The 56,710-nt window shown below is 69.2% G+C and carries 55 protein-coding genes and 1 tRNA gene (1 of these 56 only partly in view); 39 read left to right on the forward strand and 17 right to left on the reverse strand.

What is annotated here, in order from left to right:
* Positions 1-4: 4 nt before the first annotated feature.
* Positions 5-925 (forward strand): SDR family NAD(P)-dependent oxidoreductase, encoded by a 921-nt coding sequence (locus AB0O76_RS08795; RefSeq protein WP_365486860.1) that lies wholly within the window; start codon positions 5-7, stop codon positions 923-925.
* A gap of 11 nt (positions 926-936) precedes the next feature.
* On the opposite strand, the gene AB0O76_RS08800 is transcribed toward AB0O76_RS08795, so the two are convergent.
* Together AB0O76_RS08800 and AB0O76_RS08805 are read right to left on the reverse strand one after the other, a co-directional pair.
* Positions 937-1,656, reverse strand: a complete 720-nt coding sequence (locus tag AB0O76_RS08800; protein WP_365486862.1) for a 4'-phosphopantetheinyl transferase superfamily protein — start codon at positions 1,654-1,656, stop codon at positions 937-939.
* 14 nt (positions 1,657-1,670) lie between these two features.
* Positions 1,671-1,973 carry a helix-turn-helix transcriptional regulator gene (locus AB0O76_RS08805; protein ID WP_365486864.1) on the reverse strand — a complete coding sequence of 101 codons (303 nt, stop codon included), beginning with the start codon at positions 1,971-1,973 and terminating at the stop codon, positions 1,671-1,673.
* Positions 1,974-2,243: 270 nt separating this feature from the next.
* Between AB0O76_RS08805 and AB0O76_RS08810 the strand changes: the two genes are divergently transcribed.
* The 3 genes from AB0O76_RS08810 to aceA all read left to right on the forward strand — a co-directional run bounded on the left by AB0O76_RS08810 (position 2,244) and on the right by aceA (position 8,226).
* The gene (locus AB0O76_RS08810; RefSeq protein ID WP_365486866.1) at positions 2,244-3,218 is read left to right on the forward strand and encodes a beta-ketoacyl-ACP synthase 3; all 975 of its coding nucleotides are present in this window, start codon (positions 2,244-2,246) and stop codon (positions 3,216-3,218) included.
* A gap of 158 nt (positions 3,219-3,376) precedes the next feature.
* Complete coding sequence (locus tag AB0O76_RS08815; protein WP_365486868.1) at positions 3,377-6,904, forward strand: alpha/beta fold hydrolase; 3,528 nt, start codon at positions 3,377-3,379, stop codon at positions 6,902-6,904.
* 41 nt (positions 6,905-6,945) lie between these two features.
* Positions 6,946-8,226 (forward strand): isocitrate lyase, encoded by a 1,281-nt coding sequence (aceA, locus tag AB0O76_RS08820; protein ID WP_365486870.1) that lies wholly within the window; start codon positions 6,946-6,948, stop codon positions 8,224-8,226.
* Here aceA and AB0O76_RS08825 read toward each other — a convergent pair.
* Complete coding sequence (locus AB0O76_RS08825; protein ID WP_360767244.1) at positions 8,223-8,699, reverse strand: DUF2867 domain-containing protein; 477 nt, start codon at positions 8,697-8,699, stop codon at positions 8,223-8,225. The two genes, aceA and AB0O76_RS08825, sit on opposite strands and share 4 nt — an antisense overlap.
* 121 nt (positions 8,700-8,820) lie before the next feature.
* Here AB0O76_RS08825 and AB0O76_RS08830 point away from each other — a divergent pair, with 121 nt between their 5' ends.
* From AB0O76_RS08830 to AB0O76_RS08840, 3 genes are all read left to right on the forward strand, one after another.
* Positions 8,821-9,702: an SAM-dependent methyltransferase gene (locus AB0O76_RS08830; RefSeq protein WP_365486872.1), complete on the forward strand. Its 882-nt coding sequence runs from the start codon at positions 8,821-8,823 to the stop codon at positions 9,700-9,702.
* 125 nt (positions 9,703-9,827) lie between these two features.
* Positions 9,828-12,257 (forward strand): hypothetical protein, encoded by a 2,430-nt coding sequence (locus AB0O76_RS08835; RefSeq protein WP_365486874.1) that lies wholly within the window; start codon positions 9,828-9,830, stop codon positions 12,255-12,257.
* A gap of 31 nt (positions 12,258-12,288) precedes the next feature.
* Positions 12,289-12,594 carry an acyl carrier protein gene (locus AB0O76_RS08840; protein WP_365486875.1) on the forward strand — a complete coding sequence of 102 codons (306 nt, stop codon included), beginning with the start codon at positions 12,289-12,291 and terminating at the stop codon, positions 12,592-12,594.
* A 73-nt stretch (positions 12,595-12,667) separates the two neighbouring features.
* Here the strand turns inward: AB0O76_RS08840 and AB0O76_RS08845 are convergent, their stop codons facing one another.
* The 4 genes from AB0O76_RS08845 to AB0O76_RS08860 all read right to left on the reverse strand — a co-directional run bounded on the left by AB0O76_RS08845 (position 12,668) and on the right by AB0O76_RS08860 (position 14,392).
* A complete protein-coding gene (locus AB0O76_RS08845) occupies positions 12,668-13,075 on the reverse strand; it encodes a hypothetical protein (protein WP_365486877.1) in 408 nt (135 codons plus the stop codon).
* 325 nt (positions 13,076-13,400) lie between these two features.
* Positions 13,401-13,814 carry a PIN domain-containing protein gene (locus AB0O76_RS08850; protein ID WP_365486879.1) on the reverse strand — a complete coding sequence of 138 codons (414 nt, stop codon included), beginning with the start codon at positions 13,812-13,814 and terminating at the stop codon, positions 13,401-13,403.
* Positions 13,811-14,044, reverse strand: a complete 234-nt coding sequence (locus AB0O76_RS08855; RefSeq protein ID WP_365486880.1) for a CopG family transcriptional regulator — start codon at positions 14,042-14,044, stop codon at positions 13,811-13,813. Before AB0O76_RS08855 ends, AB0O76_RS08850 begins: the two co-directional genes overlap by 4 nt.
* A 276-nt stretch (positions 14,045-14,320) precedes the next feature.
* Positions 14,321-14,392, reverse strand: a tRNA-Arg gene (locus tag AB0O76_RS08860).
* Positions 14,393-14,601: 209 nt separating this feature from the next.
* Between AB0O76_RS08860 and AB0O76_RS08865 the strand changes: the two genes are divergently transcribed.
* The 25 genes from AB0O76_RS08865 (at position 14,602) to AB0O76_RS08985 (ending at position 40,480) form a co-directional block, all read left to right on the forward strand.
* Positions 14,602-15,102, forward strand: a complete 501-nt coding sequence (locus AB0O76_RS08865; protein WP_365486882.1) for a response regulator — start codon at positions 14,602-14,604, stop codon at positions 15,100-15,102.
* A gap of 139 nt (positions 15,103-15,241) precedes the next feature.
* Positions 15,242-16,327 (forward strand): ArgS-related anticodon-binding protein NrtL, encoded by a 1,086-nt coding sequence (gene nrtL, locus AB0O76_RS08870; RefSeq protein WP_365486883.1) that lies wholly within the window; start codon positions 15,242-15,244, stop codon positions 16,325-16,327.
* Positions 16,328-16,366: 39 nt separating this feature from the next.
* Entirely contained in the window at positions 16,367-17,758 is a 1,392-nt protein-coding gene (lysA, locus tag AB0O76_RS08875; protein ID WP_365486885.1) for a diaminopimelate decarboxylase, read from the forward strand.
* 98 nt (positions 17,759-17,856) lie between these two features.
* Positions 17,857-19,146 (forward strand): homoserine dehydrogenase, encoded by a 1,290-nt coding sequence (locus AB0O76_RS08880; RefSeq protein ID WP_365487105.1) that lies wholly within the window; start codon positions 17,857-17,859, stop codon positions 19,144-19,146.
* A gap of 6 nt (positions 19,147-19,152) precedes the next feature.
* Positions 19,153-20,211, forward strand: coding sequence for a threonine synthase (gene thrC, locus AB0O76_RS08885; protein ID WP_360767161.1), 1,059 nt, complete (start codon positions 19,153-19,155; stop codon positions 20,209-20,211).
* Between the two features lie 235 nt (positions 20,212-20,446).
* A complete protein-coding gene (gene thrB, locus AB0O76_RS08890) occupies positions 20,447-21,364 on the forward strand; it encodes a homoserine kinase (RefSeq protein WP_365486887.1) in 918 nt (305 codons plus the stop codon).
* 382 nt (positions 21,365-21,746) lie between these two features.
* A complete protein-coding gene (gene rho / locus AB0O76_RS08895) occupies positions 21,747-23,756 on the forward strand; it encodes a transcription termination factor Rho (RefSeq protein WP_365486889.1) in 2,010 nt (669 codons plus the stop codon).
* Between the two features lie 327 nt (positions 23,757-24,083).
* Positions 24,084-25,205, forward strand: coding sequence for an LCP family protein (locus tag AB0O76_RS08900; RefSeq protein ID WP_365486891.1), 1,122 nt, complete (start codon positions 24,084-24,086; stop codon positions 25,203-25,205).
* Positions 25,206-25,353: 148 nt separating this feature from the next.
* Entirely contained in the window at positions 25,354-25,575 is a 222-nt protein-coding gene (gene rpmE / locus AB0O76_RS08905; protein ID WP_365486893.1) for a 50S ribosomal protein L31, read from the forward strand.
* Between the two features lie 119 nt (positions 25,576-25,694).
* Positions 25,695-26,771: a peptide chain release factor 1 gene (gene prfA, locus AB0O76_RS08910; protein WP_365486895.1), complete on the forward strand. Its 1,077-nt coding sequence runs from the start codon at positions 25,695-25,697 to the stop codon at positions 26,769-26,771.
* Between the two features lie 35 nt (positions 26,772-26,806).
* On the forward strand, positions 26,807-27,652 hold the full coding sequence (gene prmC / locus AB0O76_RS08915) for a peptide chain release factor N(5)-glutamine methyltransferase (protein WP_365486897.1): 846 nt from the start codon (positions 26,807-26,809) through the stop codon (positions 27,650-27,652).
* Between the two features lie 47 nt (positions 27,653-27,699).
* Complete coding sequence (locus tag AB0O76_RS08920) at positions 27,700-28,347, forward strand: L-threonylcarbamoyladenylate synthase (RefSeq protein WP_365486899.1); 648 nt, start codon at positions 27,700-27,702, stop codon at positions 28,345-28,347.
* Positions 28,344-28,988, forward strand: a complete 645-nt coding sequence (locus AB0O76_RS08925) for a protein-tyrosine-phosphatase (RefSeq protein ID WP_365486901.1) — start codon at positions 28,344-28,346, stop codon at positions 28,986-28,988. Before AB0O76_RS08920 ends, AB0O76_RS08925 begins: the two co-directional genes overlap by 4 nt.
* Positions 28,989-29,103: 115 nt before the next feature.
* Positions 29,104-30,345: a serine hydroxymethyltransferase gene (gene glyA, locus AB0O76_RS08930; protein ID WP_365486903.1), complete on the forward strand. Its 1,242-nt coding sequence runs from the start codon at positions 29,104-29,106 to the stop codon at positions 30,343-30,345.
* Between the two features lie 130 nt (positions 30,346-30,475).
* Positions 30,476-31,831 carry an MraY family glycosyltransferase gene (locus AB0O76_RS08935; RefSeq protein ID WP_365486905.1) on the forward strand — a complete coding sequence of 452 codons (1,356 nt, stop codon included), beginning with the start codon at positions 30,476-30,478 and terminating at the stop codon, positions 31,829-31,831.
* A gap of 262 nt (positions 31,832-32,093) precedes the next feature.
* Positions 32,094-32,531 (forward strand): hypothetical protein, encoded by a 438-nt coding sequence (locus AB0O76_RS08940; protein WP_365486907.1) that lies wholly within the window; start codon positions 32,094-32,096, stop codon positions 32,529-32,531.
* Positions 32,532-32,807: 276 nt separating this feature from the next.
* The gene (gene atpB / locus AB0O76_RS08945) at positions 32,808-33,578 is read left to right on the forward strand and encodes a F0F1 ATP synthase subunit A (protein WP_365487107.1); all 771 of its coding nucleotides are present in this window, start codon (positions 32,808-32,810) and stop codon (positions 33,576-33,578) included.
* A gap of 79 nt (positions 33,579-33,657) precedes the next feature.
* Positions 33,658-33,897 (forward strand): ATP synthase F0 subunit C, encoded by a 240-nt coding sequence (gene atpE / locus AB0O76_RS08950; protein ID WP_365486909.1) that lies wholly within the window; start codon positions 33,658-33,660, stop codon positions 33,895-33,897.
* Between the two features lie 38 nt (positions 33,898-33,935).
* On the forward strand, positions 33,936-34,484 hold the full coding sequence (locus tag AB0O76_RS08955; RefSeq protein ID WP_365486911.1) for a F0F1 ATP synthase subunit B: 549 nt from the start codon (positions 33,936-33,938) through the stop codon (positions 34,482-34,484).
* The gene (locus AB0O76_RS08960) at positions 34,481-35,302 is read left to right on the forward strand and encodes a F0F1 ATP synthase subunit delta (protein ID WP_365486913.1); all 822 of its coding nucleotides are present in this window, start codon (positions 34,481-34,483) and stop codon (positions 35,300-35,302) included. Before AB0O76_RS08955 ends, AB0O76_RS08960 begins: the two co-directional genes overlap by 4 nt.
* 127 nt (positions 35,303-35,429) lie before the next feature.
* The gene (atpA, locus tag AB0O76_RS08965; protein ID WP_365486915.1) at positions 35,430-37,037 is read left to right on the forward strand and encodes a F0F1 ATP synthase subunit alpha; all 1,608 of its coding nucleotides are present in this window, start codon (positions 35,430-35,432) and stop codon (positions 37,035-37,037) included.
* A gap of 20 nt (positions 37,038-37,057) precedes the next feature.
* On the forward strand, positions 37,058-37,975 hold the full coding sequence (locus AB0O76_RS08970) for a F0F1 ATP synthase subunit gamma (RefSeq protein WP_365486917.1): 918 nt from the start codon (positions 37,058-37,060) through the stop codon (positions 37,973-37,975).
* Positions 37,975-39,417, forward strand: coding sequence for a F0F1 ATP synthase subunit beta (gene atpD / locus AB0O76_RS08975; protein ID WP_365486919.1), 1,443 nt, complete (start codon positions 37,975-37,977; stop codon positions 39,415-39,417). Before AB0O76_RS08970 ends, atpD begins: the two co-directional genes overlap by 1 nt.
* A gap of 109 nt (positions 39,418-39,526) precedes the next feature.
* A complete protein-coding gene (locus tag AB0O76_RS08980; protein ID WP_365486920.1) occupies positions 39,527-39,901 on the forward strand; it encodes a F0F1 ATP synthase subunit epsilon in 375 nt (124 codons plus the stop codon).
* A gap of 129 nt (positions 39,902-40,030) precedes the next feature.
* On the forward strand, positions 40,031-40,480 hold the full coding sequence (locus tag AB0O76_RS08985; RefSeq protein ID WP_135331165.1) for a DUF2550 domain-containing protein: 450 nt from the start codon (positions 40,031-40,033) through the stop codon (positions 40,478-40,480).
* A gap of 124 nt (positions 40,481-40,604) precedes the next feature.
* Here the strand turns inward: AB0O76_RS08985 and AB0O76_RS08990 are convergent, their stop codons facing one another.
* The 3 genes from AB0O76_RS08990 to AB0O76_RS09000 form a co-directional block, all read right to left on the reverse strand.
* The gene (locus AB0O76_RS08990) at positions 40,605-42,434 is read right to left on the reverse strand and encodes a glycoside hydrolase family 18 chitinase (protein ID WP_365486922.1); all 1,830 of its coding nucleotides are present in this window, start codon (positions 42,432-42,434) and stop codon (positions 40,605-40,607) included.
* Positions 42,435-42,613: 179 nt separating this feature from the next.
* On the reverse strand, positions 42,614-43,270 hold the full coding sequence (locus AB0O76_RS08995; RefSeq protein ID WP_365486924.1) for a response regulator transcription factor: 657 nt from the start codon (positions 43,268-43,270) through the stop codon (positions 42,614-42,616).
* Positions 43,267-44,457, reverse strand: a complete 1,191-nt coding sequence (locus AB0O76_RS09000; protein ID WP_365486926.1) for a histidine kinase — start codon at positions 44,455-44,457, stop codon at positions 43,267-43,269. The genes AB0O76_RS08995 and AB0O76_RS09000 overlap by 4 nt, the downstream gene beginning before the upstream one ends.
* Positions 44,458-44,610: 153 nt before the next feature.
* On the opposite strand from AB0O76_RS09000, the gene AB0O76_RS09005 reads away from it, so the two are divergent.
* Positions 44,611-45,222, forward strand: coding sequence for a hypothetical protein (locus tag AB0O76_RS09005; protein ID WP_365486928.1), 612 nt, complete (start codon positions 44,611-44,613; stop codon positions 45,220-45,222).
* Here AB0O76_RS09005 and AB0O76_RS09010 read toward each other — a convergent pair.
* The 3 genes from AB0O76_RS09010 to AB0O76_RS09020 are packed head-to-tail and all read right to left on the reverse strand — an operon-like array spanning position 45,219 to position 47,358.
* Positions 45,219-45,791, reverse strand: a complete 573-nt coding sequence (locus AB0O76_RS09010; protein ID WP_365486930.1) for a cob(I)yrinic acid a,c-diamide adenosyltransferase — start codon at positions 45,789-45,791, stop codon at positions 45,219-45,221. The genes AB0O76_RS09005 and AB0O76_RS09010 overlap by 4 nt on opposite strands.
* A 13-nt stretch (positions 45,792-45,804) precedes the next feature.
* Positions 45,805-46,560: an ABC transporter permease gene (locus tag AB0O76_RS09015; RefSeq protein WP_365486931.1), complete on the reverse strand. Its 756-nt coding sequence runs from the start codon at positions 46,558-46,560 to the stop codon at positions 45,805-45,807.
* A gap of 15 nt (positions 46,561-46,575) precedes the next feature.
* Complete coding sequence (locus tag AB0O76_RS09020) at positions 46,576-47,358, reverse strand: ATP-binding cassette domain-containing protein (protein WP_365486933.1); 783 nt, start codon at positions 47,356-47,358, stop codon at positions 46,576-46,578.
* Between the two features lie 84 nt (positions 47,359-47,442).
* Between AB0O76_RS09020 and AB0O76_RS09025 the strand changes: the two genes are divergently transcribed.
* From AB0O76_RS09025 to AB0O76_RS09040, 4 genes are all read left to right on the forward strand, one after another.
* Positions 47,443-48,084, forward strand: coding sequence for a TetR/AcrR family transcriptional regulator (locus AB0O76_RS09025; RefSeq protein WP_365486935.1), 642 nt, complete (start codon positions 47,443-47,445; stop codon positions 48,082-48,084).
* A gap of 147 nt (positions 48,085-48,231) precedes the next feature.
* Positions 48,232-49,080 carry a 3-hydroxyacyl-CoA dehydrogenase family protein gene (locus AB0O76_RS09030; protein WP_365486937.1) on the forward strand — a complete coding sequence of 283 codons (849 nt, stop codon included), beginning with the start codon at positions 48,232-48,234 and terminating at the stop codon, positions 49,078-49,080.
* A 162-nt stretch (positions 49,081-49,242) separates the two neighbouring features.
* The gene (locus tag AB0O76_RS09035; protein WP_016643271.1) at positions 49,243-49,566 is read left to right on the forward strand and encodes an STAS domain-containing protein; all 324 of its coding nucleotides are present in this window, start codon (positions 49,243-49,245) and stop codon (positions 49,564-49,566) included.
* 235 nt (positions 49,567-49,801) lie between these two features.
* Positions 49,802-52,333, forward strand: a complete 2,532-nt coding sequence (locus AB0O76_RS09040) for an ATP-binding protein (protein WP_365486939.1) — start codon at positions 49,802-49,804, stop codon at positions 52,331-52,333.
* Positions 52,334-52,415: 82 nt separating this feature from the next.
* On the opposite strand, the gene nucS is transcribed toward AB0O76_RS09040, so the two are convergent.
* The gene (gene nucS / locus AB0O76_RS09045) at positions 52,416-53,087 is read right to left on the reverse strand and encodes an endonuclease NucS (RefSeq protein WP_266870826.1); all 672 of its coding nucleotides are present in this window, start codon (positions 53,085-53,087) and stop codon (positions 52,416-52,418) included.
* A gap of 212 nt (positions 53,088-53,299) precedes the next feature.
* On the opposite strand from nucS, the gene AB0O76_RS09050 reads away from it, so the two are divergent.
* Complete coding sequence (locus AB0O76_RS09050) at positions 53,300-53,692, forward strand: SCO5389 family protein (RefSeq protein WP_365486941.1); 393 nt, start codon at positions 53,300-53,302, stop codon at positions 53,690-53,692.
* Between the two features lie 70 nt (positions 53,693-53,762).
* Here the strand turns inward: AB0O76_RS09050 and AB0O76_RS09055 are convergent, their stop codons facing one another.
* Positions 53,763-54,824, reverse strand: coding sequence for an LLM class flavin-dependent oxidoreductase (locus AB0O76_RS09055; RefSeq protein ID WP_365486943.1), 1,062 nt, complete (start codon positions 54,822-54,824; stop codon positions 53,763-53,765).
* 211 nt (positions 54,825-55,035) lie between these two features.
* On the opposite strand from AB0O76_RS09055, the gene AB0O76_RS09060 reads away from it, so the two are divergent.
* A complete protein-coding gene (locus AB0O76_RS09060) occupies positions 55,036-55,374 on the forward strand; it encodes an ATP/GTP-binding protein (RefSeq protein ID WP_360767083.1) in 339 nt (112 codons plus the stop codon).
* Positions 55,375-55,377: 3 nt separating this feature from the next.
* Here AB0O76_RS09060 and AB0O76_RS09065 read toward each other — a convergent pair whose 3' ends face one another.
* Entirely contained in the window at positions 55,378-56,169 is a 792-nt protein-coding gene (locus tag AB0O76_RS09065; RefSeq protein WP_365487109.1) for an ABC transporter permease, read from the reverse strand.
* 158 nt (positions 56,170-56,327) lie between these two features.
* Positions 56,328-56,710 carry the 3' portion of an ABC transporter ATP-binding protein gene (locus tag AB0O76_RS09070; RefSeq protein ID WP_365486945.1) on the reverse strand. 826 nt of this gene lie beyond the right edge of the window, so the window shows 383 of its 1,209 coding nt (coding positions 827-1,209); its start codon lies off the right edge, out of view; the stop codon is at positions 56,328-56,330.

A 56,710-nucleotide genomic window follows, 5' to 3' on the forward strand; every position in this document is an offset into this window, starting at 1 on the left:
TGCTGTGAACGAGGGCTGGAACCCACCGGATCTGGGCGGCAAGGTGGCCGTGGTCACCGGGGCCAGCCGTGGCGTGGGCCGTGGCATCGCGCTCGCGCTCGGTGCGGCGGGCGCGACCGTATACGTCACGGGCCGCAGCACACGCGACGGGGAGCGCACCGAAGGCCTGCCCGGCACGGTGGACGACACCGCCGACGAGGTCACCCGGCGCGGCGGCAAGGGCATCGCCCTGCGCTGCGACCACGGCGTGGAGGCGGACAACGAGGCGCTCGCCGAGCGGGTGCGCGACGACCAGGGCCGCCTCGACCTGCTGGTCAACAACGCCTGGGGCGGCTACGAACGCTCATCCGAGGTCCGCTTCGACGCGGCCTTCTGGGAGCAGCCCATGTGGCGCTACGACCTCTTCGAGCGGTCGCTGCGCGCGCAGTACGACGTGACGCGCAGGCTGGCCCCGCTGATGATCCCGCAGCAGAGCGGCCTGGTCGTCGGCATCAGCTTCTCCGACGGCGACATCTACCTCGGCCAGGTCGGCTACGACGTCTTCAAGTCGGCATCCGACCGCATGTGCCGGGGTTTCGCGTCCGATCTGCGCAAGCGCGGCGTCGCGGCGCTCTCCCTGCACCCGGGCTTCGTCCGCACCGAGCGGGTGGAGGCGGCGTGGGAGGCGATGGGCAGCGGCCCCGCTTCGGTGGTGCACTCGCCGGAGTACGTGGGGCGGGCGATCTGCCTGCTGCTCGCCGACCCGGACGTCATGGAGCGGTCGGGGAAGGTGCTCAGCACCGGCGATCTCGCGGCCGAGTACGGCTTCGACGACGTGGACGGGCGGCGGCCCCCGGCGTTCCGTCTTGAGGGCCGGATGAGTCTGGCCACCCGGATGCACCGGCTCAACAAGGTGGTCGGCGCCACCGGACAGTCGCAGCAGTGATGCGACGGCCGTCATTCCAGGCGCAGTTCGGCGGCACGGAGGCGCGGGGCGTCCCCGTCCGGCGCTCCGTCCTGCCTGCGTACGGCGATGGCGGCCCGGTATCCGTCGGGCGCGGGCACATCGACGACGGACCAGCCCGCGGGCACGGGCGGCGCGTCGCGCGGGGCGAACTCCGCGGGCAGTCCCACGTGTCGGCGGCCGACTCCGCCCGGCAGCCCCGTCCCGATTCCCTTCAGATAGGCCTCCTTCCGCACCCAGCAGCCGAGCAGCGCCGCCTCGCGCAGTTCGACGGAGAGCGCGGCCACGGCCTGCTGTTCGGCCGGATGCAGACGGCGCAGCATCCGCGCGAACCCGTCGCGTGCCAGCTCGGCCGACTCGATGTCCGCCCCGACCGGCGATTCCGCAAGTGCGTACAGCGCGAAGTCCCCTGCATGCGAGAGGGAGAACCGCACATCGGGTCTGCCCGCGACGGCGGGCCTGCCGTGCGGCAGTTCGCAGTCGGGCATCCCGCAGGGCTCTCGGACGAACTCCACGCTCTGGGGGGCTACTTCGAGCCGCGCGCCGAGCAGGACGCGCAGTCCCACATGCGCGGTGACATAGCGCTCGCGCGCCGCGGAGTCCTGGAACTCCGCGGCGCGCGAGGCCTCGTCGGCGTCGAGGACCTCCGCGCGCGCGGCGGCCGCCGCGGCGTGATCGGGAATGCGGAGGGTCCGGACGGCGACGTCGTTCACGATGTGGCCTGCCGCTACGGTTTGTCGGTGCTCGGTCCGCGCTGGCGGAGGTCGTCTGCCCATTGCAGCGACACGAGCACGGCCTCTGTCCTGGAACGCAGCCCTAACTTCCGGGTGATGCTGGTCAGATGTGCCTTCACGGTCCGCTCGGCTATGCCGAGCCGGCTGGCAAGCGCCCGGTTCCCCTCACCGGCCGGCAGGACGCTGAGCACTTCGCGCTCCCGGGGGGGGGGGGGCAGACCCTGGAGTGCTGAACGCTCGATGGTTGTTCGGCTGCGTTCGATGAAATTGGTGTCCGAAACGTGCTCCCCGTTCATACGCTCTCCCACTCCTAGGAAGTCTGCACTGCAGGAGGAGTCATATCGATAAAACGCGCACATGATCAACAATTCCCCCTGTAGTCAAACCCTAAAGAAGATCTAGCCCGAATCCACCGGCCCTCGATGTGACTTGCGCCACACTGTAGCCAGGTTGACCGTTCGGGTAACTGGCGTGATAAAGGGCGCGAATTGCACATCACCTTCCAGGGTCGCATCGCCGACGTCCATCGCGCAATTGCTGTTGAATACTTGACGGGGTGACCTGTGTTGTCTCATTCATCTGCTCCGGCCGTTCCTGAAACGGTAACCGGTTCCAGGATCGCGGCCGTCGCGGGCATTCGCCCGGAGCGGGTCGTCGGCAATGAGGAGTTGGGCGCACCGCTCGGCGTGACGGCCGAGTGGATCGAGCGGCGCGTGGGCGTTCGCGAACGCAGATTCGCAGGTGTGGATGATTCGGTCACGGCGATGGCCGCGACCGCCGGCGCCAAGGCGCTGTCGGCCGCCGGGCTCGCCCCGTCCGACATCGACCTCCTCGTGCTCGCCACCTGCTCCATGCCGTCGCCCATGCCCAGTGGCGCCGCGACCGTCGCCGCGCTGCTCGGCGTCCCGCACACCGCGGCCTTCGACGTGAACGCCGCGTGCGCCGGGTTCTGCTACGGACTCGGGGTCGCAGATGGCCTGATCCGTTCCCGCACCAGTCGCTGCGCCCTGGTCGTCGGATCGGAGCGGATGACCGACTGGGTGGACCCGGCGGACGTGGACACCGCCACCGTCTTCGCCGACGGGGCCGGCGCCGCGGTCGTCGTACCCGCCGAACGGACGGGCATCCACCCGGTGGTGTGGGGCGGCGACGGCGACCAGGCCACCCTGGTCGCCATCCCCGACCGGCACGGCCGCGTCACCATGCGCGGCCAGGCCGTCTACCGCTGGGTCACCACCGAACTGGCCGCGGTCGCGGAGGAGGCCTGCGCGCGCGCCGGGATCGCCCCCGGTGACCTCAAGGGCTTCGTCACCCACCAGGCCAACCTGCGCATGATCGAACGCCTCGCCGCGAGCCTCGGCGTCACCGACGCCGCCGTCGCCCGCGACATCGTGGAGACCGGCAACACCTCGGCGGCCTCCGTCCCGCTCGCGCTGTCCCGCCTCATCGACCTGGGCCAGGTCCGGTCCGGCGACCCGATCCTGCTCCTCGGCTTCGGCGCGGGGCTCAGCTACGCGGCACAGGTGGTGTCGTGCCCGTGACTGATGGATACGTGACTGGTGGATAGCTTATGTAAATGGTCGAGGTTTGCGACTCCGCGAGATTCTCGCTGCCCGTGCAGCACGTCGAATATTCGCCGCGGTCCGGCCTTCTTTGAGGTAGGTTCCGGAAGCGGTACGCGCTTGAATGGGGGAAGTACATGGGCAGTGCAGGAATAGGCGACAATGACCGCCTGCGCACGGTGCTGGATGTTGTCCTCAAGGAAACCGCGGATTTACTCGGTCAGTCCCCGGATGTCATCGATCCTCAGCGCGCATACCTCGACTACGGCTACAACTCACTGGCCGCACTTGAACTGACCAGTCAATTAGGCAGGGCCTTCGGCCTTGAACTGCCAATGACCATGCTGTTCGACCATCCCAATCCCGACGCGGTCGCCCGATATCTGGTGTCCCGTATCGAGGCGCCTGCCGATACGACCGCGGCCGATGAGACTGCGGCGGACTCGGCCCCCGCCGATGACGACCCCATCGTGATCGTCGGCGTGGCCTGTCGGTATCCCGGCGGTGTCGACTCGCCCGCCGCACTGTGGCGCCTCGTCGAGGAACGCCGCGACGCCATCTCGGAGTTCCCGACGGACCGCGGCTGGCCGCTGGCCGAGCTGTACCACCCCGACCCGGACCACCCCGGCACGACGTACTCCAAGTCGGGCGGCTTCATCACCGGCGCCACGGACTTCGACGCCGACTTCTTCGGGATCAGCCCCCGCGAGGCCCTGGCGATGGACCCGCAGCAGCGGCTGCTCCTGGAGGGCGCTTGGGAGGTCTTCGAGGACGCGGGCATCGACCCCGCCGCACTGCGCTCCACTCCGACCGGCGTCTTCGCCGGCGTGTCCGGCGTCGACTACAGCTACGTCGCCCGAGCGGGCGGCACCGGCCTCCAGGGCTACTGGGGGATCGGCACGCTCCCGGCGGTCGCTTCGGGCCGCGTGGCTTACACGTTCGGGTTCGAGGGCCCTGCGCTGACGGTGGACACGGCGTGCTCGTCATCCCTGGTCGCCACACATCTGGCGATGCAGTCCCTGCGCCGCGGCGAGTCCTCGCTGGCCGTGGCCGCCGGGGTGACCGTCCTGGCCACGCCCGAGGTCTTCGTGGAGTTCTCCCGCCAGCGTGCGCTCTCCCCGGGCGGCCGCTGCCGCTCCTTCGCATCGGCGGCGGACGGCACCGGCTGGGCGGAGGGCATGGGCGTACTCCTCCTTGAGCGGTTGTCGGATGCGCGGCGCAATGGTCGTCGGGTGTATGGGGTGTTGCGCGGTTCGGCGGTGAACCAGGACGGTGCGAGCAATGGCATGACGGCGCCGAACGGGCCGTCCCAGGAGCGGGTGATCCGGGCGGCGTTGGCGGATGCGGGCCTGTCGTCGGCGGATGTGGACGCGGTGGAGGGTCATGGCACGGCGACCGTGCTTGGCGACCCGATCGAGGCGCAGGCGTTGCTTGCGACGTACGGGCAGGACCGGGTGGCGGGGCGGCCGTTGTGGCTCGGCTCGCTGAAGTCGAACATCGGGCACACCCAGGCGGCGGCGGGTGTGGGCGGTGTGATCAAGATGGTCATGGCGATGGGTGCTCAGTCGCTGCCCGCGACGCTGCATGTGGATGAGCCGACGTCGAAGGTGGACTGGTCTTCGGGTGCGGTGGAGCTGTTGCGGGAGGCGCGGGAGTGGCCTCGGGATGGTTCGCGGCCGCGTCGTGCTGGGGTGTCGAGCTTCGGAGCCAGTGGCACGAACGCGCATGTGATCGTGGAGGAGCCGCCCCTGGAGTCTCCGGTGGAGGCTGCGGCGTCTGAGGACGGGCCGGGCGGTCCGGCGGTGTGGGTCCTGTCCGGCAAGATGCCCTCGGGCCTGAGTGCCCAAGCCCGTCGCTTGCGTGAATGGCTTGGCGCACGGCCGGAGTTGGACCCCCTGGACATCGGCTACTCACTCGCGACCGGTCGTGCCCAGCTCTCCCACCGCGCGGTGATCGTCGGCAACGACCGCACCGAACTCCTCGCCGGACTCGACCAGATCGCCGAAGGTGACCCCGGCCCCCGTGTCCGGCTCAGCTCCAGGGCGCGGACGGGAAGTATCGCCTTCGTGGTCCCGGCCCCCGACCGTCAGTCGATGCACCTCGCCCATGAACTCCTTGCCGGCGCCCCGGTGTTCGCCGCCCGGATGGGGGAGTGCGCCGATGCCCTCGCCCCGCACGTCGAGTGGAACCTCCTCGACGTCCTGAACGGCGCACCCGGCGCCCCCGCGGTCTTCGACGAGGGCGTGTTCGGTCCCGCCTTCTTCGCCGTCCAGGTGTCGCTCGCGGCGCTCTGGGACTCGTACGGCGTCAAGGCCGATGGAGTGGTCGCCCAGCCCGGCGGCGAACTCGCCGCCTCGGTGATCACCGGGCACCGGACGCTGGAGGAGGCCGCACGCATCGTGGCCGGGGCGTCCACGGCCGACACGAGTGCGGCGCCTGCGCGGCAGGACGGCGCCCCGGAGACCGGCACCCTGCGGGACGGCATCCGCGAGAAGGCCGAGCACGACTTCCGCGCGTTCATCGAGATCAGCCCGCAGCCCACCCTCGCCGACGAGGTGGCCACGGCCATCGGCGCCGCGGGCGGCGACCCCGCCGAGTTCCTGATCACGCGGCCGGTGGACGACGAGACCGACGGTCTCGCCGCCTTCCTGCTCATGCTCGCGCAGGCCCACGTCGGCGGCGTACGCGTGGACTGGGCACCGGCGTTCGCCGACCGCGCCGCACGCACGGTGGAACTGCCGACGTACCCCTTCCAGCGCCAGCGGTACTGGCTGGGGGAGAAGCCGGAAAAGCAGGCGGCGGCGGCAGCACCGGCCCAACCGGCGGCCGGAGAAGAGCGCCGCAGCGGCACCTTCACCGTGATGCTGCGCCGCGCACACGTCGAGAACGCCATCGGGGAAGCGGTCCCGGTCCTCGCGGCCGCCTCACGCTTCCGCCCGTCCTTCTCGTCGACGGCGGAGCTGAGCGGATCGCCCAGGTCGGTGCTTGCCGCCGACGGCAGCGCATCGCCCGCGGTGATCTGCGTGCCCTCGTTCCTCGCGGGTTCAGGACCCCACCAATTCGCCCGTCTTGCGGTTGAGTTCAGCCCCAGGATGCGGACCTCGGCGCTCGTACTTCCTGGCTTCGGGAAGTCCTCGCCGCTGCCGGTGTCGTGGGACTTGGTGGTCGAGGCGATGGCCGAGGCCACGCTCGAAGCCGCGGCGGGCGAACGCTTCTTCCTCGTCGGCCACTCCGTGGGCGGACTGATGGCACAGGCCATCGCGGAGCGGCTGCAGAGGACGGGGCGCGAGGCCGAGGGCGTCGTGATGATCGATACGTACGACATCGACGACAGAGGCGAGCGGGAGGCCCTGTTCGACTGGGCGATGAACGAGATCCTCGACCGGGACCCGACCGGAATCGTCGTCAACGACGACAACCTCCTGGCGATGGGCGCCTATCTGCGGCTCTACGACCAGTGGTCGCCGATCAGCATCAAGGCCCCCACCCTCGCGGTGCGGGCGGCGGGGGCGGGCGCGACGCTGAACGCCCCCATCGATCCCACCTGGAAAGCGGCGGACTTCGGCGAATCGGTCCTCGCCGACCACTTCTCGATTCTCGAGGACAAGGCCGCGACCACGGCACGAGTGCTCGGCGAATGGTTCGCCCGCACCTCGCACAGCTGACAGCAACGATGCGTTACCACGCGATTCGGGGAGAGACAGGCATGGCACAGACAGAAACGACCACAGCCGAGGAGCTGGCGCAGCGGTGGGCGACCGAGGCCCGCTGGAAGGGGATCGAGCGCACCTATACCGCCGAGGACGTGGTCAAGCTTTCCGGCAGTGTCCGTGAGGAGCACACGCTGGCCCGGCGGGGGGCCGAGCGGCTGTGGCGCCAGCTGCACGACCGGGACTACGTGCACGCGCTGGGCGCGCTGACCGGCGGCCAGGCGGTCCAGCAGGTGAAGGCCGGACTCCAGGCCATCTACCTGTCGGGCTGGCAGGTGGCGGCCGATGCCAACCAGGCCGGGCACACCTACCCCGACCAGTCGCTCTACCCGGCCAACTCCGTTCCCCAGGTGGTGCGTCGGATCAACAACGCGCTGCTGCGCGCCGACCAGATCGCCACCTCCGAGGGCGACTCCTCGGTGGACTGGCTGGCCCCGATCGTGGCCGACGCGGAGGCCGGCTTCGGCGGCCCGCTGAACGCCTTCGAGCTGACCAAGGCGATGATCGAGGCGGGCGCGGCGGGGATTCATTACGAGGACCAGCTGGCCTCGGAGAAGAAGTGCGGCCACCTGGGCGGCAAGGTCCTGGTGCCGACCGCCCAGCACGTGCGCACCCTCAACGCGGCCCGCCTGGCCGCGGACATCGCCGATGTCCCCACACTGATCGTGGCCCGCACGGACGCGCTCGCCGCGAACCTGCTGACCAGCGACGTCGACGAGCGCGACGCCCGGTTCGTGACCGGCGAACGCACCGCCGAGGGCTTCTACCGCGTACAGAACGGCATGGGATCAGCGATCGCCCGCGGCCTGGCCTACGCCCCCTACGCCGACCTGCTGTGGATGGAGACCGGCACCCCCGACCTGGGCCAGGCACGGGAGTTCGCCGAGGCGATCCACGCCGAGCACCCCGACCAGATGCTGGCCTACAACTGCTCGCCGTCCTTCAACTGGAAGGCGGCCCTGGACGACGACCAGATCGCCAAGTTCCAGCGGGAGCTGGGCGCGATGGGCTACCGCTTCCAGTTCATCACGCTGGCCGGTTTCCACTCCCTCAACCACGGCATGTTCGACCTGGCCCGCGGCTACGCCGAGTCGGGCATGACCGCCTATGTCGACCTCCAGGAGCGGGAGTTCGCCTCCCAGGAGCACGGGTTCACGGCGGTCAAGCACCAACGCGAGGTCGGCACCGGCTACTTCGACCTGGTCTCCACCGCCGTGAACCCCGCCTCGTCCACCACCGCGCTGAGCGGCTCGACCGAGGAGGAACAGTTCCACTAACGGGCAGCGGACCGGCTCGCCCGCTTCAGGAGGTACGGAACCGCCAGGTGATGGACCGGAGCGGCCATACCCCAAATCACGCGGGAGAAGCGCCGGTTGAACCGCACGGAGGTCGCCCACACCACGCTCGCGTCCGTCACCTCGACGACGTTGTACGTGGCGACGAGCCCCGAGTGCGATTCGAGCGTCATCGACTCGGAACCGGAGTCCGAGATGAGCCAGCCGAGCACGTGGCCCGGCTCGGACCGTCCGCCCATCCGGAGGCCGAGGACGAGCGTCCAGCCCAACCGCAGGACCCGCTGCAGGAGAGCCGGAGCACCCTCGAACGTGGTCCGGCCCCACTGCTCGGGCGTACGGGACCGAGCGTCCGGAGTCGCTAATTCGAACGCGGACGCGTAGTTGGAATCCTTGAAAATTTCACTGGATCGAAGCGATTGCGGTACTTCGACGCGACGCGCACGCGGAGTGGACACGGAAGAGGTCTCCTTCGGCAGCTGAATCGGGCGTACGACACAAAGCAAAATACGGTCTCGGAGTCTACCCACAGGTGGCGGTGACCGAAAGGACCAACTCTGCACAGGGGAAGGGGAATCCATGGTGAAATCGGTGATTGCGAATGTCTCCGATATGGCGCGCTGGGTCGCGGAGTATCGGGCCCGTGAATCCGCACGGCCGGACGCGTTGTTCAGCGATCCGCTGGCGGCGGGCCTCGCCGGCGAACGCGGCAGGATCATCGCCGAGGAGGCCAAGCGGTCTTTCGGCAACGGCTGGTTCTTCATCGCGCGGACCAAGCTCATAGACGACCTCATCGCGCAGTGCGTCGCGGACGGCTGCGACCGCGTCATCAACCTCGCCGCGGGCCTCGACACCAGGCCCTATCGCCTCGATCTGCCCGCGGAACTGGAGTGGATCGAGGTCGATCTGGCCGGGATCGTCGAGGAGAAGAACCGCGTCCTCGCCCACGAGGAGCCGCGCTGCAAGCTCACCCGCGTACCCGTCGACCTCACGGACACGGAGGCCCGCCGCGCCTTCCTCAAGGAGGCGACACAAGGTGCGGCGCAAGGTGCGGCACAAGGTGCGACACAGGGGCAGCCGGGCAGAACGCTCGTCATCACAGAGGGGCTTCTCCTCTACCTGTCCGAATCCGAGGTCCGTGGCGTGGTTGCGGACCTGAAGTCGTCCGAAATCACCTGGTGGATCGCGGACATCATCAGCCCGGCCGTCGTCAAACTCTCCGACCGGGCCAGTAAAAAGAACAATGCGCCGGTCGTCTTCGGCCCGGCCAACGGAATCGGATTCTTCGAAGAGGCGGGCTGGACCGTCGAACGTTTTGCCTCGCAGCTGGCGGCGGCGGCGAAATGGAAGCGCCTTTCCCCCTTCATGCGCCTTCTTTCCCTGTTCCCGCAGCCGGATCCGCGGCAACCGCGCCGGGCTCCTTGGTCGGCGGTGGTCAGACTCCGCAACAGGGACGCCTGACGCTACGGATCCATCCCCTGCCTGATTCACCCCCTGACCGATTCACCGCCCCTGGCTGAACACAACTACTGTTGGGACGTACAGAAATGCCCGAGATGCCGCAAGCAACTCCCTTCCGCCGACTGGTGGTTGTCGTATCCGACGGCGAAACAGTGGGCCCCGCGGCGGGCCGCGCGCTGACGGACCTGGCCGGCGCGCGTGGCGCCGACGTGCCGGTGACGCCGGCCGCCGACCCGGCGAACGACGACTACCGCGAGGTCGTCACGCGCGGTCTGCGTTTCCTCGATCTGGTGGCCCCCGAGGACCAGTTCACGCTGCTGACGGTCGATTCGCTGGCGGCGGTGGAGAAGGCGGTGATCGCCGCGACGCAGGGCCAGACAGGCCAGACAGGACAGACGCAGAACCAGAAATCGGTCCTCAGTCTGCTCCTGCTCGAACACCACGACTACCGCTACCGCATGACGTCACCCGATGAACTGAACGAGCAGTTGGCCCAACTCTCCCTGGCCATCGGCGAGTCGGCGGAGTTCGAGCCGAGCCCTTACTCGGTGCATGTCTACACCGACCAGGACGTGGAGAGCTTCTACTCCGTCGAACTCTTCACGCCGCGCTGGATGCCGGAAGAGTCCTGGGTGGTGGCGGCCGATGTCGCCTGCGCATTCGTCGACTCGGTCCAGCTGCACAGCAACAGCCGCCTGCGCCCGGCGATGAAGCCGAGCAGCATCGCGGATTCGATCGCCGACTTCCTTACGGAGCAGGCAGGTTCGGCCTGGGGCCTGCACTACTACACCGGCTCCGGCGTGGCGACATTCATCGACGACATCGAGCAGCGTGCCGTGAGCAACGGCAACCCGATCGTGCGCGGCCCGAGCGAGCACAGCCTGGCGTGCTCCGCCCTCGCCCGCTACACGCTGGACGCCGCACCGTTCGCGATCGTCGCGACCAGCGGCATGCACGAGGAGTTCCGCGGAACGCTCGCCAACCACGTGGCGGTCGGCACGAAGGGCTTCATCGTCTGCTGCGACTCGCGGACCGACCAGTGGCACCCCTTCCAGGGCACCATCCACCGCACGGAGGACAGCCGCCCGTCGCTGCTGGCCCGCGGCTTCCCGGTGGTGCACATCGCGAGGTCGGCCGACATCGCGAAGGGCCTGGCCGACGCATTCGAGGCGTACTCGGCGGGCCGCGGCCCGGTGATGGTGATCGCCCCCCGAGACGTACTCCAGACGACCCTCGCGCCCGAAGAGCTCCCGAAGGTCCCGGAGTTGACCCCCCGCAGGGTCGAGTCGGTCCGTAGCTCCGAAGTCGAAGAACTGTCGACTCTCCTCAACACCGCACCCCGAAGGCTCCTGAGCCAGGTGGGACCGCTCAACGCCACGGCGACGGACCTGATGTACGAGCTGGCGAAGAAGGCGGGCATAGGCCTGGCCGACTCGGTGGCACAGCCCGGCACGGTGAACAGGTACCGCGACGGCAAGACCATCGACGAGTACATCGGAACGCTGAGCATGTACGGCTACTCGCCGCGCGTCTACGAGTACTTGTACAAGGAGGGCGCACTGCGCCCGTCGGCCGAGCAGTCGGTCATGTTCGTAGGCACACAGATCCCCCAGATCGACACACCGTTCTCCGAGTCGTCACTGCGCCAGCTCGCCCCGATCCAGATAACGGAGCGGGAGATCGACAAGGCCCCCTTCACGGGCCTGGGCATCGTCGACGACATCGAGGGAGTCCTGCGCGCCCTGCACGAGCGCCTCGACGTAGCCCCCGAGGTCCTTGAGCTCCGCCGCAAGGCAATCGCCTCGACAACGGACTCGGACGGAGACGTAATCGGCCTCCTCCCGGTCCTCCCGATGACAACGAACTACTTCTTCCGCCGCCTGCGAGGGGTCCTGGAGGGCCTCATCGAGGAAGAGGACTACCGCTACGTGGGCGTGTACGACATCGGCCGAGCCGGCCTCTCGGCGGTGAACACCCTGCCCCGTACCAGCCAGGGCTTCTCGGGCTGGTACGGCCGGGGCCTGATGGGCGACGGCCTGATGGCCCTGCCCGGGATAGCCACCCGCCGCGACGAGAATGTCATCTCCTTCACGGGAGACGGCACGGCGGCAATGGTCCCTGACATCCTCCCCAACCTGGTCCAGCAGATAGCGGTCGACCACTCGGCGTTCCGCCGCAACCTCACGGTCTTCCGCTTCGTGAACGGCAGCCACTCGGTGATCCGCACGTACCGCGAAAGCGTCAAGCCGTCAGCGGTGAGCGGCCAGACGGGCGTCCTGACGTTCACCCCCGAGGACTACGACCGCGAGTACGGCCCCCTGAAGGTCCGCCACCGCCGGATCGCAACCTTCGACGACGCACCTTTCGCGACCCAGCTCCAGGAGCCGGGAACCATCAACCTCTACTCGGTGATGGTGGGCCACAACAACGAGGGCGACGGCCTGAGCAGGTTCTCGTCCCTGGGCTGGCAACGAGACGAACTGTCGCCGAAGGCAATGGCGATGGCGGGCGTCCAGGTGGCACCGCAGACGCATCCGGCGAAGCCGAAGGCCTGACGACGAAGCAGCGGGAAGAAGGGAGAACCCCATGGACCAAACCGGTACAGGCACGACGGGCACGACGGGCACGACCGAGGAGCTGGAGTCCCGAGTGATCACCCTCCTGGCAGAGGCGGTGGTGATGCCAAGAGAGGACGTCGAGGACCCCCACACCAACCTCCGCGAGGACCTGGGCCTGGACTCGATGGACTACGTGGACCTGATCACGGTCCTGGAACGCGAGCTGGGCCAGCGGGTGGAGCGCGAGCAGTTGGCGTACGTCAGGACGGTGGGCGACGTGATCGACCTGGTCCGAACACTGGCATCGAAGCGGGACGAGGCGGAGGCGAGCTAGCCACTGTCACCGAGGGGCCGGACTCTGCACATCGGGGTCCGGCCCCTCGCTGTCTCGATCGGGTGGGCCCCCGTCACGCGGCGTCGATGGCTGCGGTGATCTTGTGGCTCATGTCGGTCATGGTGGGGCTGGGGCCGCCCTTGCGGGCCTGGGCTGCGGTTTCGAGGGCGAGGGTGATGATGCCGCGGAAGTTGTCGGCCTGCACCGGGTCCTGCTTCTTGAGGAAGTTCGCGGCGGCCGTCAGGGCGGGCAGGACGGTGTCGGCGAGTTCGGCGACCGACTTGCCGCCGAGGTCGCCGATCTTGGAGTTCTCGGCGAGGACGTAGCCGACGGGGCCCGTCGCGGAGGCCAGGGCGATGGAGCCCTGGGTGGCGATCTTGTGGGGTGAGCCGGCGGCGTCGGCGGCGGCCAGCAGGGAGATGGCGCCGTAGGCGGCGGTGCGGAGGGTGAGCTTGTCCTGGTCGGTGAAGGTGACGGACATGGTGTGTGTACTCCTTGATGTGAGCGGCCCCTGCCGGGCTTTCCCGGCGGGTACTTGCCGTTCGTCGATGAGCAAGACTCTGCCGGGCGGTCCTGACACCACACCCACAGCGCACTGACAGCGCCTGACAGCGGAACCCGACCCCTGTCAGCAGCGGAGTCCGCAGAACACGTCTGTAGATACGCGAAGACCCCGGCCTCAGCGTTTCCGCTGGTGACGGGGTCTTTGGGCACCTCATAAAGGGTGCCCCCGGCGGGGTCGAGCCCTGGGTGGGAGCCACAGAACGGAGCCGGCGACCTGGCGGACGGCTGCCGCGCTGTGCGCCTCAGATCTTGATGACGGTGACACGGCCGCCGCACAGGGCGGTGAGGTCTTCCGGAGCGGAGGTGAGGGCGGTCACCGGCCCAGGCGCGGCCAGCGCCGTGGCGCAGAGCATGGCGTCGATGGCGTACTTGTGGCCATGCAGTCCGGCGTCGGCGAGGAGGGCAGCCGCGTGTCGGGCAACGGGCTCGCTGACCGGCTCGACCACGATGCGGGACAGCGTCCACTCGAAGGCAGGGCGCTTGATACGGGGGTGTACGACTTCGACGAGGGTGGCCGCACTGGTGATCACACGCATGTCGTCGGCCCGCGCCAGGGCGAGCCAGCCCGCCACCTCGCGGTCCCGCAGCACCGCCTTGGCAAGGCCTTCGCTGTCGAGGATCAGTGTGCCGCCCGGGACGGCGGGTGGGCGGCTCACGCGGCGTCCGCCCCGTCGCTGCGGCGCTGCTCCTGGCGGGCGCGCTGCAGTTGGTCTCGCTTGGCCTGGATCTCTTCCTCGCTGATGGGGCCGTGGTCGGCTTCGGCGACAGTGATGAGCTCCTTGAGGTTGTCCCGTTCGATCTGTCGGGCGACGGCCGCTGCGACGTACGCCGACAGGCCGGAAGGACCGCTCCGGGCGCGTGCCGCTTCGGCGATGTCGCGGGGCATCGTGATGGAGACGGTTCATCTCGGGACTTCACGCATATACCTGAGGTCATCCACCGACGGTACGAGGGCTGCATCGACGGCCATGAAGAGGTGAACAACCAGAAGATCGAGAAGGCGATGGGGTGGAGGGTGGAAGGGGCCTGATTTCTCACTCGCCACTCACTCGCGATCAGTGATTGAGAACGACAAAGAGCCGGACCCAGTGAGACTGGGTCCGGCTCTTTGTACGTGACACTTTGGCTGGTCAGCGACTTGATCGCGCTGTTCCGGCTTCTGTGCCCCCGGCAGGATTCGAACCTGCGCACACGGCTCCGGAGGCCGTTGCTCTATCCCCTGAGCTACGGGGGCGTGTCAGCGCGGTTTGTGCGGCGACGGGTAGAACCCTACCAGCTCCCAAGGGGTCTCCATGAACAGGTATTTCCCCATCTCCGGGGCCGCCGGAGCGGGCACATCCGTACCCCGCCTCCAAGTGGTCACCCTGGACTCGCCCGCGCAGGCGGAAGCAGTGCGGAAGCAGTGCGGAGGCAGGCCCCCGGGGTCCCCCGCACGGGGCGGAAGTGGGGAAAACCCGGACGCGGCGGTGTCGGCAGACCTACTCTCGAGTTGTGTCAGGCGTGCCCGGCCGCGTGCTTGTTGTGGACGACAACAAGGTCATCCGGCAACTGATCAGGGTCAACCTCGAGCTGGAGGGCTTCGAGGTCGTGACCGCGGCTGACGGTGCCGAGTGCCTGGACGTGGTTCAAGAGGTCAGGCCCGATGCCGTCACCCTTGATGTCGTGATGCCCCGCCTCGACGGGCTGCGGACCGCCGCGCGGCTGCGTTCCGATCCGCGGACCCGGAATCTGCCCATCGTGATCGTCAGTGCCTGTACTCAGTACGAGGTGGAGAGCGGGCTCGAAGTAGGCGTGGACGCCTTCCTCGCCAAGCCCTTTGAGCCGAGTGAACTGGTCGGGATCGTACGGCAGTTGCTGGAGCGCGGCCGTGGCGGCGAGGCACTCGGCGGCGACTGTGCAGCAGGGACCGGAGAGGCCGAGCGCGCCGGCCGCACCGGCGGCTGAGCCGACCGCCCCGCGGGCCCTGTCGCAGAAGCCCGGGAAGCCCGGCCACCCCAGAGACCCCCCCCACCCCCGTCCACATCCCGGACCATCCGCTAAACCAGGTCGCGTCCCTACCCCCCTCCTCCCATACGCTTGTCCCGTGACCCCCGTCGAGCTCTCCCGTTCCGTGCTGCGCGCCATGCGCCGTGCCGTTGATGACGGTGAGCTCCATGACGTGGGCATGTCCGAGCGGGTGATCGTCGAGCGGCCGCGGCCCGGTGGCTGTGGGGACTACGCCACCAACGTCGCCCTGCAGGTCGCCCGCGCCGCCGGGCGGCCGCCGCTACAGGTCGCCGAGATTCTGGCCCCGCGGCTCACCGCAGAGCCCGGCATCGCCTCCATCGACATCACCGGGCCCGGTTTCCTCAACATCACCCTCGCCGAAGGCGGAGGTAACGGGGGAGGTGAAGGGGGAGACAGCAGGGGAGCAGCCCTCGTACGTGACGTACGCGAGCGCGGTGCCTGTTACGGGCACGTCCACCCCGACACCGGCGCCCGCCACCAGCTCCACTTCCCCCGCGAAGTCCGCGCCGCCGTCCTCGCCGACACCCTCCGTCGCATCCTCCGTTCGCAGGGTGCCCTCGTCCGGGTCACCTGTGACGAGGCGCTCGATCCCGCCTTGACGACCGGTCTCGGGGTGCGCGTCGACGCCCACGGGAAGCCTCCCGTCCCGCTGAAGACCCTCCGCCCCGTCCCCGCCCCGCAGGACCCCACCCCCCTCGGCCGCGACGCCGCCCGCTGGGCCCTGCTCTATCCGGCCGGGCACGACCGCCCCCGGATCGACGAGGACGAGCACCTCGTCCGGCGCGAGAGCAACCCCCTCTTCCGGGTGCGGTACGCGTACTCCCGTAGCCGTGCCCTCAGCCGGAACGCCGAGGCCCTCGGGTTCGACGCCGCCCCCGGCGACGTACAAGACGTACAAGAAGCGCAAGACCTCCTCGACGCCATCGGTGACCACCCCCGCGTCCTCGCATCCGCCGCCCGGCGCCACGCGCCCGACCGCCTGGCCCGGCACCTCGTCGACACCGCCGACGCCTTCCTCGCCTTTCAGCCGTCCGTCCTGCCGCGCGGTGACGAGAAACCCCTGGCCGCCCACCGCGCCCGGCTCGCGCTCGCCGAAGCCGCCGGGACGGTGCTCGCCGGCGGCCTGTCCCTGCTCGGTATCAGCGCACCCGAACATCTGTGACACCGTCACCAGTGACATCGTGAGAGAGACGACCGCGACATGAGCCGTTCCGCACACCCCGCCGGGCCCCGCCACGCCGACGTACTGCCCGAGGGGCACTACACCGCGCCGCCCGCCGATCTGAACTCCCTCGACCCGAAGGTCTGGGCGCAGACCGTCACCCGCAACGCGGACGGTGTCGCCACCGTCGGCGGCATCGAAGTGACCCGGCTCGCCGAGGAGTTCGGCACCCCCGCCTACTTCCTCGACGAGGCCGACTTCCGCGCCCGCTGCCACGCCTGGCGCGGCGCCTTCGGGACCGACGCCGACGTCTTCTACGCGGGGAAGGCCTTCCTCTCGCGTGCCGTCGTTCGCTGGCTGCATGAAGAAGGGCTCAACCTCGACGTCTGCTCCGGTGGCGAGCTCACCACCGCCCTCGACGCCGGGATGCCCGCCGACCGCATCGCCTTCCACGGCAACAACAAGACCGTGGACGAGATCGAGCGGGCCATCGAAGCCGGCGTGGGTCGCATCGTGCTCGACTCCTTCCAGGAGATCGTGCGGGTCGCGCACATCGCCGAGCGGCTCGGCAGGCGGCAGCCCGTGCAGATTCGCGTCACCGTCGGCGTCGAGGCGCACACCCACGAGTTCATCGCCACCGCCCACGAGGACCAGAAGTTCGGCATCGCCCTCGCCGGGGGGCAGGCCGCCGAGGCCGTGCGCCGCGCCCTCCAGCTCGACGGGCTCGAGCTCATCGGCGTACACAGCCACATCGGGTCGCAGATCTTTGACATGGCGGGGTTCGAGGTCAGCGCTCGCCGCGTCGTGCAGCTGCTTGCCGAGATCCGGGACGAGCACGGCGTCGAGCTTCCCGAGATCGACCTCGGCGGCGGGCTCGGCATCGCGTACACCTCCGACGACGACCCGCGTGAGCCGCACGAGATCGCCAAGGCGCTGAGTGAGATCGTCACGAGGGAGTGCGAGGCCGCCGATCTGCGGACTCCTCGTATCTCCGTCGAGCCGGGGCGTGCCATCGTCGGGCCCACCGCCTTCACCCTCTACGAGGTCGGCACCGTCAAGCCGCTCGAGGGTCTGCGTACGTACGTCTCCGTCGACGGCGGCATGTCCGACAACATCCGCACCGCGCTCTACGACGCCGAGTACAGCGTCGCGCTGGTGTCGCGCGAGTCCGACGCCGAGCCCATGCTCGTACGCGTCGTCGGCAAGCACTGCGAGAGCGGGGACATTGTCGTGAAGGACGCGTTTCTGCCCGCCGACCTCGCTCCCGGTGATCTGATCGCCGTGCCCGCGACCGGCGCGTACTGCCGCTCCATGGCGAGCAACTACAACCACGCCCTCCGTCCGCCGGTCGTCGCCGTGCGGGACGGAGCGGCGCGAGTGATCGTCCGGCGCGAGACAGAGGAAGATCTCCTGCGTCTCGATGTCGGGTAATGAAATAGATGTCTCATGATTCGGACAGGGGATAGAAACTCCGGTCCGGTGGGTGAGACTGGTCCCACCGTTTGATGTATGAGAAGTGAGGTCGGATGATGCGTACGCGTCCGCTGAAGGTGGCGCTGCTGGGCTGTGGGGTTGTCGGCTCAGAGGTGGCGCGCATCATGACGACGCACGCCGACGACCTCACAGCCAGGATCGGCGCCCCGGTGGAGCTCGCCGGGGTCGCCGTCCGCCGCCCGTCGAGGGTGCGGGACGGAATCGATCCTTCGCTGGTCACCACGGACGCGACCGCGCTCGTCAAACGCGGCGACATTGATGTCGTGGTGGAGGTCATCGGGGGGATCGAGCCCGCTCGGACCCTCATCACCACCGCTTTCGAGCACGGGGCTTCCGTCGTCTCCGCCAACAAGGCGCTCATCGCCCAGGACGGTGCCGCGCTGCACGCCGCCGCCGAGCAGCACGGCCGGGACCTCTATTACGAGGCCGCCGTCGCCGGCGCGATTCCGCTGATCCGGCCGCTGCGCGAGTCCCTCGTCGGCGACAAGGTCAACCGGGTGCTCGGGATCGTCAACGGGACGACCAACTTCATCCTCGATGCCATGGACACCACCGGTGCCGGGTACCAGGAAGCCCTCGACGAGGCCACCGCTCTCGGGTACGCCGAGGCTGACCCGACCGCCGACGTCGAGGGCTTCGACGCCGCCGCCAAGGCCGCGATCCTCGCCGGAATCGCCTTCCACACGCGCGTGCGTCTCGACGACGTCTACCGCGAGGGCATGACCGAGGTGACCGCCGCCGACTTCGCGTCCGCGAAGCGCATGGGCTGCACCATCAAGCTGCTCGCCATCTGCGAGCGGGCCGCCCACGGCGAGTCCGTCACCGCACGCGTGCACCCCGCGATGATTCCGCTGAGCCATCCGCTGGCGTCCGTACGCGAGGCGTACAACGCCGTCTTCGTCGAGGCGGAGGCCGCGGGACAGCTGATGTTCTACGGACCTGGCGCCGGTGGCTCGCCCACCGCGTCCGCCGTCCTCGGCGACCTCGTCGCCGTCTGCCGGAACAAGCTCGGCGAAGCCACCGGGCCCGGCGAATCCGCGTACACCCAGCTGCCCGTGGGCGCCATGGGCGAGGTCGTCACGCGGTACCACATCAGCCTCGACGTGGCCGACAAGCCGGGTGTCCTCGCCCAGGTCGCGACGGTCTTCGCCGAGCACGGCGTATCGATCGATACGGTCCGTCAGACGGGCAAGGACGGCGAGGCATCCCTCGTCGTCGTCACCCACCGGGCACCCGACGCCGCGCTCAGCGGCACCGTCGAGGCGCTGCGGAATCTCGACACCGTGCGTGGTGTCGCGAGCATCATGCGGGTTGAAGGAGAGTAACCAGCAATGACCCACCAGTGGCGCGGAATCATCGAGGAGTACCGGGACCGTCTCCCCGTCTCCGACACGACGCCGGTCGTGACGCTCCGCGAGGGCGGCACGCCGCTCGTGCCCGCGCAGGTGCTCTCCGAGCGCACGGGCTGCGAGGTCCATCTCAAGGTCGAGGGCGCCAACCCGACCGGGTCCTTCAAGGACCGCGGCATGACGATGGCGATCACGAAGGCGAAGGAGGAGGGCGCGAAGGCCGTCATCTGCGCCTCCACCGGCAATACGTCGGCCTCCGCGGCCGCCTATGCCGTACGCGCGGGAATGGTCTGCGCGGTCCTGGTGCCGCAGGGCAAGATCGCGCTCGGCAAGATGGGCCAGGCGCTCGTCTACGGCTCGAAGATCCTTCAGGTCGACGGCAACTTCGACGACTGCCTGAACCTGGCGCGCGGCCTCTCTGAGAACTACCCGGTGGCGCTCGTCAATTCGGTGAACCCGTTCCGCATCGAGGGCCAGAAGACCGCCTCGTTCGAGATCGTGGACGCGCTGGGCGACGCCCCCGACATTCACGTCCTTCCCGTCGGCAACGCCGGCAACATCACGGCCTACTGGAAGGGCTACAAGGAGTACGCCGCCGACTCGGTGTCGACGCACACTCCCCGGATGTGGGGCTTCCAGGCCTCAGGATCCGCGCCCATCGTGCGCGGCGAGGTCGTCAAGGACCCCTCGACGATCGCCACCGCGATTCGCATCGGCAACCCCGCGTCGTGGGACTTCGCGCTCGCAGCGCGCGACGAGTCGGGCGGCTTCATCGACGAGGTGACGGACCGTGAGATCCTGCGCGCCTACAAGCTGTTGGCGTCCCAGGAGGGTGTCTTCGTCGAGCCCGCGTCGGCCGCTTCGGTCGCCGGTCTCCTGAAGGCCGCCGAGCAGGGCAAGGTCGACAAGGGCCAGAAGATCGTCTGCACGGTGACCGGAAACGGCCTCAAGGACCCCGACTGGGCCGTCGCCGGCGCCCCGCAGCCGGTCACCGTGCCGGTCGACGCGGCCACCGCCGCCGAGCGCCTGGGCCTCGCGTAACCGCTGTAACCACGGGGAAAACCCGCAACTCCCCACAGGGGGTGCACAGGGGGCTTACGACACGCATCGTGCGCCTCCTGTGCGCCCTATGTCGCCACAGAACCTTCCTTCGATAGGCTGTACCCAACCCGCCCCACCGCATATGCCGCGGTGCCGCCGTGTATCGGCCTCCGGGTACTGCCTCACATGTGGCAAGTCCTCCAAAAGATCGCAGCTCAAGGAGAGTCATCGAGCGATGGCCGGTCCCGCGTTCCGCGCCGCCGCCGTCCGGGTGCGCGTCCCCGCCACCAGCGCCAACCTCGGGCCGGGCTTCGACGCCCTCGGCCTGTCGCTGGGGCTGTACGACGACGTCGTCGTCCGGGTGGCCGACTCCGGACTGAACATCGACATCGCAGGTGAGGGCAGCGAGACGCTCCCGCGCGACGAGTCGCATCTGCTTGTACGTTCCCTGCGTACGGCCTTCGATCTGCTCGGCGGACAGCCGCGCGGGCTCGAAATCGTCTGCGCCAACCGCATTCCGCACGGCCGGGGCCTCGGTTCGTCTTCCGCTGCCATCTGCGCCGGAATCGTCGCCGCGCGCGCCGTGACGATAGGCGGCGACGCCAGGCTCGACGACAACGCCCTCCTGGAGCTCGCCACCGAGATCGAGGGCCACCCCGACAACGTCGCCGCCTGTCTGCTCGGCGGCTTCACGCTCTCCTGGATGGACGGGGGAGCGGCGCGGGCGATCAGGATGGACCCCGCCGATTCCATCGTTCCGGTGGTTTTCGTACCGGGAAAGCCGGTCCTCACCGAAACCGCGCGCGGACTGCTCCCGCGCACCGTCCCGCACGTGGACGCGGCCGCCAACGCGGGCCGGGCCGCACTGCTCGTCGAGGCGCTGACCAGGCGCCCCGAGCTGCTGCTCCCCGCCACCGAGGACCGCCTCCACCAGGAGTACCGCGCACCCGCGATGCCGGAGAGCGCCGCCCTGGTGGACCGACTGCGGGCGGACGGCGTCCCCGCGATGATCTCCGGCGCGGGACCCACGGTCCTCGCGCTGGCCGATGAGAGTACGGCCGACAAGGTCGCACGCCTCGCGGGAGAGGGCTGGGCGGCCAATCGTCTGGCGCTCGACGCGAGCGGGGCGAGCGTGCTGCCGCTCGCGCCTTGACGCAGTGACCTCCGGGTAACCGGATTTGGAGAGGGGGAATATTTGTTGGATCCGGTAGTGTTAACCTCAAGTCTGCACCCGACCCCACCATGGCGAGGTGCTTTGTGTCCCCGTCCGGGACAAACATCCTTCCGGGAGCCTCCCAAACTGCTCTGTGCCCCGCATTGAGCAGTGCCGAGCACGCTCCGGAACCGGCGTGACCGAGCCGAGTGACACCGCACATCAGTGGCACCTCACCGGGACTCGCCATCACCAGTGAATTCTTCCGCCGCGCATTGGCGGACCACCGCCCCGGCCAGGTCCACACACCAAAGGACCGCCGGACAGCACAACCGGTCGCCGAGCCAGACAGGCCGACGTCCGCTCCAGGGAAGGACCCTTCGTGAGCGACACCACCGATCTGATGGGCGTGACTGCCGACACGCCCGCCACGGACGCCTCTGCGGCGCCTGCCACCGGTGCTTCGGCCGGGTCCCGGCGGCGCCGCGGCACCGGCCTCGAGGGCATGGTGCTGGCGGAACTGCAGCAGGTCGCATCCGGCCTCGGTATCAAGGGCACCGCGCGGATGCGCAAGAGCCAGCTGATCGAGGTCATCAAGGAGGCGCAGGCAGGGGGGGGTGCCCCCGCGAAGAGTGCCGCGCCGTCCGCCTCGGCCGAGGCGGAGACCAAGCCGAAGCGCCGCGCGACCTCCAAGGCCCGTACGGGCGAGGACACGGCGGCCGGCAGCAAGTCGAAGGCCGATAAGGCCGAGAAGACGGAGCAGGCTTCGGGCGGCAAGGCCGAAGAGGCCGTCGCCCAGCAGCAGATCGACATCCCGGGCCAGCCCGCGGGTGCCGACAAGGGCGAGCGCCGGCGTCGCCGCGCCACCGCCGACGCGGGCAGCCCCGAGACGGTCACCGCCGAGGCGAAGGCCGAGCCGAAGCAGGACGCGCAGTCCGAGTCCCGCGGCGACGGCTCCGGTGAGGGCGCCGAAGGCCGTCGTGACCGCCAGGGCCGTGACCGTCAGGGCCGTGGCCGCGACCGTGACCGCCGTGGTGGCAACAAGGGCGACGACCAGCAGGGCGGTGGCCGTCAGGACCGCCAGCAGGGCGGCGGCCGTCAGGACCGCAAGGAGCGGGACAGCGGCCCGCAGGACGACTTCGACGACGAGGCGGGCGGCCGTCGCGGGCGTCGCGGCCGGTACCGCGACCGCCGTGGCCGCCGCGGCCGCGACGAGTTCGGCGCCAACGAGCCGCAGGTCTCCGAGGACGACGTACTGATCCCCGTCGCGGGCATCCTGGACATCCTCGACAACTACGCGTTCATTCGTACGTCGGGCTACCTGCCCGGACCGAACGACGTGTACGTGTCGCTCGCCCAGGTCCGCAAGAACGGTCTGCGCAAGGGTGACCACGTCACCGGCGCGGTCCGTCAGCCCAAGGACGGCGAGCGCCGCGAGAAGTTCAACGCGCTCGTCCGCCTCGACTCCGTCAACGGCATGGCGCCCGAATCCGGGCGTGGGCGACCGGAGTTCAACAAGCTGACGCCCCTTTACCCGCAGGACCGGCTCCGTCTGGAGACCGACCCGGGCATCCTGACCACCCGCATCATCGACCTCGTGTCGCCGATCGGTAAGGGTCAGCGAGGGCTGATCGTGGCCCCGCCGAAGACCGGCAAGACCATGATCATGCAGGCGGTCGCCAACGCGATCACCACCAACAGCCCCGAGTGCCACCTGATGGTCGTCCTGGTCGACGAGCGTCCGGAAGAGGTCACCGACATGCAGCGGTCGGTGAAGGGCGAGGTCATCTCCTCGACCTTCGACCGTCCCGCCGAGGACCACACCACCGTCGCCGAGCTGGCCATCGAGCGCGCCAAGCGTCTCGTCGAGCTGGGTCACGACGTGGTCGTCCTGCTCGACTCCATCACCCGCCTCGGCCGTGCGTACAACCTCGCGGCCCCGGCGTCCGGGCGCATCCTGTCCGGTGGTGTCGACTCGACCGCGCTCTACCCGCCGAAGCGCTTCTTCGGTGCGGCGCGCAACATCGAGGACGGCGGCTCGCTGACCATCCTGGCCACCGCGCTCGTCGACACCGGATCGCGCATGGACGAGGTGATCTTCGAGGAGTTCAAGGGCACCGGCAACATGGAGCTCAAGCTCGACCGGAAGCTCTCGGACAAGCGCATCTTCCCGGCGGTGGACGTCGACGCGTCCTCCACCCGTAAGGAAGAGATCCTGCTCAACAGCGAAGAGCTGGCGATCGTCTGGAAGCTGCGCCGGGTGCTGCACGCGCTCGACTCGCAGCAGGCCATCGAGCTGCTTCTCGACAAGATGAAGCAGACGAAGTCGAACGCCGAGTTCCTGATGCAGATCGCGAAGACGACGCCGACGCCGGGCAACGGCAACGACTAGTCGCAGCGAACAGCGCCACGCAAAGGGCCGCCCCCGTCATCGACGGGGGCGGCCCTTTGCGTCGAGCGGGGCGGCGCTGAATGACCTTGGCCACACACGTAAGAGATTCTTACGGTCACGGGCAGTAGCCCCGGTGCGGACGAAATCGCAGGTGGGAAGCTGGAAGGGCGGGGTCGAAGTGCACGGTGGGTCACCGGTGCGCGCCCGGGGCGCACACAAGACGCTGTGCAACCCTTCAAGCGGTTTGCACGTCTGAACAGATGACGCCACAACCACGCCTGACCCTGAAAGCAGGGGGTAACCGACCCGACGAGGACTGAGGAGCACATGTCCGACGAGAGCGCGCCCGAGGATACGAAGCCCAAGCGCCCCCGTGGCGGAGGCGGTCGGCGCCGCAAGCCGACCACCAAGCGGCACAAGGCCCTCGTCATCACGGCGTGGACCGCCGCATCGGTGATCGTCCTCGGCGGTGCGGGCCTCGGCTTCGTGTACTTCAAGCTCAACGGCAACATCAAGGGCGTGGACATCAACGCGGCACTGGGCACGGACCGTCCCGCGGACGTCGACAACGGCTCGCAGGACATCCTCGTACTCGGCTCCGACTCCCGCTCCGGCGACAACGCCAAGTACGGCAAGGACGAGGGCGCCGCCCGCTCGGACACGGCGATGGTCGTGCACGTCAACAAGGGCCACAAGACGGCAAGCGTCGTCTCGATACCCCGCGACACCCTGATAACCCGGCCCGAATGCAAGACCGACGACGACTCGACCGATCCGGGCGGTCAGCGGCAGATGTTCAACACGGCGTACGAGGTCGGCGGCCCGGCCTGCGCCGTCAAGACCGTCGAGAAGATGTCCGGCATCCGCATGGACCACTACCTCGAAGTCGACTTCACGGGCTTCAAGAAGCTCATCGACACCCTCGGCGGCGTCGAGATCACCACCAAGGAGGCCATCCATGACAAGGACAGCCACCTCGACCTCGAAGCCGGCAAGCACCAGCTGACCGGCGAGCAGGCGCTCGGCCTCGTCCGCACCCGGCACGGCGTCGGCGACGGCAGCGACCTCGGCCGCATCCAGCTCCAGCAGGCGTTCATCAAGGCCCTGATCAACCAGGTCAACGACATCGGCGTCTTCAGCAACCCGAAGAAGCTCTTCGACCTCGCGGACGACGCCACCAGCGCCATCACCACCGACTCGGACCTGAACGACGTCAAGAGCCTCGCGGGCTTCGCGGGCGGCCTCAAGGGCATCGGCGCGGGCGACATGCACATGGTCACCCTGCCCGTCCAGTACGACCCGGCCGACCCCAACCGCGTCCTGCCCCTGGAGAAGGCCGACCGCCAGGTCTGGGCCGCGCTCAAGGCCGACAAGGCCATCCCGAAGTCCGCCACCGAGCAGTCCGCGGGCGACAAGGGCGGCGCGGACGACGTCGTGAGCAGCAACTGAGCCGTTCGCCCGCCCTCGGGGAATAGATGAGCGCCCACCCCGGTTTGGGCAGATGCGACCAGTCCTGGCAGACTGGTACGTCGGCCCCGGTTCACGTACGAGCAATCCGCGCGTACGACCCGGTGCCCTCCCGAAACTAGGAGACACCTTGAAGCGCGACATCCACCCCGAGTACGTCGAGACGCAGGTCAGCTGCACCTGTGGCGCGTCGTTCACCACCCGCAGCACGATCTCCAGCGGCGCCGTCCGTGCCGAGGTCTGCTCCGAGTGCCACCCGTTCTACACGGGCAAGCAGAAGATCCTCGACACCGGTGGCCGTGTGGCCCGCTTCGAGGCCCGCTTCGGCAAGGCTGCCGGCTCCAACAAGTAGCGAGCCACTGCGCCGGTCTTCGGCCGCCCTCGGGAGGGGGTGGCCGGGACCGGCGCTTTGCCGTCTGACGCAAGCGCCACTCCGCGAACGAAATTCGCGTACGAAACCAGGAGCCCCCGATGTTCGAGGCGGTCGAGGAACTGATCGGCGAGCACGCCGATCTGGAAACGAAGCTCGCGGACCCCGCGGTCCACGCCGACCAGGCCAACGCGCGCAAGCTCAACAAGCGCTACGCCGAGCTGACCCCGATCGTCTCGACGTACCGCGCCTGGAAGCAGACCGGCGACGACATCGCGACGGCCCGTGAACTGGCCGCGGAGGACCCGGAGTTCGCCGCGGAGGTCAAGGACCTGGAGAAGCAGCGCGAGGAGATCACCGAGAAGCTGCGGCTGCTCCTGGTGCCCCGCGACCCCAGCGACGACAAGGACGTCATCCTCGAGGTCAAGGCGGGCGCGGGCGGCGACGAGTCGGCGCTCTTCGCCGGCGACCTGCTTCGCATGTATCTGCGGTACGCGGAGCGTGTGGGCTGGAAGACCGAGATCATCGACGCCACCGAGTCCGAGCTGGGCGGCTACAAGGACGTCCAGGTCGCCGTGAAGACCAAGGGCGGCAACGGCGCGACCGAGCCCGGCCAGGGCGTCTGGGCGCGGCTGAAGTACGAGGGTGGCGTGCACCGCGTGCAGCGCGTGCCCTCGACCGAGTCGCAGGGCCGCATCCACACTTCCGCGGCCGGTGTCCTGGTGACGCCGGAGGCCGAGGAGGTCGACGTCGAGATCCACGCGAACGACCTCCGCATCGACGTCTACCGCTCGTCGGGCCCGGGCGGCCAGTCCGTCAACACCACCGACTCCGCGGTGCGCATCACGCACCTGCCCACCGGAGTCGTGGCCTCCTGCCAGAACGAGAAGAGCCAGTTGCAGAACAAGGAGCAGGCGATGCGTATCCTGCGCTCCAGGCTCCTTGCCGCGGCCCAGGAGGAAGCGGAGAAGGAAGCGGCGGACGCCCGTCGCAGCCAGGTCCGCACGGTTGACCGCTCCGAGAAGATCCGTACGTACAACTTCCCGGAAAACCGGATCTCGGACCACCGCGTCGGCTTCAAGGCGTACAACTTGGACCAGGTGCTCGACGGAGACCTCGACGCGGTCATTCAGGCCTGCGTCGACGCGGACTCCGCCGCCAAGCTCGCGGCCGCGTAAGCACCCGACAACCGCACTGCCCCCGGAGGACCAGCGTGAACCTGCTGCTCGCGGAAGTGGCCCAGGCCACCCAGCGGCTGGCCGACGCCGGCGTGCCCTCGCCGCGCAACGACGCCGAGGAGCTCGCCGCCTTCGTGCACGGCGTGAAGCGGGGCGAGCTGCACGCCGTCAAGGACGCGGACTTCGACGCACGCTACTGGGAGGCGATCGCGCGCCGCGAGGCCCGCGAACCGCTCCAGCACATCACAGGGCGTGCCTTCTTCCGCTACCTCGAACTGCAGGTGGGCCCCGGCGTCTTCGTGCCGCGCCCCGAGACGGAGTCGGTCGTCGGATGGGCCATAGACGCGGTGCGCGCGATGGACGTCGTCGAGCCGCTCATCGTCGATCTCTGTACGGGTTCCGGGGCGATCGCGCTTGCCATGGCGCAGGAGGTGCCGCGCTCACGGGTGCACGCCGTGGAGCTGTCCGAGGACGCCCTGAAGTGGACGCGGAAGAACGTCGAGGGGTCCAGGGTCAAGCTCTCCCAGGGCGACGCGCGTGACGCGTTCCCCGAGCTCGACGGTCAGGTCGACCTCGTCGTCTCCAACCCGCCGTACATCCCGCTCACGGAGTGGGAGTACGTCGCCCCGGAGGCCCGCGACTACGACCCCGAGCTGTCGCTCTTCTCCGGCGAGGACGGCCTCGACCTGATCCGCGGCATCGAGCGCACCGCCCACCGGCTGCTCAGGCCCGGCGGTGTCGTCGTCATCGAGCACGCGGACACCCAGGGCGGCCAGGTCCCGTGGATCTTCACCGAGGAGCGGGGCTGGGCCGACGCGGCCGACCACCCCGACCTCAACAACCGCCCGCGCTTCGCGACCGCCCGCAGGGCGATGCCGTGAGGACGAACACTTCAAGCCAGCAGTATGTGTACGAGGAGGCCCGCTAGATGGCACGGCGATACGACACCAACGACGCGACCGACCGTACGACCGGTCTGCGCGAGGCCGCGTCCGCCGTCCGCCGTGGCGAGCTGGTCGTGCTGCCCACCGACACCGTCTACGGCATCGGTGCCGACGCCTTCACCCCGGAGGCCTGCGCCGATCTGCTCGACGCCAAGGGCCGTGGCCGCAATATGCCCACCCCTGTCCTCATCGGCTCCCCGAACACCCTGCACGGCCTGGTCACCGACTTCTCCGAGTCGGCCTGGGAGCTCGTCGACGCCTTCTGGCCGGGCGCGCTGACCCTGGTCGCCAAGCAGCAGCCGTCGCTCCAGTGGGACCTCGGGGACACCCGTGGGACCGTCGCGATCCGGATGCCGCTGCACCCCGTCGCCATCGAGCTGCTCACCGAGGTCGGCCCGATGGCCGTCTCCTCGGCGAACCTCACGGGGCACCCGGCCCCCGAGGACTGTGACGCCGCGCAGGAGATGCTCGGGGACTCCGTCGCCGTGTACCTGGACGGCGGCCCGACGCCGGGCATCGTCCCCTCGTCGATCGTGGACGTCACCGGGAAGGTGCCGGTACTGCTGCGCGCGGGTGCGCTGACCGCGGAGGAGCTCCGCAAGGTGGTACCCGACCTCGAGGTGGCGAATTGACAGCCCCTGAGACGGGGCGTGGCATAGCGGCTTGTCGAGATTCGTTCCGCATCCTCCACGTCAGCACCGGCAATGTGTGCCGCTCGCCGATCACCGAGCGGCTGACCAGGCATGCCCTGGCCGACCGCCTCGGCGACCCGTTCACCGGCGGCCTGATCGTGGAGAGCGCGGGTACGTGGGGGCACGAGGGTGCCCCCATGGAGACCAACGCCGAGACGGTCCTCGCGGACTTCGGGGCGGACGCGACCGGCTTCATGGGCCGTGAGCTGCTCGACGACCACGTCATCCGGGCGGACCTCGTCCTGACGGCGACGCGGGACCACCGGGCGCAGGTCATCTCGATGGGTCACTCGGCAGGACTGCGCACCTTCACGCTGAAGGAGTTCACCCGTCTGGTGCGGGCCATAGACCCGGCCACGCTGCCCGACCCCGACGGCGATGGCGTGGTGGAGCGTGCCCGTGCCCTGGTGCGGGCGGCGGCGGCGCTGCGCGGCTGGCTGCTCGCGCCGAGCGTCGAGGCCGACGAGGTGTACGACCCCTACGGGGCGCCGCTCCCCTTCTTCCGCTCGGTGGGCGACGAGATCAACGAGGCGCTCGACCCCGTGGTGACGGCGCTGACCGGAGTGCGGGCCAAAGCCTGAACCTTTCCCCAGGTCCGGGCCGGCGCCGAAGAAAGATCCCGTGACGCCGCGCGTGCGGCGTGAGGCAGGCCTACATTGGAGGGACTTCAACCCCCCGCGAGGCCCGGAGCCCACGATGCCGGTCACCACAGAACGACTGCCCACCGTGGGGGCGGACGCCCTCCGCCGCGAGGACCCCCAGATGGCCGAGGTCCTCCTCGCCGAGGCCGAACGCCAGGCCAGCGGCCTCCAGCTCATCGCCGCCGAGAACTTCACCTCACCGGCCGTCCTCGAAGCCCTCGGCTCCCCGCTCGCCAACAAGTACGCCGAGGGCTACCCCGGCGCCCGCCACCACGGCGGCTGCGAGCTGGTGGACGTCGCCGAGCGCATCGCCATCGACCGCGCCAAGGCCCTCTTCGGCGCCGAGCACGCCAATGTCCAGCCGCACTCCGGATCGTCCGCCGTCCTCGCCGCGTACGCCGCGCTGCTGCGCCCGGGCGACACCGTCCTCGCCATGGGCCTCCCGTTCGGCGGCCATCTCACGCACGGCTCGCCCGCGAACTTCTCGGGCCGCTGGTTCGACTTCGTCGGATACGGCGTCGACCCCGAGAGCGGCCTCATCGACTACGAACAGGTGCACGCGCTCGCCCGTTCGCACCAGCCCAAGGCGATCGTCTGCGGCTCCATCGCCTACCCCCGGCACATCGACTACGCGGCCTTCCGCGACATCGCCGACGACGTGGGCGCCTATCTCATCGCCGACGCGGCCCACCCCATCGGCCTGGTCGCCGGGGGAGCGGCGCCCAGCCCGGTGCCGTACGCGGACGTCGTGTGCGCCACCACCCACAAGGTGCTCCGCGGCCCGCGCGGCGGCCTGATCCTGTGCGGGGCCGAGCTCGCGCAACGTATCGACCGGGCGGTCTTCCCCTTCACCCAGGGCGGCGCCCAGATGCACACGATCGCCGCCAAGGCCGTGGCCTTCGGCGAGGCGGCCACCCCGGCCTTCACGGCGTACGCCCATGACGTGGTCGCCAATGCGCGGATCCTCGCCGAGGCGCTGGCCGCTGCGGGCTGTGTGATCAGCACCGGCGGCACCGACACCCACCTGATCCTGGCCGACCCGGCCCCGCTGGGCGTCGACGCGAGCACCGCACGCGGCCGCCTCGCCGCGGCGGGCCTTGTCCTCGACACCTGCGCCCTGCCCCACGGCGACAGCCGCGGACTGCGGCTCGGCACGGCCGCCGTCACCACGCAGGGCATGACCGACGCGGAGATGGTCCGCATCGCCGGGCTCTTCGCCGAAGCGGTGCGCGAGGCCCCGGGGGTACGAGAGGAAGTGCGCGAATTGGTGGGCAGATTTCCGCCGTATCCGGGCTAGGTCGGGGTAGACGCGTCCGGAAGATGCGCGTACTCGTGCAACCATCGTCGCTACCCGGAAGTCCCCAGCCATATGCCCGCAGAGCTAGGCTGTGGGGCTGAGATGGCCAGCGATACCTGTGGGGAAGCCCGTGCGTGAATACCTCCTTACGCTCTGCATCACGGCCGCGGTGACTTACCTGCTGACCGGCCCGGTGCGGAAGTTCGCGATCGTGGCCGGCGCCATGCCGGAGATCCGCGCCCGCGACGTGCACCGGGAGCCGACGCCCCGGCTCGGCGGGATCGCGATGTTCTTCGGCCTGTGCGCCGGGCTCCTCGTCGCCGACCACCTGCCGAATCTGAACGACGTCTTCGAGCGGTCCAACGAGCCGCGCGCGCTGCTCTCCGGTGCCGCGCTGATCTGGCTGATCGGTGTGCTCGACGACAAGTTCGAGATCGACGCGCTGATCAAGCTGGGCGCCCAGATGATCGCCGCGGGCGTCATGGTCATCCAGGGTCTGACGATCCTGTGGATCCCGGTCCCGGGCTACGGCATGGTCCTCCTGGACCAGGGGCAAGGCACGCTTCTGACGGTCGCGCTCGTCGTCATCACCATCAACGCGGTGAACTTCGTCGACGGCCTCGACGGCCTGGCCGCGGGCATGGTGTGCATCGCCGCATCGGCGTTCTTCCTGTACGCCTACCGCCTCTGGTACGGCTACGGCATCGAGGCCGCGGCCCCCGCGACGCTCTTCGCCGCGATCCTGATCGGCATGTGTGTGGGCTTCCTGCCGCACAACATCCATCCCGCAAGGATCTTCATGGGGGACTCGGGCTCGATGCTGATCGGCCTGATCCTGGCGGCGGGGGCGATCTCCGCCACCGGGCAGATCGACGGTGACGCCCTGAAGCTGAACTTCGGCGGCACCCGCGATGCCACCCACGCGATGCTCCCGGTCTTCATCCCGCTGCTCATGCCGCTGACGATCATCGCGATCCCGTTCGCCGACCTGGTGCTCGCCATCGTCCGCCGTACGTGGAACGGAAAGTCGCCGTTCGCCGCCGACCGCGGGCACCTGCACCACCGGCTCCTGGAGATCGGTCACTCGCACAGCCGCGCGGTGCTGATCATGTACTTCTGGTCGGCGCTCATCGCCTTCGGGACGGTCGCGTACTCGGTCCACTCCACGAGCATGTGGATCCTGCTCGGCATCGTCGCGCTCAGCTCCGTGGGGCTCGTGCTGCTCCTGCTGCCGCGCTTCACCCCGCACATTCCGCGCTGGGCCGAGTCGTTCGTGCCGCCGCGCTACCGGCGCCGCCGCCGGGCCGCCGAGGCCGACGCCGAGGCGAGCGATGAGACCAACGCGACAGCCGGGACGGGTGAGCAGGAGGAGACCGAAGCGGAGGCGGATTCCCTTCCTCCGGTCGGCGCAGGCGTCAACGGATCGACCGCCGTCGGCACCCGCTCGCGCTTCGAGGATCGGCGCAAGGCCGGCTCGTCTAGCTGACGGGTCGAGGTCAAATTCGCCCAATACCAGACAACTCGCCTCGCTGAATGCACAGACGCGCAGGCTCACTCTCATGTGTGACGGCGAGCACACCTGGCAGGTAAAGACCTCATCAAATAGTTTGTGATACCGTTCACGAAACCAGGGGATAGAGCCGAAGGACCGTAGTGCCACGGCCCATTGGCCCGAGGAACGCTCTCGACCCCGGACTACGCTCGTCCATGACGACACCCTGCCCCCATCAGTAAGCGGAGCTGCCGCCATGCCGTCTCAAGACACCCGAACACTCCTTCAGACCGCCGTACCCACGGCTGCCGCAGGCGCGATCGTCGCCGTCGTCAGTGCCGTGGTCGCGGGCGGCAAGGGAGCGCTCGGTGCAGTCGTCGGCACGCTGGTCGTCATCGCTTTCATGGGGCTCGGGATGTTCGCGCTGCAGCGAACGGCGAAGGCGCTCCCGCATCTGTTCCAGATGATGGGTCTGCTGCTCTACGTCCTTCAACTCCTGCTGCTTCTCGTCTTCGTGGCCCTTTTCAAGGACACCACGCTGTTCAACCCCAAGGCGTTCGCCGTGGGCCTTGTTGTGGCGACCGTCGTATGGATGGCGTCGCAGGCTCGTGCGCACATGAAGGCCAAGATCCTTTACGTCGATCCCGACTCCGAGCAACAGGACAAGCCGGAGAAGTCGGGGTCCTCGACGTGAAGGGTAGGGCCGGGATAAATGCGCGTTCGAGATGCTGCTATCGTCCGGTGCCAACTGCGGCACTGCCGGCGCGGGCATCTGAGCTGACGCCTGCACGATCGCGAGGCTCGATGCCTGAACGCCGCGCCCACATCCGAAACACCAGTCTGGTGCCGAATCGCGGCCGCGCGCCGCGCCGACACGACAACGAGGTTGCCGTACCTATGCGTCACGCCGAAGGAGCCCGCGGTGAGTGCTGACCAAACTGAGCTCGCCTTTGACTGGAGCTGTCGGATCATGTCCGACAACGGCTGTGGCTTCCCGTCCCCGGGCCTGCACTCGTTCCTCTTCAAGCCGATCTTCACGGTCGGTGGGTTCGAGTTCAACAAGGTGATGCTGCTCGCCCTGCTGACCACGCTCGTCGTCATCACCTTCTTCTACGCGGCGTTCGGCAAGGCCAAGGTCGTCCCGGGCAAGCTGCAGATGATCGGTGAGGCCGGCTACGACTTCGTACGCCGCGGCATCGTCTACGAGACGATGGGCAAGAAGGAGGGCGAGAAGTACGTCCCCCTGATGGTCTCGATGTTCTTCTTCATCTGGATCATGAACATCTGGTCCGTGATCCCGCTGACCCAGTTCCCGGTCTCGTCGATCTTCGCGTACCCGGTGGTCCTGGCCGCGATCGTCTACTTCATCTGGGTGCCCCTGACCTTCAAGCGGCACGGATTCGTCGGCGGCTGGAAGAACATCACCGGTTACGACAACTCGCTGGGCCCGATCAAGTGGCTCGTGTCGTTCATCGAGTTCTTCTCGAACCTGCTGGTCCGTCCGTTCACGCACTCGGTGCGACTCTTCGCGAACATGTTCGCGGGTCACCTGATGCTGGTGATGTTCACCGTCGCCTCCTGGTACCTGCTGAACAGCTGGATGATCCCGGCCGCCGGTGTCTCGTTCGTGATGACGATCGCCATGATCCTCTTCGAGCTCTTCGTGCAGGCGGTTCAGGCGTACGTCTTCGTGCTCCTCTCCGCCACCTACATTCAGGGCGCTCTCGCCGAGCACCACTGAGTGCCCCCCGGCTAAAAAGCCCCCCAGATCGCCCGGTGGCCAACCCCCACCGGTCCTTGAAAGAGAAGGAAGTAACGGCATGTCCGCGACCCTCGAACTCGCCGCAGGCGTCTCCGGCTCCCTCGGCTCCATCGGCTACGGCCTCGCCGCGATCGGCCCCGGCATCGGCGTCGGCATCGTTTTCGGTAAGGGCACCGAGGCCCTGGCCCGTCAGCCCGAAGCCGCTGCGCTGATCCGTTCGAACCAGATCCTCGGCTTCGCCTTCTGTGAGGCGCTCGCCCTCATCGGCATCGTCATGCCGTTCGTGTTCGGTAAGTAAGCACTTCTTGCTGACACTTTTCGACGAAAGGCACTGATGTGATCGCCAACCTGGTTCAGCTGGCGGCCGAGGAAGAGCAGAACCCGCTCATCCCGCCGGGTCCTGAGCTGCTCATCGGCGCACTGGCCTTCGCTGTCGTCTTCTTCTTCTTCTGGAAGAAGCTCCTCCCGAACATCAACAAGGTTCTGGACGAGCGCCGCGAGGCGATCGAAGGCGGTATCGAGAAGGCCGAGGCCGCTCAGACCGAGGCCCAGAGCGTTCTTGAGCAGTACAAGGCTCAGCTCGCCGAGGCACGGCACGAGGCCGCGCGTCTGCGCCAGGAGGCGCAGGAGCAGGGCGCCCAGCTCATCGCCGAGATGCGCGCCGAAGGCCAGCGCCAGCGCGAGGAGATCGTCGCCGCCGGCCACACGCAGCTCGCCGCCGACCGCAAGGCCGCCGCGCAGACGCTGCGTCAGGACGTGGGCCAGCTGGCCACCGACCTGGCCGGCAAGCTCGTCGGCGAGTCCCTCGAGGACCACGCCCGGCAGAGCCGCACGATCGACCGCTTCCTCGACGAGCTCGAGGAGAAGGCCGAGGCCACTCGATGACAGCCCACGGAGCTAGCCGCGAGGCCCTGGCCGCCGCGCGCGAGCGTCTTGACGCGCTGACCGACAACACGTCGGTCGACGCCAAGAAGCTCGCGGACGAGCTGGCTGCTGTCACCGCGCTCCTCGGCCGCGAGGTCTCGCTGCGTCGGGTCCTCACCGACCCGTCGCAGAGCGGCGAGTCCAAGGCCGAGCTCGCCGGGCGCCTGCTCGGCGGGCAGGTGGGCGGCGAGACCGCCGACCTGGTGGCCGGCATGGTCCGCTCGCGCTGGTCGCAGTCGCGTGACCTGGTGGACGCCCTCGAGGAGCTCGCCAACCTCGCCGACCTGACCGGTGCGCAGAAGTCCGGCGCGCTGGACGACGTCGAGGACGAGCTGTTCCGGTTCGGCCGGATCGTCACCTCGAACCCCGCCCTCCGGTCCGCGCTGACCGACCGCGGCGCCACCGGCGCGGCCAAGAGCGAGCTGCTGCGCAGCCTGCTCGGCGGCCGGGCCAACGCGGCGACCGAGCGGCTGGTCGAGCGCCTTGTGACCGCGCCCCGTGGACGTAGCCTGGAAGATGGACTCGAGTCCCTCTCCAAGCTGGCCGCGGACCGCCGGAACCGGATGGTCGCCGTCGTCACTTCTGCTGTGCCGCTCTCGGACCAGCAGAAGCAGCGCCTCGGTGCCGTCCTGGCGAAGGTCTACGGCCGGCAGATGCACCTGAACCTCGACGTGGACCCCGAGGTCCTCGGCGGGATCACGGTGCAGGTCGGCGACGAGATCATCAACGGCAGCATCGCGGACCGCATCGAGGACGCGCACCGCCGCATGGCGAGCTAGCAGTAACGCAACACGTAGTAATTACGGCCCTAGTTGGGCCGTGCAGAGGATTCACCTCTTACTTGGGGGGAGTCCCCAGACCCCCAAAGTGAAACTTCGGGCCCAACAAGGAGAGCAGGGAACCCAGATGGCGGAGCTCACGATCCGGCCGGAGGAGATCCGGGACGCACTGGAGAACTTTGTCCAGGCGTACAAGCCGGACGCGGCCTCGCGCGAGGAGGTCGGTTCGGTCACCGTTGCCGGTGACGGCATCGCGAAGGTCGAGGGCCTCCCCTCGGCCATGGCCAACGAGCTGCTGAAGTTCGAGGACGGCACCCTCGGTCTCGCCCTCAACCTTGAGGAGCGCGAGATCGGCGCCGTCGTCCTCGGCGAGTTCAGCGGCATCGAAGAGGGCCAGCCGGTCACCCGTACCGGCGAGGTCCTGTCCGTCGCGGTGGGCGAGGGCTACCTCGGCCGCGTCGTCGACCCGCTCGGCAACCCGATCGACGGCCTCGGCGAGATCGAGACGTCAGGACGCCGCGCCCTCGAGCTGCAGGCCCCCACGGTCATGGACCGCAAGTCGGTGCACGAGCCGATGGAGACCGGCTACAAGGCCGTCGACGCGATGACCCCGATCGGCCGTGGCCAGCGGCAGCTGATCATCGGCGACCGCCAGACGGGCAAGACCGCCCTGGCCGTCGACACGATCATCAACCAGCGCGACAACTGGCGCTCGGGCGACGTGAACAAGCAGGTGCGCTGCATCTACGTCGCCGTCGGTCAGAAGGGCTCCACCATCGCCTCCGTGCGCGGTGCCCTGGAAGAGGCCGGCGCGCTCGAGTACACGACCATCGTCGCCGCCCCGGCGTCCGACCCGGCGGGCTTCAAGTACCTGGCGCCCTACACCGGTTCGGCCATCGGCCAGCAGTGGATGTACGAGGGCAAGCACGTCCTCATCGTCTTCGACGACCTCTCGAAGCAGGCCGACGCCTACCGCGCCGTGTCCCTGCTGCTCCGCCGCCCGCCGGGGCGCGAGGCCTACCCGGGTGACGTCTTCTACCTGCACTCGCGTCTGCTCGAGCGCTGCGCGAAGCTCTCGGACGAGATGGGCAAGGGCTCGATGACGGGTCTCCCGATCGTCGAGACCAAGGCGAACGACGTGTCGGCGTTCATCCCGACCAACGTCATCTCCATCACCGACGGCCAGTGCTTCCTGGAGTCGGACCTGTTCAACGCCGGTCAGCGCCCCGCGCTCAACGTCGGTATCTCCGTCTCCCGAGTCGGTGGTTCCGCGCAGCACAAGGCGATCCGTCAGGTGTCGGGCCGACTCCGCGTGGACCTCGCCCAGTTCCGTGAGCTCGAGGCGTTCGCCGCCTTCGGTTCCGACCTGGACGCCGCGTCGAAGTCCTCCCTCGAGCGCGGTCAGCGGATGGTCGAGCTGCTCAAGCAGCCGCAGTACCAGCCGATGGCCACCGAGGACCAGGTCGTCTCCATCTGGGCCGGTACCACGGGCCGCATGGACGAGGTCCCGGTCGCGGACATCCGCCGCTTCGAGAGCGAGCTTCTGGACTACCTGCACCGCAAGGAGCAGGGCCTGATGACCTCCATCAAGGAGGGCGCCAAGATGTCCGACGACACGATCACGGCCATTGCCGACGCCGTCGCGGAGTTCAAGAAGCAGTTCGAGACGTCGGACGGCAAGCTGCTCGGCGAGGACGCCCCGGCCGGCCCGGTCGCCGTCAACGCGTCCAAGTGACGACGGAAGGGACCTGACTCATGGGAGCCCAGCTCCGGGTCTACAAGCGTCGCATCAAATCCGTCACCGCGACCAAGAAGATCACCAAGGCGATGGAGATGATCGCCGCCTCGCGTGTCGTCAAGGCACAGCGCAAGGTGGCGGCCTCCACTCCGTACGCGACCGAGCTCACGCGCGCGGTCACCGCGGTGGCCACGGGTGCCAATGACAAGCACCCGCTGACCACCGAGGCCGAGGCTCCGACCCGGGCCGCTGTCCTGCTCCTCTCGAGCGACCGCGGTCTGGCCGGCGCCTTCAACTCCAACGCCATCAAGGGTGCGGAGCAGCTCACCGAGCGGTTGCAGGGCGAGGGCAAGGAGGTCGACACGTACATCGTCGGCCGCCGCGGCATCGCGCACTACAACTTCCGTGAGCGCAAGATCGCCGGGCAGTGGACGGGCTTCACGGATGCCCCTTCCTACGCGGACGCCAAGGCGATCGCCGGACCCCTGATCGAGGCCATCGAGAAGGAATCGGCCGAGGGCGGCGTGGATGAACTCCACATCGTCTACACCGAGTTCATCTCGATGATGACGCAGGACGCGGTCGATTCCCGACTGCTCCCGCTCAGCCTCGACGAGGTGGCGAAGGAGGCGGGCACGACGGACGAGGCCCGCCCCCTGTACGACTTCGAGCCGTCGGCGGAGGACGTCCTCGACGCCCTGCTGCCGCGCTACGTCGAGAGCCGTATCTACAACGCGCTGCTCCAGTCGGCTGCTTCCAAGCACGCCGCCACGCGCCGCGCGATGAAGTCGGCGACCGACAACGCGGGTGACCTGATCACTGCGCTCACCCGCTCTGCCAACGCGGCCCGCCAGGCCGAAATCACCCAGGAAATCAGCGAGATCGTCGGTGGCGCCAGCGCCCTGGCCGACGCGACCGCGGGGAGTGACAAGTAATGACGACCACTGTTGATACGGCCGTTGCCACGGGCCGCGTCGCCCGGGTGATCGGCCCGGTCGTCGACGTGGAGTTCCCCGTCGACGCGATGCCGGAGATCTACAACGCCCTGCACGTCGAGGTCGCAGACCCGGCTCTGGACGGCGCCTTGAAGACGCTGACCCTCGAGGTCGCCCAGCACCTGGGTGACGGCGTGGTCCGCGCGATCTCCATGCAGCCCACCGACGGCCTGGTCCGCCAGGCCGCGGTGACCGACACGGGCAACGGCATCACCGTCCCGGTCGGTGACATCACCAAGGGCAAGGTGTTCAACACCCTCGGTGCGATCCTGAACCACCCCGAGGCCGAGGCCGAGGTCACCGAGCGCTGGCCGATCCACCGCAAGGCCCCGGCCTTCGACCAGCTCGAGTCCAAGACCGAGATGTTCGAGACCGGCCTGAAGGTCGTCGACCTTCTCACCCCGTACGTCAAGGGTGGAAAGATCGGTCTGTTCGGTGGTGCGGGCGTCGGCAAGACCGTCCTCATCCAGGAAATGATCATGCGTGTGGCCAAGCTGCACGAGGGCGTTTCCGTGTTCGCCGGTGTCGGCGAGCGCACCCGTGAGGGCAACGACCTCATCGACGAGATGGAAGAGTCGGGCGTTCTGGACAAGACCGCCCTGGTCTTCGGCCAGATGGACGAGCCGCCGGGCACGCGTCTGCGTGTCGCCCTTGCCGGTCTGACCATGGCGGAGTACTTCCGCGATGTGCAGAAGCAGGACGTGCTGTTCTTCATCGACAACATCTTCCGCTTCACGCAGGCCGGTTCCGAGGTCTCGACCCTGCTCGGCCGTATGCCCTCCGCGGTGGGTTACCAGCCGAACCTGGCCGACGAGATGGGCCTCCTCCAGGAGCGCATCACCTCGACGCGTGGTCACTCGATCACCTCGATGCAGGCGATCTACGTCCCCGCGGACGACCTCACCGACCCGGCCCCGGCCACGACCTTCGCGCACCTCGACGCGACGACCGTGCTGTCGCGTCCGATCTCGGAGAAGGGCATCTACCCGGCGGTGGACCCGCTGGACTCGACGTCCCGCATCCTGGACCCGCGCTACATCGCGCAGGACCACTACGACGCGGCCTCCCGCGTCCGCGCGATCCTGCAGAAGTACAAGGACCTCCAGGACATCATCGCGATCCTCGGCATCGACGAGCTCAGCGAAGAGGACAAGCTGGTCGTCTCGCGCGCCCGTCGCGTCGAGCGCTTCCTGTCGCAGAACACCCACGCCGCCAAGCAGTTCACCGGCCTGGACGGTTCGGACGTGCCGCTCGACGAGTCGATCGCCGCGTTCAACGCGATCATCGACGGTGAGTACGACCACTTCCCTGAGCAGGCGTTCTTCATGTGCGGTGGCATTGACGACCTGAAGGCGAAGGCCAAGGAGCTCGGCGTCTCCTGAGTCCATGACTCATGGGAGGGGTGGGCGCGTCCCGCCCCTCCCGGTACGCCCACTAGAATTTGACCCAACACCCGGCGAAGCCGCCGGGTGGTGACCCGAGGAGCCACCCTTGGCTGCTGAGCTGCATGTCGAGCTGGTCGCCGCGGACCGCAGTGTCTGGTCCGGCGAGGCCACCCTGGTCGTCGCGCGCACCACGTCCGGCGACATCGGCGTCATGCCCGGTCACCAGCCGCTTCTCGGTGTGCTGGAGTCGGGCCCGGTGACCATTCGTACGAGCGACGGCAACACTGTCGTCGCCGCCGTCCATGGAGGATTCATCTCCTTCGCGGACAACAAGCTGTCACTGCTTGCTGAGATCGTCGAGCTGTCGGACGAGATCGATGTCCAGCGCGCGGAGCGGGCGCTCGAGCGCGCGAAGGCGGAGGCCGACGCCTCCGCCGAGCGTCGCGCGGACGTCCGACTGCGGGCGGTGGCGACGCGCTGAACCCAGCGTGTCGGCGTTGACGTGACTCAGCCGCGGCCTGATCCGGAGCAATCCGGAGCGGGTCGCGGCTGAGGCAATGCGGGTGCAATTCTGTTGGTCCGTTTCGAAGAGGCGAGGAGGTCGGTGCCGATGATCCTCACTCTGCTCGTGTGCGGACTCGTATTGGTCGCGCTGGTACTGGTGGGGCTCTTCGTCTTCGGACTGCGCCGCCGGCTGATCCAGCGGTCCGGCGGCACCTTCGACTGCAGCCTGCGCTGGAACGCCCCGGAGAAGGGCGACACATCCGGCAAGGGCTGGGGCTATGGGGTCGCCCGCTACAACGGCGACCGGATCGAGTGGTACCGCGTCTTCTCGTACGCTCCCCGGCCGCGCCGGGTCCTCGAGCGCTCGGCCATCGAGGTCGTAGACCGTCGTGCACCGGACGGCGAGGAGGAGCTGGCGCTGCTCTCCGACGCAATCGTGCTGGGCTGCCTGCACCGGGGCGTACGCCTGGAGCTGGCGATGGGCGAGGACGCGCTCACCGGTTTCCTGGCTTGGCTGGAGGCGGCGCCGCCGGGCCAGCGAGTGAACGTGGCCTGAGCCCCGAAGGGGCGCGGGGAACTGCGCGACCAGCCACGGGCGGCCCGCAGCTTCAAGACGTGAGAAGCCGGGGTAGACAAGGGGCGTTCTTGTCTACCCCGGCTTCGTCTATGCGGGACGGCTGCTACTTCAAACCGTCATTAATGGCAGACACCAACTCACCGCCGGCGGTGTCCCCACTGAACTCCCAGAAGAACGCACCGCCAAGACCCTGCCCCTTCGCCCAGGCCATCTTGCTCTTGACCGTCGCCGGGGTGTCGTACGACCACCAGTTGCTGCCGCAGTAGGCATACGCGGTACCCGCGACGGTGCCGTTCGAGGGGCAGGAATTCTTCAGCACCTTGTAGTCCTCGATGCCCTGCTCATACGTGCCCGCGGCGGGCCCCGTGGCCGTGCCGCCGGGCTCCTTCTGCGTGACCCCGGTCCACCCACGCCCGTAGAAGCCGATGCCCAGAAGCAGCTTCGCGGCGGGGACGCCCTTCGCCTTCAGCTTGGCGATCGCTGCGGCGGAGTTGAAGCCGTCCTGCGGGATGCCGGCGTAGGAGGTGAGGGGGGAGTGCGGGGCCGTCGGGCCCTTGGCCGCCCACGCGCCGAAGAAGTCGTACGTCATCACGTTGTACCAGTCGGCGTACTGCGCGGCGCCGCCGTAATCGGCCGCGTCGATCTTGCCGCCGTTGGAGGCGTCGGCGGTGATCGCGGCGGTGACCAGGGCGTCCTTGCCGAACTCGGTGCGGAACGCCTGCATCATGTTCTTCATCGATGCGGGACCGCTGGTGTCGCAGGTCAGGCCGCAGGCGTTGGGGTACTCCCAGTCCAGGTCGATGCCGTCGAAGACGTCGGCCCAGCGCGGGTCCTCCACCAGGTCGTGGCAGGACTTGGCGAAGGCGGCGGGGTTCTTCATCGCCTCGCCGAAGCCGCCGGACCAGGTCCAGCCGCCGAAGGACCACAGGACCTTGAGGTTCGGGTGCTTGGCCTTGAGCTTGCGCAGCTGGTTGAAGTTGCCGCGCAGCGGCTGGTCCCAGGTGTCGGCGACACCGTCGACGGACTGGTCGGCGGTGTAGGCCTTGTCGTAGTCGGCGTAGGCGTCGCCGATGGCGCACTTGCCGCCGCTGACGTTGCCGAAGGCGTAGTTGATGTGCGTGATCTTGGCGGCGGACGCCGAGGTGTCGATGTTCTTCACGTGGTAGTTGCGGCCGTAGACGCCCCACTGCGCGAAGTAGCCGAGCTTGACCTTGCCGCCGGGGCCCGGGTCGGTGCCGCCCGTGGTGTGCACCTTGACGGCGCCGGATGCCGGTCCTGTCTGGTCCGCGGTGTCGCGGGCCTGGACGGTGTACGAGTAGTCGGTGCCCGCGGTCAGGCCGCTGTCGGCGTACGAAGTCCCGGTCACCGTCGCCACCTTGGCGCCGTCGCGCAGCACGTCGTAGTTCTTGACGCCCTTGTCGTCGGTGGCCGCGCTCCAGGCGAGCTTCACGGACGTGTTGGTGATGTCGGAGGCCGTGGGGGTGCCGGGGGCGCTCGGCGGGTTGTCGCCGGGGACGCTGCCGCCGTCACAACTGCCGCCGTTCAGCGTGCAGTTGGCGGGTGAGCCGGGGCCCGAGCCGTTGAACCCGAAGGAGACGGAGGCGCCGGGGGCGAGCGTCCCGTTCCAGCCGAGGTTCTTGGCGGTCCAGCGGGTGCCGGAGTTGGTGACGGTGGCGTCCCAGGCGGACGTCACCTTGGTGTCGGAGGGGAAGTCCCACGCGACGGTCCAGGAGCTGATCGAGGTGGTGCCGGTGTTCTTGACGGTCCACTTGCCCTCGAAGCCGCTGCCCCAGTCCTGGGTCTTGGCGTACGTGGCGGTGGCGGCCGGGGCGGCTTCGGGTGCTGCCTCGGCGGGGCCCGTGAGGGCGACCAGGGTGGCGAGCGGGAGCAGCAGGGTGGTGAGGCCTGCCACGGCTCTGTGTCTGAAGCGCACGGTGTGCTCCTCGGGTGAGTTACGGGGGTTAGGGATGGGACCCTGCGCCGCCCGTGAGCACGTGGAACACGTGGGGGAGTGCTCACCGCAGTGCGGTGAGAATAGAAAGGTCTGGACCAGCGGTCAAGAGGTCTGAACCATTGGCCGAATTGCGTCGGTCAGGACCGCGATCTCGCGACTTATACGCCCAACTCCTGTGCGAGCACGGCCGCTTGGACCCTGCTGCGCAGCTCCAGCTTGCCGAGCAACCGGCTGACGTGCGTCTTCACCGTCGCCTCTGCCATGTCCAGACGGCCCGCGATCTCCGCGTTCGAGAGGCCTTCGCCGAGGCACGCGAGCACCTCGCGCTCCCGGCGGGTGAGGGTGTCGAGGACGGCGGGATCGGGCCCGTTCTCGCGGCGTACGGGCTTCATGTTCTTCGGGGCGGCGAACTCGGCGATCAGCCGTCGTGTGACGGCAGGCGCGATCAGGCCCTCGCCTCGGCCGACCGTACGGACCGCCTCCAGGAGGTCCTTGGCCTCGGTGTTCTTCAGGAGGAACCCGGAGGCGCCCGCGCGCAGCGCCCCGAAGACGTACTCGTCGAGGTCGAAGGTGGTCAGGACGAGCACGTCCGCGAGGCCTTCGGCGACGACCTGCCGGGTCGCGGACACGCCGTCGAGGCGCGGCATCTGGATGTCCATGAGGACCAGATCGGGCCGGAGTTCACGGGCCAGCGCCACCGCCTCCTCGCCGTCCGACGCCTCGCCGACCACCTCTATGTCGGGTGCGCTGCGCAGGATCAGGACGAGTCCAGCGCGTACGGCGGACTGGTCCTCGGCGACGAGCACGCGGATCATTCGGTCACTTCCTTGTCTGCGGGGTCGACGGGCAGCGTCGCGTACACGATCCACACTTTGCCGTCGGGGTTGCTCTCGGGGCCCGACTCGAAGGTGCCGCCGAGGAGTTCGGTGCGCTCGCGCATACCGACGAGGCCCGCTCCCGAGCCGGGGGCGCGGGGACCCGACGGATCGCCGTACGGGCTGGTGACGCGGACCGTGAGTGCGCGGGGTTCCTGGGCGAGGGCCACGGCGACCCGGCCCGGCGATGCGTGCTTGAGGGCGTTGGTCAGGGACTCCTGGACGATGCGGTACGCGGCCAGCTCGACCGGGGCGGGGAGCTTGGAGTCCTCCGGGGCGCGGGTGTCGTCGAGGGTGACGTCCAGACCATTGGTACGGGCGTTGCCGATGAGGGAGCCGAGGCCGTCCAGGGTGGGTGCGGCCGCCGGCTCCCGGTCGTCGCTGGAGTCCCGCAGGATGCCGATCAGGCGGCGCATCTCGGCAAGGCCCTCGACGCTGTTCTCTCGGATGACGGCGAGCGCGTCCTTGCTCGTCTGCGGGTCGTCGAGGGAGAGCGCGGCCGTGGAGTGGATGGCGATGGCCGACAGATGGTTGGCGACCATGTCGTGCAGCTCGCGGGCCATCCGGGCGCGCTCGGCGGTGATCGCCTGGACGCGGTCCATCTCGGCGAGCAGCGCGGTCTGCTCGGCGCGCAGTCGCGCCGCCTCGGCGGCCTCGCGATGATTGCGTACGAGCACACCCGTGGTCGCCGGGCCGAAGGACACCACGCCGGTGACGACGCCGATGAGGATGGCCTCCGGTTTCTGGAACCACGCGAGGAAGCCGATCGTGACCGCCACGGTCACCATGCCGGTGGTGACCGGGATACGCCGGGCGGCGGCCGGTGTGCCGTACACGACGGCCGCGTACACGATGTCCGTGAACATCATGATCGAGGCGAGATTGCCCTCGGTGAACTGGTCGGCGACGAGCGCGAGCGTGCCGACGTTGAGGGCGAGCTGCGGAGCCGAGCGGCGCACCAGCTCCAGGCACGCCAGGACGGCCAGCGGGATCAGCGCCCAGGTCCCGTCGAGCCCGCGGTCCGGCTGGGTGTGAAGGCCGAGCGCCCACAGGGCGAGCCCGCTGAGCAGACTGACCGTCGAGATGGTGACGTCGACGCGGTGCGGGCGGGCGAGGGACAGGGCCATGCCCCCATCCAACATGGAGCGCCGGTCCGACGCCTGATCCTGAGGGAGGAACCGCTCGGTACATCGAAGGATGCAGTCGAACTTCGTCACTGGCGACGACGATCAGCGGCCGATCCGCAGGGAGCCTTGAAGGGTGACCGAGAGGAGCGAACCGTGATTGTCACCCTGATCATCATCTGCGAGGTCGGCTTCTGGCTGCTGCTCGCCGCCGGCCTGGCCCTGCGGTACTGGGCGAAGATGCCGCGCGCGAGCATCGCCGTACTGCTCTGCGAGCCGATCCTCGAAGTCGTCCTCTTCGTCGTCACCGCGATCGACCTGAAGAACGGCGCCGAGCCGGACTGGAAGCACGGCCTGGCGGCCGTCTACATCGGCTACTCGATCGCGCTCGGCCACTACACGATCAAGTGGGTCGACGTCCGCGTCGCCCACCGCTTCGCGGGCGGCCCGCCGCCCGTCAAGCTCTATGGCACGGCCCGCGCGATCGACGAGTGGAAGATCGCCGCCCGCTGGGTCCTGGCGGGCCTGATCGCCATGGCCCTGCTCCAGGGCGCGGTCTGGTACGTGGACGGCGACGGGGACATCGGCTCACTGCGCATGTGGCAGCAGAAGATGCTGTGGCTGATCGGCATCAACGTGATCATCGCGGCGACGTACACGGTGTTCCCGAAGAAGGCGCCGCCGGTGGTAGCGCCCCGCAGGGGCGCGGGGAACTGCGCGACCAGCCACGAGGCACCCGCAGACAAAGAACCGACGCGAAGCGCCTAGCGCTCACCGCCGGGCACCCACAACACGTCCCCAACCTCCTTATTGGCCGTACGAGCCAGAATGAAAAGGAGGTCGGAGAGCCGGTTCAGATACGTGGCAGTCAGCGGATTCATCACCTCGCCATGCACCTCGAAAGCCGCCCAGGTAGACCGCTCAGCCCGCCGCACGACCGTGCACGCCTGGTGCAGCAGCGTCGCACCCGGCGTGCCGCCCGGCAGGATGAAACTGCGCAGCTTCTCCAGCTGCTCGTTGAAGCGGTCGCAGTCCGCCTCCAGCTTGTCGATGTAGAACTGCTCGACGCGCAGTGGCGGGTACTCGGGGTCCTCCACGACCGGCGTCGACAGATCGGCGCCCACGTCGAAGAGGTCGTTCTGGACCCGGACCAGGACCTTCACGACCTCCTCGGCGAGCCCGCCGAGCGCGATCGCCGTGCCGATCGCGGCGTTGGCCTCGTTGGCGTCGGCGTACGCCGCGATCCGCAGATCGGTCTTGGCGGTCCTGCTCATGTCGCCGAGGGCCGTCGTGCCCTGGTCGCCGGTCCTGGTGTAGATGCGCGTCAGATTGACCATGGGGCCAGCCTAGTTACGCGCCCGCCGTCCGGAAGACACGTGTGCCGACCGTCACGGACACCAGGGTGAGCGCGGCCGCCGTCAGCACGCCGTACAGCATCGTCGTACTCGCGTAGTCGCCCACATAGGCGGCCCGCACCGCGTCCACGAGATAGCGGAACGGCATGAAGTGCGAGAGCACGTCCAGCCAGCCCGGCGCGAGAGCCATCGGCAGCATCAGGCCGGAGAGCAGCATCGAGGGCATGCTCACCGCGTTGATGACGGGGCCGAACTCGTGCGGCTTGGAGACGAGCAGCGCGAGCGCGTACGAGAGGGACGCGAGGACGACGGTGAGCACCGCCACGAACGCGAAGCCGATGAGGATGCCGGCCAGCGGTGCCCGCAGCCCCATCGCCAGCGACGCGACGACGAGCAGCACCGCCTGGAAGACGAAGAGCGCGGCATCACGAAGGACCCGCCCGAGAAGCAGCGCGAGCCGGCTGACCGGCGTCACCCGCATCCGCTCCACCACCCCGAACTGCTTCTCGATGATGATCGCGAATCCGCTGTACGAGGCGCCGAACAGGCCGAGCTGGAGCAGCAGCCCCGGCACGAGCACCTGCCAGGAGTCGCCGCGCGAGCCGAGCGGCAGATCGGTCAGGAGGGGGCCGAAGAAGAGCAGGTAGAGCAGCGGCATCAGGACGCCGAAGAGGATCTGGAACTTGGAGCGCAGGGTCTGGCGCGCATAACGCCCGAAGATCAGGGCGGTGTCGGAGAGAAACGCAGACATAAGAGGTCCTGGGGTTCAGACGGCGACCGGCGCCGTGTCCTTGGAGGTGAGGTCGCGCCCCGTGATGGCGAGGAAGGTGTCCTGGAGCGAGGCGTCGATCGAGCCGCCGTACCGGAGCTTGAGCGCGCTCGGCGTGCCCTCGGCGACGACGAGGCCCTTGTCGATGACGACCAGGCGGTCGGAGAGCGCGTCCGCCTCGTCGAGGTAGTGCGTGGTGAGCACCACGGTGGTGCCGTGCTCGTCGCGCAGGCGTCGCACCAGCGCCCACAGGTCGGCCCTGCTGCCCGGGTCGAGCCCCGTGGTCGGCTCGTCGAGGAAGAGCACCTCGGGCCGGTGCATCAGACCCATGGCGACGTCGAGCCGCCGCCGCTGGCCGCCGGAGAGGGCGGCGCACTTGCGGTCGAGCAGTTCGGTCAGGTCCAGGTCGTGCGCCAACTCCTCGGCACGGGCCGCAGCCTGAGGCTTCGTCAGGCGGTAGAGGCGTCCCTGGGTGACCAGTTCCTCGCGTACGGAGATGCTGAGGTCGACGCCGCCGGACTGGGCGACGTAACCGATCTTGCGTCGGACGCCCGCCGGATCGGCGGCCAGGTCGAGGCCCGCGACGGTGGCGGCGCCGCCGGTGGGCGGCAGGAGCGTGGTGAGCATGCGCAGCGTCGTTGTCTTGCCCGCGCCGTTCGGCCCGAGGAGGCCGACGATCTCGCCGGGCGCGACGGTCAGGTCGATGCCCCGCACCGCCTCCACTGGGCCGCGCTTGGTGCGGAAGGTCCGGCTGAGCCCAGCCGTGCTGATGATTGCCATGGCGACCACAAAAACAGAGTCTCTTAAATTTTGCAATGGACCCAATTTTTCAGTTGCCCAAGCAGGGGGCCGTAGGGTGGACTCATGGCTGAAGGGCTCAGGGAACGCAAGAAGCGGCAGACCAGGCAGCGGATCTCGGACATCGCGACGGGGCTGTTCCTGGAGCACGGCTTCGTCACCGTGACGGTCGCGGAGGTCGCGGAGGCCGCGGACGTCTCCGTGAACACCGTCTACAACTACTTCCCCGCCAAGGAGGACCTGTTCCTCGACCGCGGCGAGGCCGTCGTCGACCGGCTCTCCGGCTACGTACGCGCCCGTCGCGCGGGGGAGTCCGCCGCCCATGCCGTGCTGCGTGCGCTGCGCTCGGACGTGGAGAGCGTCTCGCCCACCATCGGCCTCTTCACGGGCTGGGCCGACTTCATGAAGGTCATCCACGACGCCCACCCGCTGCGCTCCCGGCTCTGGGAGATCCAGCAGCAGGCGCTCGCGCACCTCACGACGACCCTCGCCGAAGAGGCGGAGGCCGCCGATGGCGACCCGATGCCCGGACTGATCGCGGGTCAGCTCTCCTGGGTCCACAGCACGCTCATGGCCTGGATCGGCGACGAGATGGTCAAGTGCCGCAAGCCCGCCGAGGTGTCCCGCGATGCCCTCGAACTGCTCGACGAGATGGAGGACCTACTGAGCGAAAAGGTCCTCAACTACGCGGTGCGGGGCGCCGAATGAGCCGTACCAGTGTGATGTCCGTCATCTGAGACGTGACGCGCATCTCTTCGCCGCCACCTGGGCGCTCACGACCGCTAATGTCCGGCGAACAGGCAGACGTAAACAGCGTGTAAGCCAGGCGTGATAAGCGGTAGGGGAGTCGGAACAGTGGCACGGAAGCTCGCCGTCATCGGAGCCGGACTCATGGGGTCCGGCATCGCACAGGTCTCCGCCCAGGCGGGCTGGGACGTCGTTCTGCGCGACGTCACCGATGAGGCCCTGACACGTGGCACCGACGGGATCAAGGCGTCGTACGACAAGTTCGTGAGCAAGGGCAAGCTCGCCGCCGAGGACGCCGATGCGGCGCTCGGGCGCATCACGACGAGCACCGACATGGACGCGGTCGCGGACGCCGACATCGTCGTCGAGGCCGTCTTCGAGAAGCTCGAGGTCAAGCACGAGATCTTCCGTACGCTCGACAAGATCGTGCGCGAGGACGCGGTGCTCGCCTCCAACACCTCCGCCATCCCGATCACGAAGATCGCGGCCGTGACGGAGCGTCCGGAGCGGGTCGTCGGCGCGCACTTCTTCTCGCCGGTGCCGATGATGCAGCTCTGCGAGCTGGTGCGCGGCTACAAGACCAGCGACGAAACCCTCGCCCGTACGCGCGAGTTCGCCGAGTCCGTCGGCAAGACCTGCATCGTCGTGAACCGCGACGTGGCCGGCTTTGTGACGACCCGTCTGATCTCCGCTCTCGTCGTCGAGGCCGCCAAGCTGTACGAGTCGGGGGTCGCCACCGCCGAGGACATCGACATCGCCTGCAAGCTCGGCTTCGGGCACGCCATGGGACCGCTCGCGACCGCCGATCTGACGGGCGTCGACATCCTGCTGCACGCCACCAGCAACATCTACACGGAGTCCCAGGACGAGAAGTTCGCACCGCCCGAGCTGATGCGCCGGATGGTTGACGCCGGTGACATCGGACGCAAGAGCGGGCAGGGGTTCTACAAGCACTGACGCCTCCTCCTCCCTTGCGGGGTCACCCCTCGGAGTGAATTCGGTATCGGTTCGCTTACAGACGGCAACTTCCTTGTCCATGCGGCAGTCAGTTGCAGTGACATACGCAGACGCCTTACGGAACAGACGTCACAGGAAAACCAGCACTCTCGGGGAGCGCATATGCACATCAGGGGCGACCAGGCCCAGCTGGTCGTCGGGGGACGCCTCGACGTACGCAGCGCGGCGGACGCCCGTACGGTCCTGCACTCGGCCGTCGACGACGGAGCCGGCGACCTGGTGCTCGACCTGTCCGAACTCGACTCGTGGGACGCCACGGGACTCGGCGTGATCATGGGCGCACACCGGCGCGCGGGACGGTGCGGACGCCGGCTCGTGCTGCGCGATGTACCGCCCCAGATGCAGCGTCTGCTGGTGGCCACCCGGCTGCACCGGATCCTCGCCATCGAGGGTGGCATCGGGGTGGAATCGCTTCCCCGTGTGTGATCGCCGGGGATCCCCGGCGATCCGGTAGGAAACGCATCTCGCGCACAATCCTCACGAGACTGTGACGTCTCGGACGGGGCGGTACCCCGCCCGTTCGTAGATACTGAGCGAAGGTCTAGGGTTCGGTCGCCACCGATGTGAGAACCCGAGCGGGGGCACCGGACCAGAAGCGACAGCGCAGTGTGCACAAGGCCGGAGGGGGCTGTGTACACCACGCATCTGGGGGGCTTTGACCATGGACCCGATGAACCGGGGACCGGAAGAGTACGGCCATGACGGCATCAACGACGGCATCAACGACGACGATTCCGGGCGCCGATCGCGCCCGCCGCGCGATCCTCTGACGCCCGACTTCGGGCAGCCCGCGCCCGCGCTCGCCCGAACCGTCCAGCTCATCTCGGGCGACTTCCTGCTCACCGTGAACCCGGTCGACGGCAGCGAGATCGAACCCTGCCCGCCGGGCGAGCGGCCCGCACGACCCGTCAAGCGCTCCGCCGCCGAGCGGGCCGAGCTGCGCCGCGCCGCGGTGCCGCCCGTGCCGCCGGGTCCTGCGCTGCCCCGGATGCCGCTCCTCGAACGCCAGGAGGAGCGCGAGCGGCTCGTACGCCTGGTCGCGCGCGGGCGCTCGGTGCGGCTCACCGGTCCCGCGGGCTCGGGGCGCACGGCGCTCCTGAACGCCGTCGCGGAGGACTGCGCCGACCTCGCACCGGACGGCGTCGTCCGGCTCTCCGGCTATCGAAAGAGCCCGGGCGACCTGCTTCAGGACCTCTTCGCAGTGGTCTACAACGCACCGCTGCACCGCCCCGACCGCACCCTGCTGCTCGAACTCGTCCACGAGATCGGGGCGGTCGTCGTCGTGGACGACCTGGAGTTCGGCGGCTCGGGCCTGGAGGAGCTGCTCGACGCGACGCCCGAGTGCGCCTTCCTGATATCCGCGACGCCCGACGTCGCGGCACCGTCCGCCGACTCGCACCTCGAAGAGGTCTTCCTCGGCGGCCTCGGCCGCAGCGGCGGCCTCGAGCTCCTGGAGCGCGGTGTCGGCCGCGTCCTGACGGACGACGAGGCGGCCTGGGCGGGCGACCTGTGGTTCGAGTCCGAGGGCCTGCCGCTGCGCTTCGTGCAGGCGGGCGCCCTGCTGCGCCAGCGCGACCAGCTGCGCGCCGATCCCAACGCCTTCGACGAGTACGGCTATTACGAAGGGCCGGGTGCGGCCCCGGTCGACGCGCCCTTCGACGCCGAGGGCGACGACGTACCGCTGCCCTCGCTCGCCGACGGAGCGGCGCCCGCCGCCCTGCTCGCCTCCCGGCTGAGCCCGTCCGCCCGCGCCACCCTGCGGTTCGCCGTCGCGCTAGGCGGCGAGCTGCCGCATCAGGCGCATCTGCCGGCCCTGGTGGGGGACACCCACGCGGACGCGGCCCTCGCCGAGCTGGTCTCCACCGCGCTCGTCACGCCGGTCGGCGCGCACTACCGCCTCGCCGCCGGCGTGCGCACCCAGCTGGAGACTTCCGGGTACGCCGACGACATGGCCGAGCGCGCGCAGAGCGCCGCCCAGCACTACGCCTGGTGGGCCGGGCACCCCTCGGTCAGCCCCGAGCGGGTCGCGGCCGAGGCGGACGCCGTGCTCGCCGCGCTCGGCGTCCTGGTCACCGGAGCCACCGGTCCTTCGGGCCAGGGGGCCGCGTCCGCCGGCGGTGAGCAGAGCGCCGCCGTGCTGCTCGCCCGCACCGTCGCGCCCGCCTTCGCCGGCGGGCTCAACTGGGCAGCGTGGGAGCGTGCCCTGCGGTCGGGTCAGGAGGCCGCGCGCACCGCGGGCGAGGTCGCCGAGGAGGCGTACTTCCACCACGAGCTCGGCATCCTCGCGCTCTGCGGCGGACATCTCGACCGGGCTCGCGCCGAGCTCGAGGCTTCCATCGGCCTGCGCGGTGCCCTCGCCGACAAGCGCGGCATGATCGCGGGCCGCAGGGCCCTCGCGCTGGTCGCCGACCGCTCGGGCGGCGCGCTGCCCGGCGGGCGCACGGCCGCGGGCGAGGAAGTGCCCGACGCGCGCTACGAGGAGTCGGCGTCGCCCCCCGGTGGCGTCCCGGCGGCGTTCGCGCTGCCCACCCCGCCGCCGGAGCCCGAGACGCTCGTGACCCGTAGGGCCACGCCGTCCGCGGGGGCCGGAGCGGCGCCGACCCGCCGGTCCATCGTCAGCGGCACCCGGCGCAACCTGGTGGCGGCGGGCGCGGGAGCCCTCCTCGCCGCGGTGCTCGGCACGGTCGTGACGCTGGGTGCGACCTCCGGCAACGACGATCCGCCGCCGGACAAGGTCAAGACGGAGCAGTCCGCGAGCGAGGACCGCGACGACGACGGTCTGACGGCCGACAAGCCGGCGAAGGACTCGACGAGCCGCCCGGAGGACACCGACCAGGGCGTGCCCGGCACTTCGGGTGAGCCGAGCGACAGCGGTGAGCCGTCGGACGACCCGAGCGACAGCGGGAAGCCGTCGGAGGCCCCGTCGGACGACCCGACGACGACGAAGCCGCCGACGACGACCAAGCCGCCGACCACCAAGCCGCCCACGACGAAGCCTCCGACGACCAAGCCCCCGACGACGAAGCCGCCCACGACGAAGCCGCCGACGACGCCTCCGCCGACGACCACGGAACCGGACCCGGATCCGCCGTCGTCGAACGCGCCGCCGTCGTCCCCGGACACCTCGGACTCGGCGAGCGGCCCGGCGACGAGCAGCGAGCCCGCGTCGCCGAGCACATCGACGGTGATCTGAGCACGTACAAAAAATCTGAGCACGTACAAAAAGGAGGGCCGGGTCCTGGTGGACCCGGCCCTCACGTACGTACAGGTGAACCTCAGAACAGCCGCAGCTTGTCGTCCTCGATGCCGCGCATCGCGTTGTAGTCCAGGACGGTGCAGCCGATGCCCCGGTCCGTGGCGAGCACGCGCGCCTGGGGCTTGATCTCCTGGGCGGCGAAGATGCCCTTGACGGGTGCGAGGTGCGGGTCGCGGTTGAGGAGCTCCAGGTAGCGGGTGAGCTGCTCGACGCCGTCGATCTCACCGCGCCGCTTGATCTCGACGGCGACGGTCTGCCCGTCGGCGTCGCGGCAGAGGATGTCCACCGGGCCGATCGCCGTCATGTACTCGCGGCGGATCAGGGAGTAGCCGTCGCCGAGGGTCTCGATCCGGTCGGCGAGCAGTTCCTGAAGGTGTGCTTCCACGCCGTCCTTGATGAGGCCGGGATCGACGCCCAGTTCGTGCGAGGAGTCGTGCAGTATCTCTTCCATCGTGATGATGAGCTTCTCGCCCGCCTTGTTCACGACGGTCCAGACGCCGGCGTCGTCCCCCGAACCCTCCTTCAACGTGCAGGGCGGGGACATCCAGTTGAGGGGTTTGTAGGCCCGGTCGTCCGCGTGGATCGAGACACTGCCGTCCGCCTTCACAAGGATCAGGCGGGGGGCCGACGGGAGATGGGCGGTGAGCCTGCCCGCGTAATCCACGGAGCATCGGGCAATGACGAGACGCATGGGGCGCAACGCTACTCGACACCAGGTGGTGCGCGCGATTTCTCCGTCGATGGGGCTGTTCGATCCTGGCCGGTTATGTGCCCAATCTCCTGGTGCGGGGCCCATCCGGTGCTTACCGTATAAGCAGGAGGTCGTCATGCGTGCACTCAGCGTATGCGGACTTCTTCCCTGTCCGTAAGCCCCCGCTCCCCGGGGGTGCGAGAGGAGAACCCATGTCGCTCGACGTCTCACCGGCACTGTTGGAACAGGCCGAGCGAGGCGAGGTCGACGAAGCGGAATTCGTCGACTGCGTCCGGACCTCCCTGCCCTACGCATGGGAGATGATCAGCTCCCTGGTGGCCCAGCTGAAGGTTGACGGCGGTCAGTTCGCCGACAACCAGACGCCGCCGCCCGACGAGCAGGCGCGTGGCCAACTGCTGCGCGCACTCGCGAGCGACGCGATCCGCGGTGCGCTGCAACGGCACTTCGGCGTGCGCCTGGCATTCCAGAACTGCCACCGTGTGGCGGTGTTCCCCCTGGATGCTTCGGTGGACGACCGGTTGGCCCGATTCACCTCGATCCGAGGTCAGTTGCTCAATCAGTCCCCCGAACTGCGGGACTGCTGACGCCTGTTGCTGCCGCTCCGTACGCGGGAGGTGTTCTAGTACCGGAGCGGCAGCTCCCCGCCCCAGCGGCTCAGCCCAGCTGGGGCAGCACTTCGGCGCCCAGCCTGCGGACGTTCTCCTCCGTCGTCGCCAGATCGCCCGAGCCCTCGACCAGCAGGGCGAAGCGCGTGATGCCCGTACGCTCCGAGGTCGCCGCGAGCCGGTCGGCGCACACCTGGGGGGTGCCCACCGGGTGGATCCCGCAGAGCAGTTCGGTGTACGCGAGCGGATCCCGCATCGCCCGCGCCCGGCCGTCGACCGTGACATGTGCGTCGAGGCCCTGCTTGAGCCAGCCCGGCATCGCCTTCTGCAGCGTCTCCGCCGCTTCCAGGCGCCGATCGGCGATCTGCACGACCCCGGCGGAGACGTGCGCGGCCGTGTGGATCTCCTCCGGCGTACGCCCCGAGGCGCGCGCGTGCCTGCGCCACAACGCCACCATTTCGGCCTTCTCCTCGTCGCCGACATGCATGCCGAGCAGCATCGGCAGACCGCGCACAGCGGCGAGCCGCACGCTCGACGGCGAGGTGCAGGCCACGATCACCTCGGGGCCGCCCGCCGCCTCCGGGGTGTCGGCGCCCGAGGCGTCCGAGCCGGGCAGGGCCTCCTGCGGGCGCGGCACCACGGCGACCTCGCGGAAGGCGAAGCGCCCCGACTCGCTCGCGACCCGGGGCTCGGTCAGCCACCGCAGCAGCAGATCGAGGGATTCCGGGAAGCCCTTCTCGTACGCGTCGAGACCGGAGCCGAAGACCTCCAGGTCCACCCACGGCCCGCCGCGCCCCAGGCCCAGCGAGAAGCGCCCGCCGGACGTCAGGTGCAGCAGGGCCGCCTGCTCGCCGAGCGCGACGGGATGCGCGGTCGGAAGCACGCTCACGGCGGTGCCGACGCGGATGCGCCGGGTACGCCCGAGAAGGAGCGCGGCGAGGGTCACGGCGGACGGACATGTGCCGTACGGCACGAAGTGGTGCTCGGCGAGCCAGACCGCGTCCAGACCCGCCTCCTCGGCCACCTCGGCGGACCGCACCGCACGGTGCAGCGCCTCCCCCTGCCCCTGTCCGGGGAACTGGGCGGCCAGAACAAAACTACCTACACGCATCGCACTCCTGCTTCCTTGGCGCCGACGCAGGCACTCCCCCTACGGGCAACAACGCGTGACACGTGCCAAAGGCACGGCCTGGCATGAAGATTGACGGATTTTCTGCGCAATGCAGGGGGAATCTGTGGGGATCGGTGCAGGACGCCTACCCCTGAGCGCGACGCGTAGGCTGGACACACCCCTGAACCCCGTACATCCAGTGAGGTGTCCTGTGTCCCCGCGTCGCAACCGCCCCAAGGGCGCCGGAGCCGGAGAAGACAGTCCGCGTGCGGACGCCGGGCCGTCGGGCCGTTACGGCGGCTTCCAGCGGGCCGAGAGCTGGCAGGACGAGCAGTGGAGCGTGCGCCATGTCGCGGGCGCCAGCGCGGCGGGCAAGACCTACCGCTGCCCGGGGTGCGACCAGGAGATCCCGTCCGGCATGGCGCATGTGGTGGCCTGGCCCGAGCACTCGGGCGTGGACGAGCGCAGGCACTGGCACAAGGCCTGCTGGAACGCGAAGGACCGCCGCACCTCGCGGGTGCAGCGGTCCCGTAACGCGCCTCGGTACTGACGGCTACACGTCGCGCTTCTCCAGGAGCGCGAAGGCGCCCACGATCGCGGCCAGCGTCACGACGATCAGCAGCACCAGCTGCGAGTTGCCGTTGCCCGAGCCGGTGTCGAGCTGGAAGATCTTGGCGAGCGAGTTGGGCGCGTTGTAGTCCATCATCTTCTCGCCCACGCTGCGGGTGCTCTCCGAGATCAGCAGGAACGCGGGCAGGATCGCGGGCACCAGGACCAGGCCCAGCATCGCGGTGATCGCGCCCGCGGAGTGGCGCAGCATCGAGCCGACCGCGAGGGCCAGGACGCCCAGGAGCGAGACGTAGAGGCCGCCCTTGAGGACCGTGCCGCCCCACGCCACGTCGCCCGCGTCGGCGCCGCCGCTGTGCATCCCCGACGTCATCGCGCCCACCAGGAAGATGGACGCCGCCGAGACGACGAAGGCGATCACGAAGAAGACCACGATCTTCGCGGCGAGGACGCGGTAGCGCTGCGGCGACGCCGTGAACGTCGTACGGATCATGCCCGTGCCGTACTCGGACGACGTCACCAGGACGCCGAGCGTGATCAGGCAGATCTGGCCGAGGACCAGACCGAAGAACGCCGGGATGGTGAACGGCACGTCCGCGTAGTCACGGGGCTCCGTCTGCGCGGCGACGAGCAGGCCGATGCCGATGACCAGGAGGAGGAAGACGCCCAGCGTCCACATCGTCGAGCGGACCGACTTGATCTTCGTCCACTCGGAGGCCAGGGCGTTGCCGATGTGGGTCTTCTTGACCGGGATCGGCGAGGTGTAGGCATTGCTCATCGCCTGCTGCCAGGCGGAGGGCGGCGCGGGCGCGGCGGGCGGGGGAGCCATCGGGGCGCCCTGCATCGGGGCGCCCTGCGCGGGAGCGCCGGCCTGGGCGTACATCTGCTGGGGCTGCGCCTGCGCCTGCGGCTGCTGCTGCGGAGTCGGAGGCGTGGTCATCGGGAGGCGTCCTTGCTGTCGGTGGCGCGCTTTGTCATGTCGGGGACGGGGGAAGAGGCGGGAGCGGCGGCCGGTGCCTGCGGGGCTGCGGCGTACGGGTTCGGCGTCCCGGACGCGTCCTGCGGCTGCGGCATCGCGAAGGGCTGACCGCCCTGCTGGGGCGGCGGCGGTGCGTACCACCCGGGCTGGCCCTGGCCGGGCACGGGCATCTGGCCCTGCGGCATGCCACCGGGCATCGCACCCGGCTGTCCCTGCTGCACGGGCTGCTGCAGGCCCGCGCGCTGGTCGACCGTGGAGCGGTAGTCGACGGCGCCCTGCGTCATCCGCATGTACGCCTCTTCCAGCGAGGCCTGGTGCGGGGAGAGCTCCCACACGCGGA

It is taken from the genome of Streptomyces sp. NPDC086554 (assembly GCF_040686095.1).
Classification (GTDB): Bacteria; Actinomycetota; Actinomycetes; order Streptomycetales; family Streptomycetaceae; genus Streptomyces.

Excerpts from the sequence above, each read along its gene's own strand:
- AB0O76_RS08805 (WP_365486864.1), bottom strand. The coding sequence starts at position 1,973 with ATGAACGGGGAGCACGTTTCGGACACCAATTTCATCGAACGCAGCCGA.
- AB0O76_RS08815 (WP_365486868.1), top strand. The coding sequence starts at position 3,377 with ATGGGCAGTGCAGGAATAGGCGACAATGACCGCCTGCGCACGGTGCTG.
- aceA (WP_365486870.1), top strand. The coding sequence starts at position 6,946 with ATGGCACAGACAGAAACGACCACAGCCGAGGAGCTGGCGCAGCGGTGG.
- AB0O76_RS08830 (WP_365486872.1), top strand. The coding sequence starts at position 8,821 with ATGGTGAAATCGGTGATTGCGAATGTCTCCGATATGGCGCGCTGGGTC.
- AB0O76_RS08840 (WP_365486875.1), top strand. The coding sequence starts at position 12,289 with ATGGACCAAACCGGTACAGGCACGACGGGCACGACGGGCACGACCGAG.
- AB0O76_RS08845 (WP_365486877.1), bottom strand. The coding sequence starts at position 13,075 with ATGTCCGTCACCTTCACCGACCAGGACAAGCTCACCCTCCGCACCGCC.
- AB0O76_RS08855 (WP_365486880.1), bottom strand. The coding sequence starts at position 14,044 with ATGCCCCGCGACATCGCCGAAGCGGCACGCGCCCGGAGCGGTCCTTCC.
- lysA (WP_365486885.1), top strand. The coding sequence starts at position 16,367 with ATGAGCCGTTCCGCACACCCCGCCGGGCCCCGCCACGCCGACGTACTG.
- AB0O76_RS08880 (WP_365487105.1), top strand. The coding sequence starts at position 17,857 with ATGCGTACGCGTCCGCTGAAGGTGGCGCTGCTGGGCTGTGGGGTTGTC.
- thrC (WP_360767161.1), top strand. The coding sequence starts at position 19,153 with ATGACCCACCAGTGGCGCGGAATCATCGAGGAGTACCGGGACCGTCTC.
- thrB (WP_365486887.1), top strand. The coding sequence starts at position 20,447 with ATGGCCGGTCCCGCGTTCCGCGCCGCCGCCGTCCGGGTGCGCGTCCCC.
- AB0O76_RS08900 (WP_365486891.1), top strand. The coding sequence starts at position 24,084 with ATGTCCGACGAGAGCGCGCCCGAGGATACGAAGCCCAAGCGCCCCCGT.
- prfA (WP_365486895.1), top strand. The coding sequence starts at position 25,695 with ATGTTCGAGGCGGTCGAGGAACTGATCGGCGAGCACGCCGATCTGGAA.
- AB0O76_RS08920 (WP_365486899.1), top strand. The coding sequence starts at position 27,700 with ATGGCACGGCGATACGACACCAACGACGCGACCGACCGTACGACCGGT.
- glyA (WP_365486903.1), top strand. The coding sequence starts at position 29,104 with ATGCCGGTCACCACAGAACGACTGCCCACCGTGGGGGCGGACGCCCTC.
- AB0O76_RS08940 (WP_365486907.1), top strand. The coding sequence starts at position 32,094 with ATGCCGTCTCAAGACACCCGAACACTCCTTCAGACCGCCGTACCCACG.
- atpB (WP_365487107.1), top strand. The coding sequence starts at position 32,808 with ATGTCCGACAACGGCTGTGGCTTCCCGTCCCCGGGCCTGCACTCGTTC.
- atpE (WP_365486909.1), top strand. The coding sequence starts at position 33,658 with ATGTCCGCGACCCTCGAACTCGCCGCAGGCGTCTCCGGCTCCCTCGGC.
- AB0O76_RS08960 (WP_365486913.1), top strand. The coding sequence starts at position 34,481 with ATGACAGCCCACGGAGCTAGCCGCGAGGCCCTGGCCGCCGCGCGCGAG.
- atpA (WP_365486915.1), top strand. The coding sequence starts at position 35,430 with ATGGCGGAGCTCACGATCCGGCCGGAGGAGATCCGGGACGCACTGGAG.
- AB0O76_RS08970 (WP_365486917.1), top strand. The coding sequence starts at position 37,058 with ATGGGAGCCCAGCTCCGGGTCTACAAGCGTCGCATCAAATCCGTCACC.
- atpD (WP_365486919.1), top strand. The coding sequence starts at position 37,975 with ATGACGACCACTGTTGATACGGCCGTTGCCACGGGCCGCGTCGCCCGG.
- AB0O76_RS08985 (WP_135331165.1), top strand. The coding sequence starts at position 40,031 with ATGATCCTCACTCTGCTCGTGTGCGGACTCGTATTGGTCGCGCTGGTA.
- AB0O76_RS08995 (WP_365486924.1), bottom strand. The coding sequence starts at position 43,270 with ATGATCCGCGTGCTCGTCGCCGAGGACCAGTCCGCCGTACGCGCTGGA.
- AB0O76_RS09000 (WP_365486926.1), bottom strand. The coding sequence starts at position 44,457 with ATGGCCCTGTCCCTCGCCCGCCCGCACCGCGTCGACGTCACCATCTCG.
- AB0O76_RS09010 (WP_365486930.1), bottom strand. The coding sequence starts at position 45,791 with ATGGTCAATCTGACGCGCATCTACACCAGGACCGGCGACCAGGGCACG.
- AB0O76_RS09015 (WP_365486931.1), bottom strand. The coding sequence starts at position 46,560 with ATGTCTGCGTTTCTCTCCGACACCGCCCTGATCTTCGGGCGTTATGCG.
- AB0O76_RS09020 (WP_365486933.1), bottom strand. The coding sequence starts at position 47,358 with ATGGCAATCATCAGCACGGCTGGGCTCAGCCGGACCTTCCGCACCAAG.
- AB0O76_RS09025 (WP_365486935.1), top strand. The coding sequence starts at position 47,443 with ATGGCTGAAGGGCTCAGGGAACGCAAGAAGCGGCAGACCAGGCAGCGG.
- AB0O76_RS09035 (WP_016643271.1), top strand. The coding sequence starts at position 49,243 with ATGCACATCAGGGGCGACCAGGCCCAGCTGGTCGTCGGGGGACGCCTC.
- AB0O76_RS09040 (WP_365486939.1), top strand. The coding sequence starts at position 49,802 with ATGGACCCGATGAACCGGGGACCGGAAGAGTACGGCCATGACGGCATC.
- nucS (WP_266870826.1), bottom strand. The coding sequence starts at position 53,087 with ATGCGTCTCGTCATTGCCCGATGCTCCGTGGATTACGCGGGCAGGCTC.
- AB0O76_RS09050 (WP_365486941.1), top strand. The coding sequence starts at position 53,300 with ATGTCGCTCGACGTCTCACCGGCACTGTTGGAACAGGCCGAGCGAGGC.
- AB0O76_RS09055 (WP_365486943.1), bottom strand. The coding sequence starts at position 54,824 with ATGCGTGTAGGTAGTTTTGTTCTGGCCGCCCAGTTCCCCGGACAGGGG.
- AB0O76_RS09065 (WP_365487109.1), bottom strand. The coding sequence starts at position 56,169 with ATGAGCAATGCCTACACCTCGCCGATCCCGGTCAAGAAGACCCACATC.